58 protein-coding genes and 1 tRNA gene (2 of these 59 running past the window's edge) are annotated in these 55,282 nt (G+C 65.4%); 32 read left to right on the forward strand and 27 right to left on the reverse strand.

Annotated elements, in window-relative coordinates; genetic code table 11:
• Positions 1 to 768 carry the 3' portion of a redox-regulated ATPase YchF gene (ychF, locus tag EHH60_RS15835; protein ID WP_124160587.1) on the forward strand. 330 nt of this gene lie to the left of the window's left edge, so 768 of the gene's 1,098 nt are visible here — the last part of the coding sequence; its start codon lies off the left edge, out of view; its stop codon occupies positions 766 to 768.
• Between the two features lie 93 nt (positions 769 to 861).
• Here ychF and EHH60_RS15840 read toward each other — a convergent pair whose 3' ends face one another.
• Positions 862 to 1,158, reverse strand: a complete 297-nt coding sequence (locus EHH60_RS15840; protein ID WP_018648333.1) for a DUF4282 domain-containing protein — start codon at positions 1,156 to 1,158, stop codon at positions 862 to 864.
• A 166-nt stretch (positions 1,159 to 1,324) separates the two neighbouring features.
• Here EHH60_RS15840 and EHH60_RS15845 point away from each other — a divergent pair, with 166 nt between their 5' ends.
• The 3 genes from EHH60_RS15845 (at position 1,325) to EHH60_RS37540 (ending at position 2,643) form a co-directional block, all read left to right on the forward strand.
• Entirely contained in the window at positions 1,325 to 1,777 is a 453-nt protein-coding gene (locus tag EHH60_RS15845; protein WP_124160588.1) for a MaoC family dehydratase, read from the forward strand.
• The gene (locus EHH60_RS15850; RefSeq protein WP_124160397.1) at positions 1,777 to 2,256 is read left to right on the forward strand and encodes a MaoC family dehydratase; all 480 of its coding nucleotides are present in this window, start codon (positions 1,777 to 1,779) and stop codon (positions 2,254 to 2,256) included. Before EHH60_RS15845 ends, EHH60_RS15850 begins: the two co-directional genes overlap by 1 nt.
• 240 nt (positions 2,257 to 2,496) lie before the next feature.
• On the forward strand, positions 2,497 to 2,643 hold the full coding sequence (locus EHH60_RS37540) for a hypothetical protein (protein WP_199751499.1): 147 nt from the start codon (positions 2,497 to 2,499) through the stop codon (positions 2,641 to 2,643).
• A gap of 39 nt (positions 2,644 to 2,682) precedes the next feature.
• Here the strand turns inward: EHH60_RS37540 and EHH60_RS37545 are convergent, their stop codons facing one another.
• From EHH60_RS37545 to EHH60_RS15890, 9 genes are all read right to left on the reverse strand, one after another.
• Positions 2,683 to 2,820 carry a hypothetical protein gene (locus tag EHH60_RS37545; protein ID WP_199751500.1) on the reverse strand — a complete coding sequence of 46 codons (138 nt, stop codon included), beginning with the start codon at positions 2,818 to 2,820 and terminating at the stop codon, positions 2,683 to 2,685.
• Between the two features lie 284 nt (positions 2,821 to 3,104).
• Entirely contained in the window at positions 3,105 to 3,527 is a 423-nt protein-coding gene (locus EHH60_RS15855) for a hypothetical protein (RefSeq protein ID WP_124160398.1), read from the reverse strand.
• 336 nt (positions 3,528 to 3,863) lie between these two features.
• Positions 3,864 to 4,772, reverse strand: a complete 909-nt coding sequence (locus tag EHH60_RS15860; protein ID WP_124160399.1) for a hypothetical protein — start codon at positions 4,770 to 4,772, stop codon at positions 3,864 to 3,866.
• Between the two features lie 375 nt (positions 4,773 to 5,147).
• Positions 5,148 to 5,588, reverse strand: coding sequence for a nuclear transport factor 2 family protein (locus tag EHH60_RS15865; protein WP_124160400.1), 441 nt, complete (start codon positions 5,586 to 5,588; stop codon positions 5,148 to 5,150).
• Positions 5,589 to 5,807: 219 nt separating this feature from the next.
• Positions 5,808 to 6,254 (reverse strand): nuclear transport factor 2 family protein, encoded by a 447-nt coding sequence (locus EHH60_RS15870; protein ID WP_124160589.1) that lies wholly within the window; start codon positions 6,252 to 6,254, stop codon positions 5,808 to 5,810.
• A gap of 759 nt (positions 6,255 to 7,013) precedes the next feature.
• Positions 7,014 to 9,986: an excinuclease ABC subunit UvrB gene (gene uvrB, locus EHH60_RS15875; protein ID WP_124160401.1), complete on the reverse strand. Its 2,973-nt coding sequence runs from the start codon at positions 9,984 to 9,986 to the stop codon at positions 7,014 to 7,016.
• A 94-nt stretch (positions 9,987 to 10,080) separates the two neighbouring features.
• Positions 10,081 to 10,308, reverse strand: a complete 228-nt coding sequence (locus EHH60_RS15880) for a hypothetical protein (RefSeq protein ID WP_124160402.1) — start codon at positions 10,306 to 10,308, stop codon at positions 10,081 to 10,083.
• Positions 10,309 to 10,366: 58 nt separating this feature from the next.
• Positions 10,367 to 10,591 (reverse strand): hypothetical protein, encoded by a 225-nt coding sequence (locus EHH60_RS15885; protein ID WP_124160403.1) that lies wholly within the window; start codon positions 10,589 to 10,591, stop codon positions 10,367 to 10,369.
• Positions 10,592 to 10,706: 115 nt separating this feature from the next.
• Positions 10,707 to 11,621, reverse strand: coding sequence for a LysR substrate-binding domain-containing protein (locus tag EHH60_RS15890; RefSeq protein ID WP_124160590.1), 915 nt, complete (start codon positions 11,619 to 11,621; stop codon positions 10,707 to 10,709).
• Between the two features lie 123 nt (positions 11,622 to 11,744).
• Here EHH60_RS15890 and EHH60_RS15895 point away from each other — a divergent pair, with 123 nt between their 5' ends.
• The 3 genes from EHH60_RS15895 to EHH60_RS15905 all read left to right on the forward strand — a co-directional run bounded on the left by EHH60_RS15895 (position 11,745) and on the right by EHH60_RS15905 (position 13,565).
• On the forward strand, positions 11,745 to 12,524 hold the full coding sequence (locus EHH60_RS15895) for a sulfite exporter TauE/SafE family protein (RefSeq protein ID WP_124160404.1): 780 nt from the start codon (positions 11,745 to 11,747) through the stop codon (positions 12,522 to 12,524).
• Positions 12,521 to 12,751, forward strand: a complete 231-nt coding sequence (locus EHH60_RS15900; protein ID WP_124160405.1) for a hypothetical protein — start codon at positions 12,521 to 12,523, stop codon at positions 12,749 to 12,751. Before EHH60_RS15895 ends, EHH60_RS15900 begins: the two co-directional genes overlap by 4 nt.
• Positions 12,752 to 12,866: 115 nt before the next feature.
• Positions 12,867 to 13,565 (forward strand): glutathione S-transferase family protein, encoded by a 699-nt coding sequence (locus EHH60_RS15905; RefSeq protein ID WP_124160591.1) that lies wholly within the window; start codon positions 12,867 to 12,869, stop codon positions 13,563 to 13,565.
• Positions 13,566 to 13,628: 63 nt separating this feature from the next.
• Here the strand turns inward: EHH60_RS15905 and EHH60_RS38060 are convergent, their stop codons facing one another.
• Positions 13,629 to 13,838, reverse strand: coding sequence for a cysteine-rich CWC family protein (locus EHH60_RS38060; RefSeq protein ID WP_124160406.1), 210 nt, complete (start codon positions 13,836 to 13,838; stop codon positions 13,629 to 13,631).
• A gap of 116 nt (positions 13,839 to 13,954) precedes the next feature.
• Here EHH60_RS38060 and EHH60_RS15915 point away from each other — a divergent pair, with 116 nt between their 5' ends.
• The 3 genes from EHH60_RS15915 (at position 13,955) to hmuQ (ending at position 17,216) form a co-directional block, all read left to right on the forward strand.
• Positions 13,955 to 15,499: a DUF1800 domain-containing protein gene (locus EHH60_RS15915; RefSeq protein WP_124160407.1), complete on the forward strand. Its 1,545-nt coding sequence runs from the start codon at positions 13,955 to 13,957 to the stop codon at positions 15,497 to 15,499.
• A gap of 2 nt (positions 15,500 to 15,501) precedes the next feature.
• Entirely contained in the window at positions 15,502 to 16,719 is a 1,218-nt protein-coding gene (locus EHH60_RS15920) for a DUF1501 domain-containing protein (RefSeq protein WP_199751501.1), read from the forward strand.
• Positions 16,720 to 16,892: 173 nt separating this feature from the next.
• Positions 16,893 to 17,216 (forward strand): heme-degrading protein HmuQ, encoded by a 324-nt coding sequence (hmuQ, locus tag EHH60_RS15925; protein ID WP_035710403.1) that lies wholly within the window; start codon positions 16,893 to 16,895, stop codon positions 17,214 to 17,216.
• 13 nt (positions 17,217 to 17,229) lie between these two features.
• On the opposite strand, the gene EHH60_RS15930 is transcribed toward hmuQ, so the two are convergent.
• The 6 genes from EHH60_RS15930 to EHH60_RS15950 form a co-directional block, all read right to left on the reverse strand.
• On the reverse strand, positions 17,230 to 18,171 hold the full coding sequence (locus EHH60_RS15930; protein WP_124160409.1) for an aldo/keto reductase: 942 nt from the start codon (positions 18,169 to 18,171) through the stop codon (positions 17,230 to 17,232).
• Positions 18,172 to 18,427: 256 nt separating this feature from the next.
• The gene (locus tag EHH60_RS15935) at positions 18,428 to 18,883 is read right to left on the reverse strand and encodes a GNAT family N-acetyltransferase (RefSeq protein ID WP_124160410.1); all 456 of its coding nucleotides are present in this window, start codon (positions 18,881 to 18,883) and stop codon (positions 18,428 to 18,430) included.
• A 72-nt stretch (positions 18,884 to 18,955) separates the two neighbouring features.
• Complete coding sequence (locus EHH60_RS15940) at positions 18,956 to 19,768, reverse strand: PAS-domain containing protein (RefSeq protein ID WP_124160411.1); 813 nt, start codon at positions 19,766 to 19,768, stop codon at positions 18,956 to 18,958.
• A gap of 128 nt (positions 19,769 to 19,896) precedes the next feature.
• Positions 19,897 to 20,055 carry a hypothetical protein gene (locus tag EHH60_RS15945; RefSeq protein ID WP_061877464.1) on the reverse strand — a complete coding sequence of 53 codons (159 nt, stop codon included), beginning with the start codon at positions 20,053 to 20,055 and terminating at the stop codon, positions 19,897 to 19,899.
• Positions 20,056 to 20,128: 73 nt separating this feature from the next.
• Positions 20,129 to 20,305, reverse strand: a complete 177-nt coding sequence (locus tag EHH60_RS37550; protein ID WP_199751502.1) for a hypothetical protein — start codon at positions 20,303 to 20,305, stop codon at positions 20,129 to 20,131.
• Positions 20,306 to 20,462: 157 nt separating this feature from the next.
• Positions 20,463 to 21,113, reverse strand: coding sequence for a glutathione S-transferase family protein (locus tag EHH60_RS15950; RefSeq protein WP_124160412.1), 651 nt, complete (start codon positions 21,111 to 21,113; stop codon positions 20,463 to 20,465).
• Positions 21,114 to 21,693: 580 nt separating this feature from the next.
• Between EHH60_RS15950 and EHH60_RS15960 the strand changes: the two genes are divergently transcribed.
• From EHH60_RS15960 to EHH60_RS15990, 7 genes are all read left to right on the forward strand, one after another.
• The gene (locus EHH60_RS15960) at positions 21,694 to 22,896 is read left to right on the forward strand and encodes a pyridoxal phosphate-dependent aminotransferase (RefSeq protein WP_124160414.1); all 1,203 of its coding nucleotides are present in this window, start codon (positions 21,694 to 21,696) and stop codon (positions 22,894 to 22,896) included.
• A 176-nt stretch (positions 22,897 to 23,072) separates the two neighbouring features.
• Positions 23,073 to 23,552, forward strand: a complete 480-nt coding sequence (locus tag EHH60_RS15965) for a DUF992 domain-containing protein (RefSeq protein ID WP_124160415.1) — start codon at positions 23,073 to 23,075, stop codon at positions 23,550 to 23,552.
• 210 nt (positions 23,553 to 23,762) lie between these two features.
• On the forward strand, positions 23,763 to 25,811 hold the full coding sequence (locus EHH60_RS15970; protein WP_124160416.1) for an elongation factor G: 2,049 nt from the start codon (positions 23,763 to 23,765) through the stop codon (positions 25,809 to 25,811).
• Positions 25,812 to 26,121: 310 nt separating this feature from the next.
• A complete protein-coding gene (locus EHH60_RS15975; protein WP_124160417.1) occupies positions 26,122 to 26,394 on the forward strand; it encodes a helix-turn-helix domain-containing protein in 273 nt (90 codons plus the stop codon).
• Positions 26,395 to 26,487: 93 nt separating this feature from the next.
• A complete protein-coding gene (locus tag EHH60_RS15980; protein WP_124160418.1) occupies positions 26,488 to 28,230 on the forward strand; it encodes a SulP family inorganic anion transporter in 1,743 nt (580 codons plus the stop codon).
• 112 nt (positions 28,231 to 28,342) lie between these two features.
• Complete coding sequence (locus EHH60_RS15985) at positions 28,343 to 29,182, forward strand: shikimate dehydrogenase (protein ID WP_199751503.1); 840 nt, start codon at positions 28,343 to 28,345, stop codon at positions 29,180 to 29,182.
• Positions 29,183 to 29,247: 65 nt separating this feature from the next.
• Positions 29,248 to 29,874 carry a hypothetical protein gene (locus EHH60_RS15990; protein WP_165935879.1) on the forward strand — a complete coding sequence of 209 codons (627 nt, stop codon included), beginning with the start codon at positions 29,248 to 29,250 and terminating at the stop codon, positions 29,872 to 29,874.
• Positions 29,875 to 30,102: 228 nt separating this feature from the next.
• On the opposite strand, the gene EHH60_RS15995 is transcribed toward EHH60_RS15990, so the two are convergent.
• Complete coding sequence (locus EHH60_RS15995) at positions 30,103 to 31,239, reverse strand: alpha-hydroxy acid oxidase (RefSeq protein ID WP_124160421.1); 1,137 nt, start codon at positions 31,237 to 31,239, stop codon at positions 30,103 to 30,105.
• 127 nt (positions 31,240 to 31,366) lie between these two features.
• Between EHH60_RS15995 and EHH60_RS37555 the strand changes: the two genes are divergently transcribed.
• From EHH60_RS37555 to EHH60_RS16050, 11 genes are all read left to right on the forward strand, one after another.
• Entirely contained in the window at positions 31,367 to 31,534 is a 168-nt protein-coding gene (locus EHH60_RS37555) for a hypothetical protein (protein ID WP_199751504.1), read from the forward strand.
• Between the two features lie 223 nt (positions 31,535 to 31,757).
• Positions 31,758 to 33,101 carry a phosphoglucosamine mutase gene (glmM, locus tag EHH60_RS16000; RefSeq protein ID WP_124160422.1) on the forward strand — a complete coding sequence of 448 codons (1,344 nt, stop codon included), beginning with the start codon at positions 31,758 to 31,760 and terminating at the stop codon, positions 33,099 to 33,101.
• Positions 33,102 to 33,238: 137 nt separating this feature from the next.
• Positions 33,239 to 34,489 (forward strand): MFS transporter, encoded by a 1,251-nt coding sequence (locus EHH60_RS16005; protein WP_199751505.1) that lies wholly within the window; start codon positions 33,239 to 33,241, stop codon positions 34,487 to 34,489.
• A 227-nt stretch (positions 34,490 to 34,716) separates the two neighbouring features.
• A complete protein-coding gene (locus EHH60_RS16010) occupies positions 34,717 to 35,565 on the forward strand; it encodes an outer membrane protein (RefSeq protein ID WP_124160424.1) in 849 nt (282 codons plus the stop codon).
• 167 nt (positions 35,566 to 35,732) lie between these two features.
• Positions 35,733 to 36,614: an outer membrane protein gene (locus EHH60_RS16015; RefSeq protein WP_124160425.1), complete on the forward strand. Its 882-nt coding sequence runs from the start codon at positions 35,733 to 35,735 to the stop codon at positions 36,612 to 36,614.
• A gap of 75 nt (positions 36,615 to 36,689) precedes the next feature.
• The gene (locus EHH60_RS16020) at positions 36,690 to 37,280 is read left to right on the forward strand and encodes a glutathione S-transferase family protein (RefSeq protein ID WP_124160426.1); all 591 of its coding nucleotides are present in this window, start codon (positions 36,690 to 36,692) and stop codon (positions 37,278 to 37,280) included.
• Between the two features lie 18 nt (positions 37,281 to 37,298).
• Positions 37,299 to 37,763 carry a GNAT family N-acetyltransferase gene (locus EHH60_RS16025; protein WP_124160427.1) on the forward strand — a complete coding sequence of 155 codons (465 nt, stop codon included), beginning with the start codon at positions 37,299 to 37,301 and terminating at the stop codon, positions 37,761 to 37,763.
• Between the two features lie 256 nt (positions 37,764 to 38,019).
• On the forward strand, positions 38,020 to 38,226 hold the full coding sequence (locus EHH60_RS16030) for a hypothetical protein (RefSeq protein WP_028180066.1): 207 nt from the start codon (positions 38,020 to 38,022) through the stop codon (positions 38,224 to 38,226).
• 79 nt (positions 38,227 to 38,305) lie between these two features.
• Positions 38,306 to 39,478, forward strand: coding sequence for a phosphoserine transaminase (locus tag EHH60_RS16035; protein ID WP_124160428.1), 1,173 nt, complete (start codon positions 38,306 to 38,308; stop codon positions 39,476 to 39,478).
• A 151-nt stretch (positions 39,479 to 39,629) separates the two neighbouring features.
• Positions 39,630 to 41,219: a phosphoglycerate dehydrogenase gene (gene serA / locus EHH60_RS16040; protein ID WP_124160429.1), complete on the forward strand. Its 1,590-nt coding sequence runs from the start codon at positions 39,630 to 39,632 to the stop codon at positions 41,217 to 41,219.
• A gap of 242 nt (positions 41,220 to 41,461) precedes the next feature.
• The gene (locus EHH60_RS16050) at positions 41,462 to 42,634 is read left to right on the forward strand and encodes a thiolase family protein (RefSeq protein WP_124160431.1); all 1,173 of its coding nucleotides are present in this window, start codon (positions 41,462 to 41,464) and stop codon (positions 42,632 to 42,634) included.
• A gap of 60 nt (positions 42,635 to 42,694) precedes the next feature.
• Here EHH60_RS16050 and EHH60_RS16055 read toward each other — a convergent pair whose 3' ends face one another.
• Positions 42,695 to 43,675 carry a LysR family transcriptional regulator gene (locus EHH60_RS16055; RefSeq protein ID WP_124160432.1) on the reverse strand — a complete coding sequence of 327 codons (981 nt, stop codon included), beginning with the start codon at positions 43,673 to 43,675 and terminating at the stop codon, positions 42,695 to 42,697.
• Between the two features lie 91 nt (positions 43,676 to 43,766).
• Here EHH60_RS16055 and EHH60_RS16060 point away from each other — a divergent pair, with 91 nt between their 5' ends.
• Positions 43,767 to 44,327, forward strand: coding sequence for a YybH family protein (locus EHH60_RS16060; RefSeq protein WP_245454504.1), 561 nt, complete (start codon positions 43,767 to 43,769; stop codon positions 44,325 to 44,327).
• Positions 44,328 to 44,332: 5 nt separating this feature from the next.
• Here the strand turns inward: EHH60_RS16060 and EHH60_RS16065 are convergent, their stop codons facing one another.
• Complete coding sequence (locus tag EHH60_RS16065; protein ID WP_124160433.1) at positions 44,333 to 47,671, reverse strand: PAS domain-containing sensor histidine kinase; 3,339 nt, start codon at positions 47,669 to 47,671, stop codon at positions 44,333 to 44,335.
• A 653-nt stretch (positions 47,672 to 48,324) separates the two neighbouring features.
• Between EHH60_RS16065 and EHH60_RS16075 the strand changes: the two genes are divergently transcribed.
• Together EHH60_RS16075 and EHH60_RS16080 are read left to right on the forward strand one after the other, a co-directional pair.
• Positions 48,325 to 48,759, forward strand: coding sequence for a phasin (locus EHH60_RS16075; RefSeq protein WP_124160434.1), 435 nt, complete (start codon positions 48,325 to 48,327; stop codon positions 48,757 to 48,759).
• A gap of 394 nt (positions 48,760 to 49,153) precedes the next feature.
• Positions 49,154 to 49,230, forward strand: a tRNA-His gene (locus tag EHH60_RS16080).
• Between the two features lie 80 nt (positions 49,231 to 49,310).
• Here EHH60_RS16080 and EHH60_RS16085 read toward each other — a convergent pair.
• The 4 genes from EHH60_RS16085 to EHH60_RS38065 all read right to left on the reverse strand — a co-directional run bounded on the left by EHH60_RS16085 (position 49,311) and on the right by EHH60_RS38065 (position 52,359).
• Entirely contained in the window at positions 49,311 to 49,634 is a 324-nt protein-coding gene (locus tag EHH60_RS16085; protein ID WP_124160435.1) for a hypothetical protein, read from the reverse strand.
• Between the two features lie 275 nt (positions 49,635 to 49,909).
• A complete protein-coding gene (locus EHH60_RS16090; RefSeq protein ID WP_124160436.1) occupies positions 49,910 to 50,638 on the reverse strand; it encodes a class I SAM-dependent methyltransferase in 729 nt (242 codons plus the stop codon).
• 738 nt (positions 50,639 to 51,376) lie between these two features.
• Positions 51,377 to 51,781: a nuclear transport factor 2 family protein gene (locus EHH60_RS16110; protein ID WP_124160437.1), complete on the reverse strand. Its 405-nt coding sequence runs from the start codon at positions 51,779 to 51,781 to the stop codon at positions 51,377 to 51,379.
• A 344-nt stretch (positions 51,782 to 52,125) separates the two neighbouring features.
• Positions 52,126 to 52,359 carry a hypothetical protein gene (locus EHH60_RS38065; RefSeq protein WP_245454505.1) on the reverse strand — a complete coding sequence of 78 codons (234 nt, stop codon included), beginning with the start codon at positions 52,357 to 52,359 and terminating at the stop codon, positions 52,126 to 52,128.
• Positions 52,360 to 52,436: 77 nt separating this feature from the next.
• Here EHH60_RS38065 and tenA point away from each other — a divergent pair, with 77 nt between their 5' ends.
• Positions 52,437 to 53,111 (forward strand): thiaminase II, encoded by a 675-nt coding sequence (gene tenA, locus EHH60_RS16120; protein WP_124160438.1) that lies wholly within the window; start codon positions 52,437 to 52,439, stop codon positions 53,109 to 53,111.
• Positions 53,112 to 53,135: 24 nt separating this feature from the next.
• Here the strand turns inward: tenA and EHH60_RS16125 are convergent, their stop codons facing one another.
• The 3 genes in view from EHH60_RS16125 to EHH60_RS16135 are tightly spaced (at most 6 nt apart) and all read right to left on the reverse strand, a layout consistent with a single transcriptional unit that may run on beyond the window.
• Entirely contained in the window at positions 53,136 to 54,080 is a 945-nt protein-coding gene (locus EHH60_RS16125) for an AEC family transporter (protein WP_124160439.1), read from the reverse strand.
• Positions 54,081 to 54,086: 6 nt separating this feature from the next.
• Positions 54,087 to 55,010, reverse strand: a complete 924-nt coding sequence (locus EHH60_RS16130; RefSeq protein WP_124160440.1) for an HpcH/HpaI aldolase/citrate lyase family protein — start codon at positions 55,008 to 55,010, stop codon at positions 54,087 to 54,089.
• 1 nt (position 55,011) lies between these two features.
• Positions 55,012 to 55,282, reverse strand: partial view of a CaiB/BaiF CoA transferase family protein gene (locus tag EHH60_RS16135; RefSeq protein ID WP_124160441.1) — the 3' portion only. The gene runs 896 nt beyond the window's last position; only the last 271 of its 1,167 coding nucleotides appear in the window; its start codon lies off the right edge, out of view — the gene reads right to left on this strand; the stop codon is at positions 55,012 to 55,014.

Raw genomic sequence — 55,282 nt, forward strand, 5'->3', positions numbered from 1 at the left:
TCCGACATCACCCATGTCGAGGGCAAGATCGCCCCGCTCGCCGACATCGAGACCATCGAGACCGAGCTGATGCTCGCCGATCTCGACAGCCTCGAGAAGCGCGTCGACAATCTCGCCAAGAAGGCCAAGGGCAACGACAAGGACGCCAAGGAGCAGCTCGACCTCGTCAACCGCACGCTGGCGCTGCTGCGCGAGGGCAAGCCCGCGCGCCTGGTCGAGCGCAAGGCCGAGGAGGAGCGCGCCTTCGGAATGCTCGGCCTGCTGTCGTCCAAGCCGGTGCTCTATGTCTGCAACGTCGAGGAAGGCTCGGCTGCGACCGGCAATTCGTTCTCGAAGGCCGTGCAGGAGCAGGCCGACAAGGAAGGCGCGGTTGCCGTCGTCATCTCGGCGAAGATCGAATCCGAGATCGCCACGATTTCCCGCGAGGAGCGTGCCGAGTTCCTGGAGACGCTGGGGCTGGAGGAAGCCGGCCTCGACCGCCTGATCCGCGCCGGCTACCGGCTTCTCGATCTCATCACCTATTTCACCGTGGGCCCGAAGGAAGCGCGCGCCTGGACCATCCATCGCGGCACCAAGGCGCCGGCCGCGGCCGGCGTGATCCATACTGACTTCGAAAAAGGCTTCATCCGCGCCGAGACCATCGCGTATGAGGATTACGTCGCGTTCGGCGGCGAGGCCGGCGCGCGCGATGCCGGCAAGCTCCGCCTCGAAGGCAAGGAATACGTCGTCGCCGACGGCGACGTGATGCATTTCAGGTTCAATACGTAGGATCTCTCCTCGTCATTGCGAGCGAAGCGAAGCAGACTGTTTCCGCGGTGGCAGTCTGGATTGCTTCGTCGCTTCGCTCCTCGCAATGACGGGCTAGCGCATCCCGCCGCCCTGGTCCCTTATCGCGCCGAGATGCTCGTTGATGCGGAAAACGATCAGGATCAGCTCCGCGACGATGCGCGAGAACACGATGCCGACCACGACGCTGGCGATCGAGGACAGCAGCACGAGGAAACCGCCGAACGGGCTGATCGCCATCGCAGCTAGGCCGGAGAAGATGCCGGAGAGGCCGAACAGGCAGATCAGCGCGATCACCAGCCAGTAGAAGGTCTTGATGATCGTCGGCGTGATGAAACGGTCCCACTGAAACAGGTCGCTGAATGAAAACATTGCTCTCCCCAGGCAAGTCGGGACGTCAAATCGGGTCTCGGCTCTCGGTGCATCCGACTCAAGGCCGGACCGCCGCGTCGAATGTAGCATGAGCCATGCGGGCCGGCGGGTTGAGATTGCCGCAAAGTGCGGCCACAATCTGTCATTTCCGCCAACCAATCCCAAGATGACCCTGACCTTCGAAGATTTCCCGCCCGGCCGGTTCGGAACGTTCGGCCCGCGTCATGTCACCCGCGACGAGATTTTGGCCTTTGCCGCCGAGTTCGACCCGCAGCCGATGCACCTCGACGAGGAGGCGGCGGCGAAAAGCATGCTGCGCGGCCTGTCCGGCTCGGGCTGGCACCTCTGCTCGCTGATGATGCGGATGATGGCCGATGGCTTCATCACCCGTGCCGCATCACTCGGCTCGCCCGGCGTGGACGAGGTGCGCTGGATGTCGCCACTTCGACCAGGCGACGATCTCATGCTCGACGTCGACGTCCTTGAGGCGCGCACCTCGAAGAGCCGACCGGAGCTCGGCATCGTCAAATTCAAATGCACCGCGCGCAACGCCAAGGGGCAGTCCCTCGCGGAGATGACCTCGCCGATCCTGATCAAGCGGCGCGAGGGAGCGGTCTGATGCGGTTCTTCGAAGACATCGCCATCGGACAGCGCCGCGAGATCGGCAGCTATACGTTCACGGCCGAGGCCATCAAGACATTCGCCGCAAAGTTCGATCCGCAGCGCTTTCACCTCGACGAGGAGGAGGGCAAGAACTCGCTGTTCGGCGGGCTCGCCGCCTCCGGCTGGCATGTCGGCTCGGCTTGCATGAGCCTGCTTGTCGCCGACGGCCAGCGTCTGGCACGGGAGGCGGCGGCGCGCGGCGAGGAGGTCGCGGTGTGGGGCCCGTCGCCGGGCTTTCGTGACCTGCGCTGGATCAGGCCCGTGCTCGCCGGCGACACCGTCGCTTACGTCAATGTCGTCATCGACAAGCGCATGTCGGCCTCGCGCCCCGGCTGGGGCATTCTGACGGCCCGCACCGCCGGCACCAACCAGCGCGGCGAGGAAGTCTATTCCATCACCGCCTCGGCCTTCGTGCCGATGCGCAAGGGCGCGTGATTTAGAATCGATCGAGGCGGTCGCCGTTTCCCTTACCTCTTCCCGTGAGAACGCGGAGAGCGAGGCGAGAAACCAGCCGAGTGTTGCCCTGACGCTATGGACGCGATTCCGGGTGGCTGCCATAAGCCTGCGCAACATGGTTGCCGCGCAGCAGTTCGGCGGAACCAGTGAGTTGCTAACTAATTATGAACCTGTCGCTGCCTATTTGAAACGAACTGGCAGAGACAGGGGACGAGGACCATGGCAGACCGCGGCGCACTCAAACTCGTTGGATTCATCTTCGCGACCGCGACGCTGGCCGTGATGCTGGCCGCTGGTATGGTGGTGAAGGGCTATGCCGATGGCGCCTACACGCTGGAAGCCTCGACCGTGGAAGCGGACCGGTAAGACTTCGTTAACGATCGCGGCCGGCAACCCGGCCGCAGCTCAGCGGCTATAGACGAACGCCAGGACGGCGATCGCAACCGCCAACAGCCCGACGAAGCGCAGCATGATCGTGCCCAGCTGATTCGCCGCAGGCCGTAGCGCGATAGGGTCCGTGTTGTCGGGCCGAATGCTTTCCATGAGATGTCCCCCAGGCCCGGCCGCAAGGCTGCGGGCGCTTGGCATTGGTCGCCGGCGAAGGGCTTGGGGTTCAAAGCTGCCGGCCCGTGTCCCGGACGCGCTGCAGCGTGCACGCTGCTGCGCAGAGCCGGGACCCATTGCGCTGCGCATTCGTCCTGCTCTGGGCCCCGGCTCTGCGACGCGTCACTGCGTGCCGCATCGCGTCCGGGGCACGAGACCGCGAGAATCAAAACCGCCGCGCTCCCGTCCGGGAACGCGGCGGCCAATGATGCTGTTCGCAGTGATCAGCTGTTGCGCAGGCCGTCGGCGGCGCGCTTCCACTGCGCGACGTTGTCGGCGATCATGCGGGTCGACTTCATCGCGGCCTGGCTGAGCTGGGCATAACCGGAGATCTCGCGCTGGACGCGCTGGCCTTCGGCGTGGAGCAGGTCGCGCAGGCTCTCGAGCTCGGAGATCAAGTTCTCGATCTCGGCAAGCGAGGTGCCGGCGACGCGCTGGATCAGCGAGTTGACGTTGTTGACGGTGGCTTCCGCGCTCGGGTCGAGCGGCGGCGCGTCCGTGCTGGTCGCGGCCGGGCGGCGCAGATAGGCGATGTCGTTGCGGACGAAATCGCGGATGCCGGCTTCGACCTCGGTCACGGCGGCGAGGTTGGTGTCGACCGTCTCGGTCTCGGTGGCTTCGATCTTTTCGGGACGGGTGGCGTTCATCGTTGTTCCCCTGTTCGCGTTGAGCGCAGCGCGAGTGTCCCCCGCACGACGACGTCTGTGAGGCTTTCCCATCTGTGCGTCCGAATTTGGCCGCAAATGGGCCGAGATGCGGCAGAGGGGGACGATTCAGGGGTTTTGCCGTGGCGCATGGTTAGGAGAGTGTGAACGCCGTTGCGGCGATGGCCCTGTCCCCGCAGGCGGCAGGGAATCGCATTTGAATTTTGCAGAGGTCGTCATGGCCGGACAAGCCCGGCCATCACGCCGTGGACACAGTCGGTGCCCATAGCCACTTCCAATGTGCGATAGCCCTGCCGCACGCGGGGAGAGGCGAAGGGCTCACCAGCTCTTCTTGAACCCTGCCGTCAGGCTCTTGTTGATCGCGCCTTGCGAGGTCTCGCCGACCGAGCCGGAGACCGTGACGTTGTCGAACAGCTTCTGTTCGGCACCGAATCTGCGCAGCCATTTGTCGTAGGTGGTCGACAGCGTCTGGCCGGCGGTGATGCTGGTGCCGGTGTCGGTGAGGGTGACCTTGGCGGTCTGGTCGGTCTCGTAATTGCGCGTGACGTGTCCGCCGATGCCGGGGAGGGCGGTGGTGCCCTGCTGGTTGACGCTATAGCCGTTCTGGAGCGTCAGCGAGGTGTCGCCCGAGAGCGGCACCGACTTGGTCAGCGATGCCCCGATCTTGCTGTGCTCGGCGCCGGGATCGACCCGGGCTTCCACCGCGGTCTTGTCCCAGATTGAGCCCGCGCCCGGCGCGGTCGCGGTGGCCCAGGCACTGCCGGAGGATTGGGGCAGGCTGCCGCCATTGGTGGCCTTCTGCGCCAGCAGCTCGGACATCGTCCGCGGCTCGCTCGTCACCGTCATGTCGGCGCCGATCCGCGTATCCCAGAACGAGAACACGGACTGCTTCACGGTCACGGCCGAGGAGCCGTTTGCATTGGGGTTCGACGACCAGTCCAGGCCGTCCCTGGCCGCGGCCTGGGCGCGCTTCTTGGCGGCCATGGGATCGATGCCGGTTCCGGCATCGACGGCGAGCTGGCTCCAGTCGAGCTTGTCGACGTCGATGCCCTTGAGCACGTCGGGATCGTTGACGTCGGCGGTCTCTGTCGCCTCGGTCGCCTCGTCGTCAGGCGCAGCCGCCGTGGGCGGAATGATCTGCGCCGCGGCCGTCAGCACCGAGCCCAAAATGAATGCGGCCGCCAACACTGGCAGCCTGGTCCAGCCAAACCCTGTCGAGAATTCCATCGTCCTGCCCGCGAACCCCGGCGCATGCTTTCCGACAATATATATCGGGCCTCCGCAAAGACCATGCGCCATTCCGCCCGCAAAATGTTGCTTCATCGTTGCGGAATTGTGGCGGTTCGCCACGGGACGCGAACCAACGGGCCGCGCGAACGGCGCGCGCCCGATGACGAGCTCTTGATGCGACGGCATCCGGCGGGGCTGGAGGCCGGGACGTCGCGGTAGCCCTGTCGTCGGTCCCGACAAACGGGGCCCGTTGGCGTCCCCCCTAAAGCGCGATGATCATCATCGCGCTTTAGGTTGTTGTTTGCGCATGATCTTCTCGGAACACCGCTTCGCACTTTGCGCTAACGCGGCCCTTCGGGTCCGGATCATGCGTTAGCCGATGCTGGTCATCTTCGGCAGATGAATGGCGCGGCCGAGTGCCTGCTCGACCAGATCGAAGGTGTCGATCAGCACGCGCATGCTGGCGAGCTTGCCCGCCCTGAACTGGGCGAACTGCGCCACGCGCAAGCTGATCGGCTTGTTGGAATCCAGCGCCGTCAGCGAATAGCGCAGCATCGAGGCGGCGGAATCGATGCCCAGCATGATGCTCTCGCGGTCGAAGCGGCGAACGTGGAAATTGTCGGCGAGTTGGCGGATGACGTCGAGCACGGCCTCCTTGCCTTGGCGCGCACCGAGGAACGGAAACATGTCGATCGGGCCGTAGAGCGCCCACTCGACGTCCTCGTCGATGAGGGCTTCGATGTCCTCGAACTGCCGGTCGTTGATCGCGCGGTGCAACGCGCGCGAGAAACGCCAGAGACTGTGCTCTGTCATTTTGGGACGTCCTGAAGCTGGCTTGCGAAGAAACGGAAAACAACCCCATACACGGTTACGGTGCCGGGGCGCTCAACTCATTTGTATACAAACAACTTAAGGGATTTCGGCCCAAACGCAATTCACGTTTTTGCAATGCATCATTGACCGGATTTTTGTGAGATTTGCAACAGAACCCCGTAATTGCCCGGTCCCGGCGGTTCCAGGCGGGGAGAAGCATCAATCCCTCCGCGCCCTCGTGATCAGCGGCCCGATCTCCCGCTCCAGCACCTGCTGCACCAGGTCGTAGGAATCGATTATCTCCCGGATCTCCGACACCAGCCCGCCGCGGAAGGTGTAGAACACCGCCATGTCGAACTGCACGATGCGGCCGTTGCCGCGCTTCTTGAAATAGGCGTGCATGTAGGTCGCCACCGCCTCGCCCTCGGCCAGGATGTGCGGCGCCTTGTAGCGGATCTCCGAATAGCGCGACCAGACCGTCCGCCAGAGCTCGCGCAGCTCCTGCTTGCCGTGGCGCGGCTCCATGTGCGGCAGCACGTCGATCGGCGCGTGGGTGAGGAAGTCGACGTCGTCGGTGCAGCACGCCAGCGCCGCCTCGATATCGCCCCGCGCGAAAGCCTCGAGCAGATGCACGATGCGTTGGCGATTCAGCTTCTCGACCGTCATCCCGCCCGTCCTCGTCTGGCCCGTGCCGCCGCGCAACGCCAAGGCGCGGTTGCGCGCACCGGCAATCCGCGAGGTCACAGGGACGTTGCAGACGATATGACGCGCGAGCGCCATGCCTGGTTCATGGCATGCAATTGCGGGTTGAATTGCGGTATGCAGCAATTCCCGCCCATCCGGTTGCGTGGCGCGCATGGCGCAATGCGCTTGGTGCAGGCGGAGGCGCGTAAGCGCCGTCTCGCAGGACGTGGCGCGCTCAGGCGCCGCCAGGGTCATGTGAGATGGCGCTGCCGCAGGCGGGCAGGGCAATCGCATATCATGTGCAGAATGCAGCGGCATCGGCAGCGGGCTTCCTCCCCCGCTTGCGGGCGAGGGTTGGGGAGAGGGGGCTCCGCGCTGGGATTATTGAGATTAACTGAGGACGTCGCTGTGCGGCGAGAGCCCTCACCCGCCGCGCTCTGCGAGCGCGTCCGCCTCTCCCGCAAGCGGGAGAGGCGGAGCAAGCCTGCAGACGGTCCCCGTGGAATTCATATGCGATAGCCCTGGGCACGCGGGGAGAGGCGAAGTCCGCGGCCGCACCGCCTGACCTGACCCATCTCACATCACCCCCCGGATATCGCGCCAGCTCGTGACGATCGTGCTGCTGCTGTCGGTGACGGCCGTGGTGAGTGTGAGGTGAGGAGAACAAATCTCTCCTCGTCATTCCGGGGCGCTGCGAAGCAGCGAGCCCGGAATCCATAACGACCACTCGCGCGGTTGCGCCTACCTCTTCTTCCACCCACCCCGTCGCCCCGGCGCGCCACCCGTCGATTTCGGCGCTGGCCCAAACTCCGGTCCGGACTGCCGCGAGTCCGTCGGCTGGATGATCCTGCTCGTGCTGCCGAACGGCTTTGACGGCAGTGCGCGGCTCTCGCGATACGGCAACGACTCCGGGCCGTGCATCTCGTCGAGATGCGGCTTGTGCACGCGAGAGCCTTTGCCGCCGCCGGCCTTGAGCGCGGTTGCGGCGCTCTTGTTCTTCATCGCGCTGACCGGCAAATTCGCCGCGTCGCCGTATTTCTTCGAGCCGGCATAGGCGCCGGCCTTGCCCTGCACGGTGCGCTGCTTGGCGGTGGGGTCGTCGACCACGGCGAGCTCGGTGGCGCGCAGGCGCTTGACCTCGTCGCGCAGGCGCGCGGCCTCCTCGAAGTTCAGGTCGGCCGCAGCCTCGCGCATACGGGTTTCGAGATCGGCGAGCACGGCTTCGAAATTGTGGCCGATCGAGATGACGTCGTCGGTCATGTCGTGACCGCCGACCTCGACCAGCACGTGGTCGCGCTCGTAGACCGAGTTGAGGATGTCGCCGATCTGCTTCTTCACGCTCTCCGGCGTGATGCCGTTGGCGGTGTTGTACTCGACCTGCTTCTCGCGGCGGCGGTTGGTCTCGGCGATGGCGCGCTCCATCGAGCCGGTCATCTGGTCGGCATAGAGGATCACCTTGCCGTCGACGTTGCGCGCGGCGCGGCCGATGGTCTGGATCAGCGAGGTCTCGCTGCGGAGAAAACCTTCCTTGTCGGCATCGAGGATCGCGACCAGCGCGCATTCGGGAATGTCGAGGCCTTCGCGCAAGAGGTTGATGCCGACCAGCGCGTCGAACGCACCGAGCCGCAGATCTCTGATGATCTCGATGCGCTCGATGGTGTCGATGTCCGAGTGCATATAGCGCACGCGAATGCCCTGCTCGTGCAGATATTCGGTGAGGTCCTCCGCCATGCGCTTGGTCAGCACCGTGATCAGCGAGCGATAGCCGGCCTGCGCGGTGGCGCGCACCTCGCCGACGAGATCGTCCACCTGCGTTCGCGCCGGGCGGATGTCGACGGGCGGATCGATCAGCCCGGTCGGGCGAATGACCTGCTCGACGAACACGCCGCCGCTCTCGTTCAGCTCCCAGCTGCCGGGCGTGGCGGAAACGGCGACGGTCTGCGGCCGCATCATGTCCCACTCCTCGAAGCGAAGCGGGCGGTTGTCCATGCAGGAGGGCAGGCGGAAGCCGTATTCCGCCAGCGTCGCCTTGCGGCGGAAGTCGCCGCGGAACATGGCGCCGATCTGCGGAATGGTGACGTGGCTCTCGTCGGCGAAGATCAGCGCGTTATCGGGGACGTATTCGAACAGCGTCGGCGGCGGCTCGCCGGGGCGGCGTCCCGTGAGATAGCGCGAATAGTTCTCGATGCCGGCGCAGCTGCCCGTCGCCTCCATCATCTCGAGGTCGAAGGTGGTGCGCTGCTCCAGCCGCTGCGCCTCCAGCAGGCGGCCCTGATCGTGCAACTGGTCGAGCCGCTGCTTCAGCTCCGACTTGATCGACTTGATCGCCTGCACCAGCGTCGGGCGCGGCGTCACATAGTGCGAGTTGGCGTACATCTTGATGAATTCGAGCTCGTCCTGCTTGTGGCCGGTAAGCGGGTCGAACTCCTCGATGGTCTCGATGGTGTCGCCGAACAGGTTCACGCGCCAGGCGCGGTCTTCATAGTGCGCCGGGAAGATGTCGATGACGTCGCCGCGGACACGGAAGGTGCCGCGGGTGAAATCGGCCTGGGTGCGCTTGTATTGCAGCGCGACGAGGTCGGCGATGAGCTGGCGCTGGTCGATGCGCTCGCCCTTCTTCAGGGCGAAGGTCATCGCGGTGTAGGTCTCGACCGAACCGATACCGTAGATACAGGACACCGAGGCGACGATGATGACGTCGTCGCGTTCCAGCAGCGCGCGCGTCGCCGAGTGGCGCATGCGGTCGATCTGCTCGTTGATCGAGGAATCCTTCTCGATATAAGTGTCGGTGCGGGGGACGTAGGCCTCCGGCTGGTAATAATCGTAGTACGAGACGAAATACTCGACCGCGTTGTCGGGGAAGAAGTTCTTGAACTCGCCATAGAGCTGGGCGGCGAGCGTCTTGTTCGGCGCCAGGATCAGGGCCGGGCGCTGCGTCGCCTCGATCACCTTGGCCATGGTGTAGGTCTTGCCTGAGCCGGTGACGCCTAACAGCACCTGCGAACGGTCGTTGCGGTTGATGCCCTCGACCAGCTCGGCGATCGCGGTCGGCTGGTCGCCCTTGGGCTCGTAGGCCGACTTGATCTCGAAGCGGACGCCGCCCTCGGACTTCTCCGGGCGCGGCGGCCGGTGCGGCGTCCACACCTGCATGGAGCCGTCGCCCTTGCGAAACTCCGGCCGGCCCTCGCGGATCAGCGACTCCAGCGCATCCGCGGTCGCCTTGACGCCGAGCGCCTCCATCTTGCTGCGCGGCGGGCGCGCCAATGCCTCGGCATCGTCCTCCTCGGTGGGAAGGCCGAGCTGCCGGGCCAGTTCCGGATCGAGCGTCGGGATCGTGGCCGCGGTTCCGTAATTGGCCTGCGGCGCTTCCTCCAGGCCAGCAAGCTCACTGGATTGACGGGCGCCCGGCGGCTGCGGATTGGGCCGCAGCGGCATCGGCCGCGCAGCATCCTGCGGGAACTCCTTCGGCGTCGAGGCCCGCGCGCGGTGCGCGGCGGCCTCGCCCCCGGCGCGGCGGTCGCGCGAATTGTCCGGCGGCGGCTGCAAGCCAGTCCCCGATCCAAGGCCGGCATCGCCGCGATTGATCGCGGGATTGAGCAGCTCGGCCAGCGCCGGCCCGATCGGCTGTACATCGGGGCGATGTGCCTTCGAGTTCGGGGCCTTGGTCTTGGGGGATTTGCCGGATTTTTCGGAGGATGCAGGTTTCTTCGCCATGGGGCGAATATGGGACGAGTCCGCCCCACGATAAAGGGTGAATGCCCGCCGCCATGCGCGCTGCTGACAGCAGGTTGGCAGCAGGCCGGGACCTTCACGCCGCCGGCAGCGGCCCCTCGTCGTTCCCGGGCGCCCGATACGGTTCGAGGATGTCGAGATGGATGCCGCCGCAATCGGTGCAGCGCATGGTCCAGTACTCGCATCCGGCGCGGCCGTCGATCACGCGGAGCACCGCGAGATCGCCGTCGCATTCCGGGCAGTTGGATAACACCGCGCGGTCGTAGATCCGCGGCCGCGCTGTGTCGGTTTCGATGATGGACATGATCGGTGTTCCCCCCCAGCGCCGCCCTGTCTCTGGTCCGCCTGCGGACCCCTTCGCCCTATTCGTCCTCGCCCTCGGCCCGCCGGCGGAAGCGATCGATGTGGTGCTTGGCATCGGCAATCGCGGCATCGCGATCGGGCCAGGCGAAGCCGACTTCCATGGCAGGAAACAGCACGCCGTCGATGGCCACCGGGCTGAAATCGGCCCGGCGGATCCGCGCGTGCCACAGCCCCTTGCCAGCTTCGAAGGATTCGATGTCAAAGCCGTCGTAAAGGGTCGTCATGAGTGTAGGTCCCACTTTTCTTCTCGGAGGGTCAGGGGACCACATTTGCGGAATTCAGGATGTGAAGCCGTTCACAAGCGGAGCGGCTTTTTTGCCCAAGCCTATCGAAGAGGCTTCAGTTCCGTGCGCCGGCCCGGCCGATCCGCCGCGGGCGGGCGGCGGGTTCCGACGCCGCACGCATGATCCAGCGGCGGAAGGCGGCAAAGTCGCGCTGCTCGGTCTGAAAGCTGCGATAGAGCAGGTACCAGCGCATGCCCTTGGGCACCGAGAGGTCGAATGGTGCCACCAGCCGGCCGGCCGCGAGATCGTCGTCGATATAGGGGCGGATGCCCATGGCGATGCCGAGCCCGTCGGCAGCGGCCTGGAGCGCCTGGCCGTAGAACTGGAACTCGGGCCCACGCGCGTTGATCCGCGCAACGCCCGCGGCCTTCAGCCAGATCGGCCAGTCCTCGGCTGAGTGCGCGACGCGGATCAGGCTTGGCCCCTTCAGGTCGGCCGGGCGTTTCAGGCCGCCCGCGAGGCGGGGCACGCAGACGGGAGTGAGGTCGCCTGCGAACAGCGGCTCGGCGACGAGGCCGGGCCAGTCGCCGGTGCCGAGCTTGATGCCGCAGCTCCAGTCCTCGCCGAACGGCACCGCCGCGCCGCCGGTGGTGAAGCGCACCTCGATGTCGGGTTCCTCGCTGCGAAACTCCGACAGGCGCGGGATCAGCCAGCGCATCGCAAAGGTGTGGCCGACGCCGATGGTGAGCACGCGGACGCTTGCAGGCGCCGTCACCTGCGCAGTGAGGCTCGCCAGCGCATCGAAGATCGGGGTCAGCCCGCTTTGATAGGCGCGGCCGGCCTGCGTCAGCACCAGGCGATTGGCCTTGCGCTCGAACAACGCGACGCCGAGCCGCTCTTCGAGCAGATGGACCATGCGGCTGACAGCGGCCGCCGACACGCTCAGCTCCAGTCCGGCCGCAGCAAAGCTGCCGGTCCGCGCCGCCGCTTCGAACGCCTTGATGCCGTTGAGAAACAGCAGCCGCCGCAAATGTCCGACCCTCAGGAAAGCTGATGCCAGGGCAAGATAACTCAGTTTGCGGAGAAGGGGCAAGCGAGGCACGTTCACCTTAGCGGCCTGCGTCCCTGACCCGAGAACCTGGAGATCCTGCGCGTGACGCCCCTCATGATCGCTGCCCTCGGATTGCTGATGGTCGCCACCGCATTCCTGTCGGGACTGTTCGGCATGGCGGGCGGGCTGATCCTGATCGGCGTGCTGCTGGCCCTGATGCCTTTGCCGACCGCGATGGTGCTGCATGCGATCACGCAGATGGCCTCGAACGGATGGCGCGCGTTCCTGTGGCGGGCGCATATCCGCTGGCGACCGGTCGCGAATTATCTGGTCGGCTGCGCGGTCGCGCTCGCAGCATGGTCACTCACCCGCTACGTGCCGGACAAGCCGGTCGCGCTGCTGATGCTGGGCGCCACGCCGTTCATGGCGCGGCTGCTTCCCGCGAACGTCAAGCCCGATCCGGACCGTCTCTGGCAGGGCACGGTCTATGGCACGATCTGCATGGGTCTGATGCTGATGACCGGCGTCTCCGGCCCGCTGCTCGACACCTTCTTCCTCGGCGGCAATTTCGGCCGGCGCGAGAAGGTCGCGACGAAGGCGATGTGCCAGCTCGTCAGCCATTTCACCAAGCTGGTCTATTTCGGCGGCATCATCGACCAGGCTGCGAGCCTCGATCCCGTGCTCGCCGGCGTTGCGATTGCGGCCTCGATGCTCGGCACCACGCTGGCGCGGCGCATTCTCGAAGCCATGACCGACCAGCAATTCGTCACCTGGTCGAACCAGCTGATCACCACCATCGCCTGCTACTACATCGCCTATGGCGGTTGGCTCCTGGTTCGTACCCCGGTGCTGGCCGCCTTCGACAAGGGAGGTTTGCAATGAGCGAGACGGCCGATCCGCTGGTGCTGGACTTCGTCGAATGGGTCGCGCGCGAGCCGCGCGCCTATGCCGAGGTGATCGCGACCTGGAAGACCTCGTGCCCGCGCCTCACCGTCTGGGAGGACGCCGCGGACCGTGGCTACGTCGCGCGCGAAACGCTGCCCGGAATGGGGCTGATCATCGCGGTGACGGAGGATGGCGAGAGGCTGTTGCGCACGAACGGGCGGTGACGGTCTCCACAACGTCATTGCGAGCGCAAGCGAAGCAATCCAGAATGTCTCCGCGGCGGCAGTGTGGATTGCTTCGCTGCGCTCGCAATGACGGAGCATGAGGAGGCCGCGAATGATGTCACTCAAACTCTACGAACTCGTCGGCATCGATGCCTCTCGTCCGTTCAGCCCGTATTGCTGGCGCACGCGGATGGCGCTGGCGCACAAGGGGCTGGCGGCGGAATCGCTGCCCTGGCGCTTCACCGAGAAGAGCACGCTTGCGCCGCACGGCTCGGATAAGGTTCCGGTGCTGTTGCACGACGACAAGGCGGTGGTCGATTCCTGGACCATCGCGAATTATCTGGAAGACAATTTTCCGGATCGTCCGTCGCTGTTCGGCGGCGAGGGCGGCCGCGCCATGGCGCGCATGATCAATGCGTGGGGCGACATCGCCATCGTGGGCGGCATCTTTCCGCTCATCATCGCCGACATCCCGAAGAATCTGAATGAGGTCGATGCCGCCTATTTCCGCAAGTCGCGCGAGGCGCGCTTCGGCGGCAAGAGCCTGGAAGAGGTCATGGCGAGCCGCGACACCGGCGTGGTCGCGTTCCGCAAGTCGCTGGAGGTGATGCGCCAGACACTGAAGAAGCAGCCCTATATCGGTGGCAATGCACCGAACTACGCGGACTACATCGTGTTCGGCGGTTTTCAATGGGCGCGCGTGGTCAGCCCGTTCAAGCTGCTGGAGGCGGACGATCCGGTCTATGCCTGGCGCGAAAGACTGCTGGATGCGTTCGACGGCATGGCGCGGACATCGCCGGGACATCGCGTTTAGCCTTCGTAGCCCGGATGGAGCGCAAGCGAAATCCGGGTCGGCGCCCGCGGAACGAATCTCGGATTACGCTTGCGCTCCATCCGGGCTACGCGCCGCCGCTTTCCTTAAACACTCCCGGCACAAGCAATCCTCGCCCTCGAGCGGCATCGGCAGCTTTGCCGTCTCCTCCGCGCACCAGCAGCTTCCCGAGAGGTCGCAGCCGAACTCGGTGCCGCAGCGGGAGCAGGCGAGGCGGCGTGGTTCCTGCAACGCGGATTCTTTCGGATTTGTCATGATCTACGCCGAAGCTTCGCCGTCATTTTCATGTCGGGTTCATCTGTCGCTGCGGTATATTACGCGCCGCGCACGCATCAGGAAAGCGGCTCCAACGCGCGAAGGACACATCACCGATGGCCCGCGATTCGCAAGCCGCCCTCGTCGCGCTCAACCGCTTTGGCTTCGGCGCCCGCGGCGGAGCGTCGGGCGATCTCGTCAACGCAGCATCCGACCCGCGGGGCTTCGTGAAGGCGGAGCTCGCGCGTGCCAACGGCATGCTGCTGGAAGCGCCGGGACTGCAATCGACGCCGCAACTCGGGCAGGCCGTCTTTGCCTATCAGGACGAGGTCAGACGGGCGCGCGAGGCAGCGAAGGCCGCCGCGCCCGCTGAGACGCCGTCGCCCGCGCCGACCGAACCGAACGCCGGGCTCCGCCGCAATCCCTCGCTGAACGCGACGGCGACCGCGGGCCAGATGGCGGAGGCGAAGCCTGCGGACAATGGGACAAAGCCGGACGCCATGCAGCCCAACGCGGCAGCACCGACGGCGGCAAAGCCGGCGCCGCTCAACGTGATTCAAAAGACGTTTCGTGCGGAAGCGCTGGCTCGGCTGCAGCGCGCGACGCTTGCCGAGTGCGGCTTCACCGAGCGCCTCGTCGCGTTCTGGTCCAACCATTTCTGCATCTCCGCCAGCAAGGGCGAACTGGCGCGGATCTGGGCCGGTGCATTCGAGCGCGAGGCAATCCGGCCGCACGTGCTCGGGCGCTTCGCCGACATGCTCAATTCGGTCGAGCAGCACCCGGCGATGCTGTTCTTTCTCGACAACCAGCAATCGCTCGGTCCGGATTCGCGCGCCGGGCAAAACCGCAAGCGCGGGCTGAACGAAAATCTCGCGCGCGAGATCATGGAGTTGCATACGCTCGGCGTCGGCGGCGGCTACACGCAAGGCGACGTCACCTCGCTCGCGCGCATCATCACGGGGTGGACCTTTGCCGGCCGGCAGGGGCAGTTGGGGTCACCCGGCTCCTTCGTCTTCAACGCCAATGCGCATCAGCCCGGGCCGCAAGTCCTGCTCGGCAAGACCTACGAGGCCACCGGGCGCGCACAGGGCGAAGCCGCGCTCGCCGACCTCGCGCGGCATCCGTCGACCGCGAATTTCATCGCCACCAAATTCGTCCGTCACTTCGTCGCAGATGATCCGCCGCCGGCGCTCGTTGCGCGCCTGCGCGACGTCTTCGTCAAGACCGACGGCGATCTCAAGGCGCTTGCCATGGCGCTGGTCGATTCCGACGAAGCGTGGAAGGCGCCGCTGACCAAGATGCGCTCGCCTTACGATTTCCTGGTCGCGAGCGGCCGGCTGCTCGCGCAGGTGCCGGAGGATCCGAGCCGCTATCTCAACGGCCTCAACCTGCTCGGTCAGCCGCTATGGTCGCCGCCCGGCCCCAATGGTTTTCCCGACACCAATGCCGCCTGGGCCGCGCCCGAAGGCATCAAGCTCAGGCTGGACATCGCGGCGCAGATCGGCGCGCGGCTCGGCAACAACGTCGATCCGCGCGACTTGCTGGAATTTGCCGCTGCCGACGCGGCCTCGATCGAAACGCGTAAAACCATCGAGCGCGCGGAGTCGCGACAACAGGCGCTGGCGCTGCTGTTGATGTCGCCGGAAATGCAGAGGAGATGAGGATGATCGACTGCGTCGAGAACCGCCTCCTCACCTCGCGCCGCGGCCTCTTGCTTGGCGGCGCTTCCTTTGCAGCCTGGGCTTACCTGCCGAAATTCGCCCGCGCCGCCGATCGGCACGATCCGCGCTTGATCGTGGTGATCCTGCGCGGCGCGCTCGACGGTCTCTCGACCGTCGGGCCGATCGGCGACCCCGACTATGCCGGCCTGCACGGCTCGATCGCGCTCACCGCGGATGGTGCGCATCCCGCGATCATGCTCGATTCCTTCTTCGCGCTGCATCCGGCGATGCCGGAATTTGCGCGCATGTATCGCGACAGGCACGCGGCAGTGATCCATGCGGTGGCGACGCCTTATCGCGACCGCTCGCATTTCGACGGCCAGGACGTGCTCGAAAGCGGCTATGCCGGACCGGGCCGCGTGCAGTCCGGCTGGCTCAACCGCGCGCTTGAAGCGCTGCCGCGCGGCGAACGCGTGTCGAGCGGTCTCGCCGTCGGGCCGACCACGCCGCTGGTGCTGCGCGGCAATGCGCCGACCGTCGGCTGGGCGCCCGTGGCGCTGCCGCAGGCGGATGACGACACCGCGATGCGCCTCGTCGAGCTCTACCGTCACCGCGATCCCACGCTGGCCTCGGCGTTGTCGCAAGGCCTCCAGCTCGACAAGGTCGCGGCCGGCGAAGATATGAAGGCGAAGCGCGGCAACGCCGTCGCGCAGATGCGGCAGGTCGCGCGCGGCGCCGCAAAGCTGATGGCGGCCGACGACGGCCCGCGCATCGCCGCGCTCGCCTTCGACGGCTGGGACACGCATGCCAATGAAGGTGGCCCTGTGGGGCGTCTCGCCTTCCTGCTCGGCGGCCTCGACGGCGCGCTCGCCGAGTTCGAAAGCAGCCTGGGAGATCGCTGGCGCGACACCGTCGTCGTCGTCGCCACGGAGTTCGGCCGCACCGCGCGCATCAACGGCACCGAGGGCACCGATCACGGCACGGGAACGATCGCGCTGCTCGCCGGCGGCGCGGTGAAAGGCGGCCGCGTCATCGCCGACTGGCCCGGCCTCAAGCTCGCCGACCTCCACGAGGCCCGCGACCTCAAGCCGACGACTGACCTGCGCTCCGTGATGAAGGGCGTGCTGCAGGACCAGTTCGGCCTGTCCGATCGCGTGCTGGCAGAGACCGTGTTTCCCGACAGCGCAAGCGCAAGGCCGATGAAGGGATTGGTGACTTAGGCCGTCATTCGGGGCGCGCGTCTTGTCGGCCGAAGCTCGAAGAGCGAAGGCGGAAGCGCGAACCCGGAATCCATCCATCGACTTGCTCCGTGACGGAAGGGATTTCGGGCCTGCGCCTTGCGGCGCATCCCGGAATGACGACATGATGGGCCGAGCATCAGGAGAGATCACCCATGTACATCGCCATGAACCGTTTCCGCGTCGCCAAGGGCTCCGAAGCCGCCTTCGAGCAGGTCTGGCTTTCGCGCGACACCCATCTCGACAAGGTGCCGGGCTTCGTCGAATTCCATCTGCTGAGGGGCCCCGAGCTCGAGGACCACACGCTCTACGCCTCCCACACCGTGTGGGCGAACCACGCCGCGTTCGAGGCCTGGACCAAGTCGGAGGCGTTTCGCGCGGCGCATCACCGGGCGGGCGACAACAAGCCGCTTTATCTCGGCCATCCCCAGTTCGAAGGCTTCGAGGTGGTGCAGACGGTGGGGCGCGGTGCGAAGTAGCGCGCCGCAGAGCTCAGCCCAGAGTGATCTTGTCGATCTCCGCCATCTCATCCGCGCTGAGTTTCCAGGCGATCGCCTTCACGTTCTCCTCGACCTGCTCGACGCGCGTGGCGCCGGCGATCACGCTCGACACTTGCGGACGCGCGGCGAGCCAGGAGAAGGCGAGCTCCAGCATCGAATGGCCGCGCGCCTTGGCGAAGGCCTGAAGCTTCTCGACCATGTCCTCGTTGCGCGGCGTGACGTAACGGTCGCGCAGCGCCGGCGCCTTGGCGAAGCGCGTGTCGGCGGGTGCCGCCGCGCCGCGCTGGTACTTGCCCGTCAGCAGACCGCTCGCGAGCGGGAAGAACGGCAGCAGGCCAAGCCTGTACTCCTGCGCAGCCGGCAGCAGATCCTTCTCGATATCGCGCACCAGCAGTGAGTATTCGTCCTGGCAGGAGACGAAGCGGCTGACATTCATCGCGCGCGCGGTGAACTCGGCTTCCGCGATCCGCCAGGCCGGGAAGTTGGAGTTGCCGGTGTAGCGCACCTTGCCTTGCCGGATGAGATCGTCGAGCGCACGCAACGTCTCCTCCATCGGCGTCAGCGGATCGTAATCGTGCTGCTGGTAGAGGTCGATATAGTCGGTCTTGAGCCGCCTCAGGCTCGCCTCGACCGCGGTCATGATGTAGCGGCGCGAGGCGCCCTGCTTGGTGCCGTCGGTCGCCATCGGCTTGGCATATTTGGTGGCGAGCACGATGTCCTTGCGGCGATCGCCGAGCACGGTGCCGAGCACCGTCTCCGAGCCGCCCATCCCGGCATAGATGTCGGCGGTGTCGAACAGCGTGATGCCGAGATCGAGCGCGCGATGGATCACCTTGCGCGAGGTCTCCAGATCCGTGCGCTGGCCGAAATTGTTGCAGCCGAGCCCGACCGCAGACACGCGAAGGCCGGAGGCGCCGAGATTACGAATTTCCATGGGAGATCCTGTCAGATGAGCAGCGGCACATTGTGACGACCGTGCGCAACATCAGCAAGCTGATGCCCGCGCTGCTGCCATGCAGACAATCCCGAACAAAAAACGCGGCCCCTGTCAGACGCGGCGACTGACGGGGACCGCTTTGGGCGCTTGATCGGTGACGGGGGGCCTGACCAGACGCAGGTGCAGCGTAGCCTTGCTCTGTTACGCGCGGGTGACAGGCGCAGTTATCCACAGGGACTCCCGCACCCAGGACTCAGAAGATCTTGCGATAGACGATGAAGCCGGACCGCTCCGCGACCTTATCGTACAGGCGCTGCGCCGTGAGATTGGTCTCATGCGTCTGCCAGTACACGCGTGGCGACCCCGCGAGCTTTGCCCGTTCATAGACGCCATGGATCAGCGCCGAGGCGACGCCCTTGCCGCGCGCGGCCTCGAGCGTGAACAGGTCCTGCAAATAGCAGGACGGCTCGATCGCGGTGGTGCTCCGATGAAACAGATAATGCGTCAGCCCGAGCAGGCGGCCGTCGTCCTCGGCGACCAGCGCGTGCATCGGCTCATAGGCGTCGAAGAAGCGCTGCCACGTCATCTTCGTGATCTCGGGCGCCAGGGCGGTCGGGCCCGAGCGGCCGTAGAAGGCGTTGTAGCCGTCCCACAGCGGCAGCCATTGTTCGTAGTCCTGCCTCGTGACGGCGCGAATGGTGAGCGACATGTGAAATTCCCGCGATCGATGAAGCGTCCTTCATACGTGATGGTCGCACTGCCGATCAATCGCGCCGTCGCGTCACTCCGCGACGCGGAGGTAGCGGGTCAGCTTGCGGTTTGCGGGGTCGCGCAGCGAGCGGTAGTAGTCGGCGCGTGATGGCTCGTCGGTGTGGCGCACGAGGTCGGTCACCGGGGTGTAGCTCAGCATGCGTCCACCGTCGGGCAGCGCGGTGCAGACGAAGCGCAGCACCTCGCCGTTGCTCAATTTGATGTTGATCGGTGTGGCATCGCCGCCCCGCACCATCTCCATGCGGCGTGCGATGAAGGTGCCGAGCTCGTCCTCCGGCAGTTCGAACGCGCCGACGTCGCGGCCGTGATACATCAGCGCGATGAAGGGCGGCTTGCTTTCGGCTATCTGGTCGGGCAGTGCAAAATAATCGCGGAACGCGCGGTTGATGAATTCGGCCCGGGTCTCGACATCGAGCAGCACGATGCCGATATCGACCTGGTCGAGCGCGGCCGACAGCCGCGCGGCCGTGGCGTGGCTCCGGCGCTCGGCCGCGACCGTGCCGAGCAGCCGCTCGCGCATCAGGCCGGTGATGCCGGCGGTGCCGACAGCCGTGACGGTCAGGAGGCCGAGCCGGACCAGATCGGCGGCGCCATAGCCGGAAACGCCGTAGCGGTTGAGGAAGAACAGCGCCGCGCCGATCACGGCGACGGCGGCGGTCGTCATGGCGGAGGCTAGACCCGCGAGCGCACCGGCGAAAGCCACGATGCAGACGAGCAGCGGCGCGGGCGAGGGGGCGGGGGAAAGGCGATCGAACAACATTGCCAGCAGCGGGGCCGCTGCCGCCAGCGCCGGACCGGAGATCGCACGCCATCCGAACCGCATGGACCAGTCTCGCTCCTCCGAACGAGGTAACGCCGCCACACTGACTGATTTGTTGCGCCACAGCGATACAGTGTCGCGCGGCGTGCTTAAGGCGCGCTTACGTGCAAGCGTAGGGTTTTCGGATGATTTTAGACCATGTGCGCGTGCTTGACGCGCTGTTGCAGCGTGGGCGCATTCAGGGTCGACGTCCCCGTGCCCTTGCGCGTGCCGACGATGATCAACAGCGACGCCGCGACCAGGATGGCCGCAGTCAGGGTGATTGCAACGACTACCACAGGTGATTTCATCGACGTCCTGTCGCGATGCCGGTCGGCGCGGGCCGCGCGGCGCCCTGAAGGCAGGTCCAGGATGAAACGGGAATCAGACCGGCAGGCCCATCGCCATGGTCGCCTTGGTCGACAGCACCGTCAGGGCGACGATCAGGCACAGCGAGAGCGCGGCGACGGCGAGCGAGGCCGCGACCGCGTGGGTGAGCCGGGAAGACGCGACGGTAGCGGGTGGGCTCTGAAAGCCTGCCGTGCCGGACGCCCGTATCATGGTCTAAATCCTTCAACACGCGAGCGAATCACCCCGCGACTTTCCGGAATTTCCCAGTTTCAACCGGCAATATTGCGGCGGCTACCGCGCCAAAAATGGCGGGATTGGGGCAAGGACGTTCCTTGTACCCGCTATTCCGCCGGAGCGGGGTGCGCGGTCAGGCGCCTGCGGCGATGCTGGCGGGGTCGTCGACGTCAGCCGGGCGCCAGTCCATGGTCACGAAGCCGGGCGCGGCTTCCACGCGCTTGAGCCAGTCCCGGATCGCCGGGAAAGTGGAAAGATCGAAATCGCAGCGGTCAGCCAGGTGTGTGTAGCCGTACAGCGCGATGTCGGCGACCGTGAGCTGGCGCGCGGCGAAATAGGCGTTGGTCTTGAGATGGTTCTCCATCACCTGGAGCGCGCCATAGCCCCGCTCCATCCAGTCCTCCAGCGAATGGGTCTGGAGATCGCGGCCGCCCTTGACCAGCGACAGCCAGAAATAGGCGGCGCCGATGTTCGGCTCGAGCGCGTGCTGCTCGAAGAACATCCATTGCAGCGCCTCGGCACGGTCGATGCGGTTCTCGGGCGCGAGCGGCGTGCCGACGGCGACATACCAGAGGATGGCATTGGACTCGGCGAGATAGCGGCCCTCGGCGACCTCGAGCAGCGGCACCTGCCCCGAGGGGTTCTTGCTCAGAAAGTCCGGCGTGCGGCTCTCGCCGCGCAGAATGTCCACCTCCAGCGCCTCGTAAGGCAGGTTGAGCAGCGCCAGCGCAAGGCGAACCTTGTAGCTGTTGCCCGAGCGTTGCATCGAATAGAGCTTGTACATTCTGCAGTTCGAATCCGAGGATGGGAGACGCGGCGCTCGTTGCCCCGCGAGGCGGCTAAACAATGATGCCGATGCGAATCCGCCGCAAGAGCCAGCCAATAGAAAAACTCGAAAACCTTGCCGCACCGCAATGTTGCGGAAGATCATTTCCGCGCGACCATGCAATTCAGATCACGTGTACGTCATCCGCGGACACATCGCTCTGCGAGGTCGTGAAGCACGTCGGCTATCGCATAGACGATCGGGATCAGGACGCCAGTGTTTCCACATCGTCATAGGCGGGATGGCCGGCGAAGCTTCAGCGAAGACGGCAAGCCCGGGCATGACGACGAGCGGTTTCCTGGCGAGGCGCACCACCCAAAATTGCTCCGAGGACAGGCCTTGCCGGATATGAGCAATTCCGCCGGCAAAGTTCCGGAATATTGCGGTGAATCATGCCCTCGAACCGCGTGAATCCGTAAACTTTTCCGAGATCGGACCGAAGCTTCTTGCGGCGCAGCGGCACACGTTTTAGGGTGGCTCATTCCCCCAATCAGAGTCGTGAGGCGAAAGGCTTCACGACGCTCGCCAGGAGATGATGATGTCCTTCCTTGCCGCTGCGCTCGACCGTGTGAAGCCGTCCGCGACCATCGCGGTCACGGATAAAGCACGTGCGCTGAAAGCGGCTGGCCGCAACGTCATTGGCCTCGGTGCCGGCGAGCCCGACTTCGACACGCCCGCCAACATCAAGCTGGCGGCAATCCGCGCCATCGAGGCCGGCAAGACCAAGTACACGGCGGTGGACGGCATCCCCGAGCTGAAGGAAGCCATCATCGCCAAGTTTCAGCGCGAGAACGGCGTCGCCTACAAGCCGAACCAGATCATCGTCGGCACCGGCGGCAAGCAGGTGCTCTACAACGCGCTGATGGCGACCATCAACCCGGGCGACGAGGTGATCATTCCCGCGCCCTATTGGGTCAGCTATCCCGAGATGGTCGCGCTCGCCGGCGGCGAGCCGGTGCCGGTGGTCTGCACCGCCGCGACCGGTTTCAAGCTCCAGGCGGAAGCGCTCGAGCGCGCGATCACGCCGAAGACAAAATGGGTCATCCTGTGCTCGCCGTCGAACCCGACGGGAGCTGCCTACACGCGTTCGGAACTGAAGGCACTCACCGACGTGCTGGTGAAGCATCCCCATGTCTGGGTGATGACCGACGACATGTACGAGCATCTCGTCTACGACGACTTCCAGTTCACCACCGTCGCGCAGGTCGAGCCTGGTCTGTACGACCGCACGCTCACCGTGAACGGCGTCTCCAAGGCCTATTGCATGACCGGCTGGCGTATCGGCTATGCCGGCGGTCCCGCGCATCTGATCAAGGCGATGGCGACGATCCAGTCGCAATCGACCTCGAACCCGTGCTCGATCGCGCAGTGGGCTTCCGTGGAGGCGCTGAACGGTCCGCAGGAGTTCATTCCCGTCAACAACAAGGTCTTCAAGGAGCGCCGTGACCTCGTCGTTTCCATGCTCAACCAGGCGAACGGCATCGAGTGCCCGCGCCCCGAAGGCGCGTTCTACGTCTATCCGTCCTGCGCCGGCACCATCGGCAAGAAAGCGCCATCGGGCAATGTGATCTCCAACGACGAGCAGTTCGTCACCGAGCTCTTGGAGACCGAGGGCGTCGCTGTGGTGCAGGGCTCGGCCTTCGGCCTTGGACCCGCGTTCCGCATCTCCTACGCAACCAAGACCTCGGACCTCGAAGACGCCTGCAAGCGCATCCAGCGCTTCTGTGGCAATCTGCGCTGAGGCTCTGCCGCGGACAGGATATCGAAAAGGCCCGCCTCTGGCGGGCCTTTTTAATTGTTTGCACGCTTATCCTCGTGCGCGATCTGGCACCACCACGGCTGTTGTGGCATAGACCGATCACGCAACACGGGTGGGGCGCTCTCTCTGCTCGCATCACTTCATCGCCGGAGACATTCATGCGCCGTTCATTCCTCCTCGCAGGGCTCACCGCCGCCAGCCTTCTTGCCTCCGTCGCGAACAGCGGCGCGCAGCAGCGGATGACGCGGGTCGGCGTGCTCGAGTGCCGCGGCGGCGCCAGCGTCGGCTTCATCGTGGGATCGGTAACCCATCTCGGCTGCGTTCTGCGCGCCGACGGCTTGCCCGACGACCGCTACGTCGCGACCATCCGCAAAGTCGGCCTCGACATCGGCATCACCCAGGAGACGGCCTTGGCCTGGGGCGTGTTCGCGCCGGTCGACCGGCTCGGCCCCGGCGACCTCTCCGGCAATTACGCGGGCGCGCAGGGCAGCGCTTCGGTCGGTGTCGGCCTTGGCGGCAACGTTCTGGTCGGCGGCTCCAACAACTCGATCGCGCTCCAGCCGCTCAGCGTGCAGGGCCAGGTCGGCCTCAACGTCGCCGCCGGACTTGAAAGCCTGGAACTGCGTCCGGGGCGTTGAGCTCCAACGCTGGTATTGCGTTCACCTCTCCCGCTGGGGAGAGGCGGAACACCGCCGGTGGACGATTGGACCCAACAGGCACTATAAAACTAGATCCAATTGACGACGCACCGCAGCGACGTTTGATGCTTGCCAAATCTCGGGGAGGGGCAGAGCATCCGCGTTTGCCGACCCAATCACGGGCCGAGCTCCACACCAAGGAGGCGGCGAATGGGACAAGACGTCAGAAGTCCCCGAGGTCCACGGTGCATCGCGCTGGTGGGCCCTTTCCAAAGCGGTAAAACCTCACTTCTCGAAGCGATCCTGGCGCGAACGGGCGCAATCCCGCGCGCCGGCAGCGTCGACGCCGGAACTTCCGTCGGCGACGCCACGCCGGAGGCCCGTCATCACAAGATGACCGTCGGGCTGACTGCCGCGACCACGAGCTTCATGGGCGACAGCTACACCTTTCTCGATTGTCCCGGTTCCGTCGAGTTTGCCCACGACATGCGCGCCGCGCTTCCCGCGGTCGACGCCGCAATCGTGGTCTGTGAGGCCGACGAGAAGAAGCTGCCGCAGCTTCAGATCATCCTGCGCGAGCTGGAGGAGCTGAAGATCCCGCGTTTCCTGTTCCTGAACAAGATCGATCGCGCCAGCCAGCGCATCCGCGAGACGCTCGCCATGCTGCAGCCCGCCTCGCGCGTGCCGCTGGTGCTGCGCCAGATCCCGATCTGGAAGGACGAGTTGATCGAGGGCTTCGTCGATCTCGCGCTGGAGCGCGCCTTCATCTATCGCGAGCACAAGGCGTCCGAGGTGGTTGCGCTCGAAGGCGGCGATCTCGATCGCGAGAAGGAAGCCCGCTTCTCGATGCTGGAGAAGCTTGCCGATCACGACGATGCGCTGATGGAGCAACTGCTCGAGGACATCCAGCCGCCGCGCGATGCCGTGTTCGACGATCTCGCCCGCGAATTGCGCGAAGGCTTTATCTGTCCGGTGCTGCTTGGCTCGGCTGCGCGCGAAAACGGCGTGCTCCGCCTGATGAAAGCGCTGCGCCACGAGGCGCCCGGCATCGCGGAGACGGCGAAACGTCTCGGCGTCCCCGAGACCAGGGATGCGCTCGGCTACGTCTTCAAGACAGTGCATTCGCAGCACGGCGGAAAACTGTCGCTGACACGCCTGCTTGCCGGCCATCTCGACGACGGAGCGACGCTGCAATCCGGCTCCGGAGGCTCGGGGCGCGTCTCCGGCGTCCTCGCCGTCAATGGCGCCTACGACACCAAGCGTGCCTCGGCCGAAGCCGGCGATACGGTGGCGCTCGCCAAGCTCGATGCGATCAAGACTGGCGACACGGTGTCGAACGGCAAGACGCCGCCCGCGGCCTTGATCACGATCGAGCCGACGCCGCCGGTGCTCGCGATCTCGATTGCCGCGGTCGATCGCAAGGACGACGTCAAGCTCGGCCAGGCGATGGCGCGGCTGCATGAGGAGGATCCGTCCCTCGTCGTCGTGCAGAACGCCAAGACCCATGACACCGTGCTGTGGGGGCAGGGCGAGATGCATCTGCGTGTTGCGGGTGAACGGCTGCGCGACCGCTTCGGCGTCAAGGTCACCTCGCATCCACCGGGGATCGGCTACCAGGAAACCATCCGCAAGCCGATCACCCAGCGCGGGCGGCACAAGAAGCAGTCCGGCGGCCACGGTCAGTTCGGCGACGTCGTGCTCGACATCAGGCCGCTGCCGCGCGGCGACGGCTTCAGGTTCGGCGAGAAGGTCGTGGGCGGTGCGGTGCCGCGCAACTATATCCCGGCGGTGGAAGAAGGCGTCGTCGACGGATTGGCGCGCGGCCCGCTCGGCTTCCCCGTTACCGATGTGGAGGTGACGCTGACCGACGGCTCCTATCACAGCGTCGATAGCTCCGATCTCGCCTTCCGCACGGCGGCGCGGGTCGGACTCAACGAAGGCCTGCCGCAATGCCAACCGGTCTTGCTGGAGCCGATCCACATGGTCGAGATCGTCTGCCCGACCGACGCGACCGCCAAGATCAATGCGATCCTGTCGGCGCGGCGCGGCCAGATTCTCGGCTTCGACACCCGTGACGGCTGGACCGGCTGGGACTGTGTCCGCGCGATGATGCCGGAAGCGGAGATCGGCGAACTGATCGTGGAGCTGCGCTCGGCCACCGCCGGCGCCGGCAGCTTCACGCGCCAATTCGACCACATGGCCGAAGTCACCGGCCGCGCCGCCGACCAGATCATCGCTGCGCACCAACACGCGGCGTGATTTGGAAGGGAGGCGCCCCTCCCTCACCCCCTCTCCCGCCCTGATCGATCAGATCGGGAGAGGGTGGAAAGGCTGTATCCGGGATTGCGGTATTCCATCCGGCCAGACCGCCTCGTTTCGTCATTGCTGCGAGCGAAGCGAAGCAACCCGGACTGTCTCCGAGGAGCCGGCCTGGATTGCTTCGTCACAGGAGTTGCTCCCAATGGGGGAGACGGGTGCACAGAGCCTTGCATTTGAGCGGATTTGATGTATTATACATCGTTGTATATGTTCTAAGCATCATATATAAGCTCTGATATGTGAGGCCAAGGTGATCACGTCATTCCAGATGCGGGCAGCCCGGGCGCTGCTCGGCATTGACCAGAAAACCTTGGCCGAGCTCGCCGGCGTTTCGCTGCCGACCATCCAGCGGATGGAGGCCAGCACCGGCAATGTTCGTGGCGTGGTCGAGACCCTGATCAAGGTGGTCGAGGCGTTCGACCGGGCTGGCGTCGAGCTGATCGGCGAGCAGGCCCGTAGCGACGGCGGCGGGCGTGGCGTTCGCCTGAAGGAGCCGGGGCAGCCGCGCCGCGTCGGAGCATGATCGAGCGTTGATCGTGCCCGGGATCAGGATCGGCTGGCGCATCGTCGCACCTCGGCAACGAAGGGGCGCACGGTGGTTTGGAGCATTGTGGGCATGAGCATCACGACCGATCAGGCAAGCCGGCTGCACCAGCTGCGTCAGCCGACCTTTGCCGAACTGTATTTGCCGAAACTCGTCACCGTCTGGCGCGAAGGCTACGGCCTCGCGGATTTTCGTGCCGACGTCTTCGCCGGCCTGACGGTTGCGATCGTCGCGCTGCCGCTGTCTATGGCGATCGCGATCGCCTCGGGCGTGACGCCGGACCGCGGTCTCTATACCGCCGTCGTCGGCGGCTTCATCGCCTCCCTGCTCGGCGGCAGCCGCTTCCAGATCGGCGGGCCTGCGGGCGCGTTCATCGTCTTGGTCGCAGCGACCGCGGAGCGTCACGGCGTCGACGGCGTCATCCTCGCCACCATGATGGCGGGCCTGTTCCTGATCGCCGCCGGGCTGCTCAGGGTCGGCACCTACATCAAGTTCATCCCCTATCCGGTCACGGTCGGCTTCACCGCCGGCATCGCCGTGATCATCTTCGCCAGCCAGCTCCGCGATCTCTCAGGCATCACGCTCGCGGGGAAAGAGCCCAGCGAGTTCGTGCCGAAGCTCGTGGCGCTTGCCGGCGGCCTCAACACCGTCAATCCGTCCGCCGTCGCTGTCGCCATCGTCAGCATCGCCATCATCGCGGCCTTGCGGGTCTGGCGGCCGTCCTGGCCCGGCATTCTGATCGCCGTGGCCTTTGCTGCGGTGGCGACTGCGGTGTTCTCGCTGCCGGTCGAGACCATCGGCTCACGCTTCGGCGGCATTCCGCGCGAATTGCCGTCGCCGGCCCTGCCGGCGTTCTCACTGGCGAAGGCACAGGCGGTGCTGCCCGACGCGATCGCCTTCGCCCTGCTGGCCGCCATCGAATCGCTGCTGTCTGCGGTGGTCGCCGACGGCATGACCGGGCGCCGTCACCGCTCCAATTGCGAGCTGGTGGCGCAGGGAGCGGCCAATGTCGGCTCGGCGCTGTTCGGTGGCATCTGCGTCACCGGCCTGATCGCACGCACCGCCACCAACATCCGCGCCGGCGCGCGCGGACCGCTCGCGGGCATGCTGCATTCGGTGTTCCTGCTGCTGTTCATGCTGATCGCGGCGCCGCTGGCGAGCTACATTCCGCTGGCCGCGCTCGCCTCGGTGCTGGTCGTGGTGGCCTGGACCATGGCGGAGAAGCACGAATTCGCAACGCTCCTGCGCTCGTCATGGGGCGATGCCGTCGTGCTGCTCGCGACCTTCCTGCTCACGGTCTTCCGCGATCTTACCGAGGGCATCCTGGTCGGCTTCGCGCTCGGCGCGGTGCTGTTCATCCACCGCATGGCGGAGATGACGGGCATCGAGGAACGCACGCCGCTGGTGGCGGCCGATCGCCCTGACGACGGCAATGGCGATCGCGTTCCCTACGATCCCGCCCTCGCGGTCGATCGCGACGTGCTGGTCTATCGCATCACCGGCGCGTTCTTCTTCGGTGCGGCCTCGGCGATCGGCGGCGTGCTCGACGGCATCGCCGACAAGCGCAAGGCCTTCGTGGTCGATTTCGCCGCGGTGCCGTTCCTGGATTCGACCGCGGCCAACGTGCTCGGCCGCGTTGCAGCCAAGGCGCACCGCCAGGGCATCAGGCTGTTCATCACGGGAGCCTCGCCCACGGTCCGCCGCGCGCTGCTCACCCATGGCGTGACGCCGCCGCGCGCGCGCTATCGCACGAGCCTCGAGCGCGCCATCGCCGACATCAAGAGCCGGGCCGCCGACGAGGCTGCCGCGAGCTGACGACGCTGTTATCGCGCCGGCCGATCCGACCGACCCTGCGGCCGCTCGGGCCGCGCTTGACAGGGCCTGCGGGACGCGAAATGGATCGCCTCCCACACTTCCTGAGGGACCGATGACCCTGACCAAGGCTCCTGCAGCCTGTCTGATCGGATGGCCGGCCGCGCATTCGCGCTCGCCGCTGATCCATCATTACTGGCTGCGCACGCTCGGCATTGCAGGCGGCTACGTCATCGAGGCGGTGCCGCCCGAGAATCTGCGCGATTTCGTGCTGCGGCTGTCGCTCCGCGGCTTCGTCGGGGCCAACGTCACCATCCCGCACAAGGAGGCCGTGCTGGCGCTGTCGACGCCCGACGCCCGTGCAAAGGCGGTCGGCGCCGCGAACACGCTGTGGTTTGCCGACGGCGAGTTGCGTTCGACCAATACCGATGTCGAGGGTTTCATCAACAATCTCGACGCCGGCGCGCCCGGCTGGGGAGCGGCCGAGGAGGCGCTGGTGCTGGGCGCCGGAGGCTCCGCGCGCGCGGTCGTGTTCGGCCTGCTGGAACGCGGCATCAGGTGCGTGCATGTCGCCAATCGCACCGTCGCGCGGGCCGAGATGCTGGCAAAGCAGTTCGGGCCGAACGTGCATCCGCTGCCCTGGGACGCGATCGGCGACGTGCTGCCGCGCGTAAAACTTCTCGTGAACACGACCTCGCTCGGCATGCATGGTCAGCCCTCGCTCGATGTCGACGTCGCGCGCCTGCCGCAGGCGGCGGTCGTCGCCGACCTCGTCTATGTTCCCCTGCTGACGCCGCTGCTGGCCGCAGCAACAGCGCGCGGCCTGAAGACCGCCGACGGGCTCGGCATGCTGCTGCACCAGGCGGTCCGCGGTTTCGAGCTGTGGTTCGGGCGGCGGCCCGAGGTCACGGCCGAGTTGCGGGCATTGGTCGAGGCCGATCTCACAAAGACTTGAGAGGGGCGCGGCGAATAGCACACCATCTCCGGAGTTCTACCGTCGTGGGACAATCGGAGACCGTCATGTCTGTTCAACGTGCAACCTTCACACGTCCGCTGATCGCCGTCGCGATGGTGGCCGTCTCGACTTACTGCGCCTTTGCCCAGCGGGCGCCGGTGCCGACGCGCGTGCGCGGCACGATCGAGAGCGTCAATGGCGACACCATGCAGGTCAAGTCGCGCAGTGGTGAGGACGTCAAGCTTCACATCGCCTCCGACGTGAACGTGTCGGGGATCACCAGGATTTCACTCGCCGACATCAAGCCGGGCTCGTTCATCGGTGCGACCACCGTGCCGGGACCGGACGGCAGCCAGAACGCGGTCGAGGTCCACGTGTTTCCCGAGAGCATGCGCGGCACCGGCGAGGGCTCCCGGCCCTGGGACCTCAAGCCGAACTCCAGCATGACCAATGCGACGGTGGCCGAAAGCGTCGTCGGCAATGACGGTCATACGCTGCTGGTCAAGTACAAGGACGGCGAGAAGAAGGTGTTCGTCGCCGACAACACGCCGGTGGTGACCTTCGTGCCGAGCGACAAATCCGAGTTGAAGCCGGGTGCCAAGGTCATCGCCTTCATGAAGCAATTGCCCGACGGTTCGTTCGAGACCAACCGCGTCAGCGTCGGTCGCGACGGCCTGGCGCCGCCGATGTGAGGGGCTGTGAGACGCGCACCTGCCGCCTCAAATACGGCCGTCGTCCCGAACAAGCGTCAGTGCAGATCCGGGACCCATAACCACAGGGAAAAGTTGTCACGCGAAGCAGGTCACTCCGAGTCCCCGTAGCCACACCCGCCTGTGGCTATGGGTCCCGGATGGGCGCGCGCTTTGGGCGCGCTTGTCCGGGACGACAGTGATTATTGCTGCGACATCCTGGCAGACGCCTCACACCGCAATGATATGATCGTCGATCTCGTCGATCCGGTTGACGCCGCACAGGCCCATGGTCGTGAGCAGCTCCTTCTGGATGATGTCGATCGCCTTGGCGACGCCGGCCTGGCCGCCGGCACCCAGGCCATAGGCATAGGCGCGGCCGATCATGCAGGATTTTGCGCCGAGCGCGAGCGCGCGCATCACGTCCTGGCCGGAGCGGATGCCGCCGTCGAACATGATCTCCATCTTTTCACCGACTGTATCGACGATTTCGGGCAGCACCTCGATCGAGGACGGCGCGCCGTCGAGCTGACGGCCGCCATGGTTGGAGACCACGATCGCCTGCGCACCGGTTTTTGCGGCGAGTTCGGCGTCCTCGACGTCGAGAATGCCCTTCAGGATCAGCTTGCCCGGCCAGATCGAGCGGATCCAGTCGATGTCGTTCCAGTTCAGCGAGGTGTCGAATTGCGAGTTGATCCAGGTCGACAGAGAAGTGATGTCGTCATTGACCTTCAGATGCCCGGCGAGATTGCCGAAGGTGCGGCGCTTGCCCTGGAGGACGCCTGACACCCAGGCCGGCTTGGTGGCGAAATCGATCAGCTTGGACAGCGACCATTCCGGCGGCACCGTCATGCCGTTCTTGATGTCCTGGTGGCGCTGCCCGATCACCTGGAGATCGACGGTCAGCACCAGCGCCGAGCATTTGGCCGCGATCGCGCGCTCGATCAGCGCCTTGATGAAGCCGCGGTCCTTCATCACATAGAGCTGGAACCAGAACGGCTTCTCGACATTGGCGGCGATGTCCTCGATCGAGCAGATCGACATCGTCGATTGCGTGAACGGGATGCCGGCCGCCTGCGCGGCGCGGCAGGCGTGGATCTCGCCGTCGCCGTGCTGCATGCCGAGCAGGCCGACCGGCGCGAGCATCAGCGGCATGGTCGAGGGCTCGCCCAGGATCGTGGTCGAGGTGTCGCGCTTGGAGACGTCGACGAGGATGCGCTGGCGGAACTTGATCGCCTGCATGTCCTCGCGGTTGGCGCGCAGCGTTTCCTCCGCATAGGAGCCGCGGTCGCAATAATCGAAAAACGCCTTCGGAACGCGGCGCTTATGCAGCGCACGAAGATCGTCGATACAGGTGATATGCTTCATGTCTTTTCCCCGGCCCGTCCTACTCGGAAGTCTTAATCGGAAGTCTTGCATCGGAAGATTTCGGGGTCATCTAGCATGGTTGGATGCATAGCCAAATCGTTTGCAGAACGGTTTGCAGGAGGGCGCAATGACGAGGCCGCACGCAGGACCTTCCGCGGAAGAGATCAAGGAGAAGCACGATCTCGAGGAGGCGCTGGAAGAGGGATTGGAAGAGACCTTTCCGGGCTCCGATCCCGTCAATGTCACCCAGCCGGCACCGAGCCGCGAGGACGGCCATGTGAAGCGCACCAGCTAGGAGCGGGTTCCGCCCGGGCGCCGCGTTCCGGCAGGAAATATAATGTTAACAGGATCTTATTGCGCCGGTCCGCGCCCGGTTCCGTAATGATTCATCATATTTTTTGAAGGCAAGTTAGGCGCGATAGCATTATAAGACCCTCAGCAAATCAGGGATGCGGGGCCCTTTCGGGCACCCCGTGGTTGTAGAGGGGATCCCCTGGTTGTTGCCTTTGGGGGACGATATGAGCCGCAAATATTTCGGGACGGACGGGATTCGGGGCCGCGCCAACGGACTGATCACGCCGGAGCTCGCGCTCAAGGTCGGCCAGGCCGCAGGCCTTGCGTTTCAGCGCGGTGAACATCGCCACAGGGTCGTGATCGGCAAGGACACCCGTCTGTCCGGCTACATGATCGAATACGCGATGGTCGCAGGTTTCACCTCGGTCGGCATGGACGTGCTGCTGGTCGGCCCGATGCCGACGCCGGCGGTCGCGATGCTGACCAAGTCGATGCGCGCCGATCTCGGCGTGATGATCTCGGCCTCGCACAATCTGTTCGAGGATAACGGGATCAAGCTGTTCGGCCCGCAGGGCTTCAAGCTTTCCGACGACGTCGAGAGGCAGATCGAGCAGCTGCTCGACGAATCTCTCGACAGGAGGCTCGCACAAAGTGCGAGCCTGGGCCGCGCCCGCCGTATCGATGGCGTGCACGACCGCTACATCGAATTCGCCAAGCGGACGCTGCCGCGCGACCTGTCGCTCGATGGCCTGCGCGTCGTGATCGATTGCGCCAACGGTGCCGCCTACAAGGTGGTGCCGGAAGCGCTGTGGGAGCTGGGCGCCGACGTGGTGCCGATCGGCGTCGAGCCCGACGGCTTCAACATCAACAAGGAATGCGGCTCGACCTCGCCGGAAGCGCTGTCGAAGAAAGTGCGTGAGATGCGCGCCGATATCGGCATCGCACTGGACGGCGACGCCGATCGCGTCATCCTGGTCGACGAGCGCGGCCACATCGTCGACGGTGACCAGCTGCTCGCGGTGATCGCGCAGAGCTGGAAAGAGGACGGACGTCTGTCGCGCCCGGGCATCGTCGCCACCGTGATGTCCAATCTCGGGCTCGAGCGCTTCCTGAAAGGGCAGGGGCTCGATCTCGTGCGCACGCCGGTCGGCGATCGCTACGTGCTCGAGCAGATGCTGAACGGCGGCTACAATCTCGGCGGTGAGCAGTCCGGTCACATCATCCTGTCCGATTACGCCACCACCGGTGACGGTTTTGTGGCGGCCTTGCAGGTGCTGGCCGTGGTGCAGAAGCTGCGCCGGCCGGTCTCGGAAGTCTGCCACCGCTTCGACCCGCTGCCGCAGATCCTCAAGAACGTCCGTCACAAGGGCGGCAAGCCGCTCGACGATTCCGACGTCAAGTCGGCGATCTCCGACGGCGAGATGCGGCTCAACGGCCACGGCCGTCTGCTGATCCGCTCTTCCGGCACCGAGCCCGTGATCCGCGTCATGGGCGAGGGCGAGGACCGCATCCTCGTCGAGGACGTCGTCGACACCATCGTCCTGGCGCTGGGGCAAGCGGCGGCGTAAGTCCTCTTCCCTTCTCCCACGACAAGGGGAGAGGGTAAGACCGGCGCATCCCAGCCATTTGCGATTGACGGTGGTTCTGCTGCCGCTCGCGTCGTACCTACGCGATCGTGGCAATCTGCCGCGCCGGGATTGCTGCCTTGAACAAGCCTGTCGTCGTCTCAGAGGAAACGCTGACCGAGCCCGTCGTCGTCGCCGACGTGACGCCCGCCGCCGCCAAGGCGGCAGGGCCGGCTTACATCGTGCTCGCCGGCATCAGCTTCTCGCACTTCCTCAACGACACCATGCAGTCGCTGATCGCCTCGGTCTATCCGATCCTGAAGGACACCTACGCGCTCGACTTCGCGCAGATCGGCATGATCACGCTGGCGTTCCAGTTCACGGCCTCGCTGCTCCAGCCGGTGGTCGGGCACTACACCGACAAGAAGGCACAGCCCTATTCGCTGGCGATCGGCATGGCCTCGACCTTCTTCGGCCTGCTGCTGCTCAGCGCCGCGCACCAATATCTCGTCATCCTCGTCGCCGCCGCTCTGGTCGGGCTCGGCTCGGCAGTGTTTCACCCGGAGTCGGCGCGCATCGCGCGGCTCGCGTCCGGCGGCCGCTACGGTTTTGCGCAGTCGGTGTTCCAGCTCGGCGGCAGTTTCGGCACCTCGATGGGACCGGTGCTCGCCGCGCTGATCGTAGTGCCGTTCGGCCAGGGCAGCATCGCCTGGTTCTCCTCGATCGCGTTCCTCGCGATCCTCATCCTCTGGCGCATCGGCAACTGGTATGCGCCGCAGATCAGGGCGAAGAAGACGGCCACGGTTCAGGCCCATCCCGACGCGCCGAGCTCGCGCCGCGTCGCGGTGGCGCTGGCCGTGCTCGTCGCGCTGTTGTTCTCCAAGCAGCTCTACGTCTCGAGCCTGTCGAGCTACTACATCTTCTACCTGATCGATCGTTTCGGCGTGTCGACGCAGGCAGCCCAGATCTATCTCTTCATCTTCCTCGCCGCGAACGCCGTGGGTGCGTTTCTCGGTGGTCCCTTGGGCGACCGCTTCGGCCGCAAGATCGTGATCTGGATCTCGATCCTGGGCGCGCTGCCGTTCACGCTGGCGCTGCCTTATGCCGGGCTCGCTGCCAGCGCCGTGCTCAGCGTCGCCATCGGCCTGATCATCTCCTCGACGACGTCGTCGATCATCGTGTTCGCGCAGGAGCTGGTGCCGCACCGCTTCGGCATGATCTCCGGCGTGTTCTTCGGCGTCGCGTTCGGCATCGGCGGTCTCGGGGCCGCCGTCCTGGGCAAGGTCGCCGACCACACCTCGATCGAGTTCGTCTACCAGGTCTGCGCCTGGCTGCCGGCGATCGGGCTGCTCGCGGTCTTCCTGCCCAAGCTGCCGCGGCACGCGCGTTAACGGATTACTATTCGCTGCATTGCAGCTTCATACATCGTTAGGAAATGCGGCCCGCCCCGCGCTGCATTCTTGCAACGCTGCCGCCGCATCGGCGTGTGCGGTGAGGAAAAATCAACCTTAAAAATTAGGGTTAAGTGGCGCTTAAACATTTGCTGCCATCGTCCGGGTCGTGAGTTTCCAGAACGTGGGGCGCCCGTCTTTGCCTCACCGGCCAAAAGGACGAAGCAATGCGTAGCGTTAAGTCTCTGCTTGCCGCGGGTGCGGCAACCCTGATCTCGTCGATGGCGTTCGCCGCCGATATGCCGATCGCGGCGCCCCCTCCCATGTACGCGCCGCCGGCCCCGCCGGCCGATTTCGGCGGTTGGTATCTGCGCGGCGACATCGGCATGACCAACCAGCGCGTCAAGAGCATCGAAAGCGCGCCGGCGGCCGCCTTTCCGTTCACGACCGAGGGCCTCGGTTTCGACAGTGCCGGACTCTTCGACCTTGGCGTCGGTTATCGCTTCAACAACTGGTTCCGTGCCGACGTGATCGGCCAGTGGCGCGGAAGGGCAAACCTGCACGGTGCTAACAACCTCGTTCTGCCCGGCTACGCTGAGACCAACAACTATACCGGCAGCAAGTCCGAATGGGTCGTCATGGCGAATGCCTATGTCGATCTCGGCACATGGTGGTGCGTCACGCCGTTCATCGGCGCCGGTATCGGCGGCTCGTACAACAAGATCAGCGGCTTCCGCGACGACGGTGTGATCTACGGCGCGGCAGGGGTGCCGGCCGGGGTCCCGAGCAACAGCGTCACTTACTACGCAGACAACGGAAAGTGGAACTTCGCCTGGGCCGCACACGCCGGTCTCGCCTACAAGGTCAATCCCGGCTTCACTGTCGAACTGGCCTATAGCTACATGAACCTCGGCGACGCCGCGCCGGGCAACTTCCGCGCGTTCGACAACAGCATCTCCGGCCCGACCTCGATCAAGCTCAAGGAGCTCACCTCGCACGACGTCAAGCTCGGCGTGCGCTGGAATCTCGACAGCCCGCCGGTCTACGCGCCGCCGCCGCTCGTCACCAAGGGCTGATCGTCAGCATCATCGCTTAACGTCTCTTAACGGCGCGGGATCATCCCGCGCCGTTTTGCTTTGCGTATTTTTCACGGCTCGCAGTGACGAAATTGCCTACCGCAACCATTGGTTAAGGTTAACGAGGCATGATCACGAGCGAAAGTTAGAGTCGATGGAGCGTTGCGATGCGTAGGCTTTTGTTGGCAGCGGCGATGTTGGGGACGGTGACTGTCGCGCACGCGGCCGACATGCCGGACCTGCCCGTCCTGCGCGGCGGCTTCACCGACGGCCTGTCGACGACGGCCCACAACTGGGATGGCTTTTATTTCGGCGGCAACGCCGGCTACACGACCGACGCGACGGATTTCAGCCAGAGCGTGGTCGGCCTGACCAACTACATCTTCCGCGACAGCGTGCTGCAGCAACCGACCGCGAACTGGTCGCTCCTCAACAAAGCCAACACGCAAGGTGTCAATTTCGGCGGCTTCGTCGGCCGCAACTGGCAATGGTACGATGCCATTCTCGGTCTTGAAGGCACCTACAGCTACTTCGGCAATCTCTACACTCAGACGAGCGGTTACAACTCGCTCGTTATCACCAACCCGCCTGGGGATAACCCGCCTGAGGGAACGACCAACAATTACAACGTGACCTTGATCGGCACCGCCGCGGCGAAGGTCAAGGACATGATTTCGCTCCGTGGCCGCGTCGGTTGGGATGGCGGCGATTTCATGCCGTATGCCTTCTTCGGCGCCGCGGTTGGGCGGATGGACGTCTCGCGCACGGTGACGAGCGATGTGACACTCACGCAGATCGTATCGACAACCGTCGGCGGCGTTACGACGACCACGAGCAATACCTATGCTGTTCCGGCGCAGTCGCAGACTCAGAGCCAGCACAGGACCAACACTTTCGCTGTCGGTTGGACCGCGGGCCTCGGGCTCGAATATTGCATTTGGGACGGATTGTTCGCACGCGTGGAATACGAGTATGTGAGATTCTCGCCCGTCATGAACACGCAGGTCACACTGAACAACGCGCGCCTCGGCCTCGGCTACAAATTCTGACACCGCCGCGCCCCGCCGTGGTTGACAGATTCACGCCGTCCTGATGCTCTGTCGCCCGACGGCGGGGCGGCAGCGATGAAGATTTACGGCGATAGCAATTCCGGAAACTGTCTGAAGGTGAGATGGGTCTGCGACAAGCTCGCAGTGCCCTATGCGTGGATCGAGATCGACACGCGCAAGGGCGAGACGCGCACGCCGCAATTCCTGAAGATGAACGGCGCAGGCCAGGTGCCGACCGTCGAATTCGACGATGGCCGCACGCTCGCACAGTCCAACGCCATCATCCGCTACCTCGCCCGCGACAGTACGCTCATTCCGCGCGACGCCTTTGCTGCGGCCAAGATGGATGAATGGCTGTTCTGGGAGCAGTACAGCCACGAGCCCTATATCGCGGTGTGCCGTTTCCTCCTCGTCTATCTGGGCAAGGATGCATCCGAGCTCGATCCTGAGAAGGTCAAACACGGCTATGCGGCGCTCGATCGTATGGAGCAGCATCTCTCCGCCAGCCGCTTCTTCGCCGGCGATGAGGTTTCGCTCGCCGACGTGTCGCTGCTCGCCTATACGCGTGTCGCGCATGAAGGGGGCTTCGATCTCGGCCGCCATGCGTCCGTCCGCCGCTGGATCGGCGAAGTCGAAGCGTTTCTCGGCCTTTCGCCGGCGCGTTGAGGTGCGGAGTTGTCTGACATGAACGCCGAAGCCGTCTCCATCCGTCACGCGCGCCGCGAGGACGTTGCCGCGATCGTTGCGATGCTCGCCGACGATCATCTCGGCCGCGCGCGCGAGCGCGTGGAGGATCCGTTGCCCGCGTCCTATTACGACGCATTCGCGCGGGTCGAGCGCGATCCGAATCTCACGCTCGTGGTTGCCGAGAGCGCGGGCAGGGTGGTCGGCTGCCTGCAACTCGCGATCCTGCCGGGCCTGAGTTCCCAAGGCGGCGTGCGTGGCCTGCTCGAGGACGTCCGCGTTGCTTCCGATTGTCGCAGCCGCGGCATCGGCGAGCAATTGGTGCAATGGGCGGTCGCGGAAGCGAAGGCGCGCGGTTGCAATCTCGTCGAACTGCTGACGCATCAGACCCGCATCGACGCGCAGCGCTTCTACAAGCGGCTCGGATTTGCCGCGAGCCATGTGGGCATGACTATCCGCTTTTGAGGTAGCGGATGCGTTTCCGAGCGAAGTGGATACCGGTTCGCGTAAGGAAAACGCGTCGATACAAGGATCCAGAGTCCAGTTCCGATTGTATCGGAATGGGGCTCTGGCCACGAGCCTTGCACGATCAGCAAATTCGGATCGCGCGTTCGTTCATCTTAATGGGCGGTAAACTACCTGTCCGTCGTTCAGGTTGAATCGGGAACGAACGGTGCTACGGCAGCTTCTGGTACCGGGCTCGGTCGGTTCGGGGATTTCGATGACAAGCTATTCAATGATCAAGGTCGGCAACGACTACGTCGTGCAGGCCCATGACAAATGCATTTTGAAGGTCGGCAGCCGCCGCAGGGCCGCGCAATTGATCAGCGATGCCACGGACTTGCTGAATGCGCTCGCCGTGGTCCAGTCCCCGGAGATCGCGCCCGAGGCGCCATCACTCGCACGTGAGGCCCCGGAACTTCCTTGACTGGCCTTTCCGTTTCCCGTATCAGCCGCGGCGGGACACCTCCCCCCAACGGGAGGCTTACTATCTGGAAGGGTAGATCATGAATGTAGCGAAGCCCGCTTCGCGGCCGACCGTGCCGCATTTCTCCTCCGGCCCCTGCGCCAAGCGCCCCGGCTGGAACGCCCAAAATCTCAAGGACGCAGCTCTCGGCCGCTCGCATCGCGCGAAGATCGGCAAGACCAAGCTCAAGCTCGCGATCGACCTGACGCGCGAAGTGCTCGAGGTGCCCGCCGATTACCGCATCGGCATCGTGCCGGCCTCCGATACCGGCGCGGTCGAGATGGCGCTGTGGTCGCTGCTCGGTGCGCGGCCCGTCACCACGCTTGCCTGGGAATCCTTCGGCGAGGGCTGGGTCAGCGACATCGTGAAGGAATTGAAGCTCAAGGACGTCACCAAGCTCAACGCGGCTTATGGTGAGATTCCCGATCTGTCGAAGGTCGATCCCAAGAGCGACGTCGTCTTCACCTGGAACGGCACCACCTCAGGCGTGCGCGTGCCTGATGCCAACTGGATCAGCGCGACCCGCGAAGGCCTGACCATCTGCGACGCGACCTCGGCTGCGTTCGCGCAAGCGCTCGACTGGCCCAAGCTCGACGTCGTCACCTTCTCCTGGCAGAAGGCGCTCGGCGGCGAGGCTGCACATGGCATGCTGATCCTGTCGCCCCGCGCGGTGGAGCGGCTCGAGACCTACAAGCCGGCCTGGCCGCTGCCGAAGATCTTCCGCATGACCAAGGGCGGCAAGCTCAACGAAGGCATATTCGTCGGCGAGACCATCAACACGCCGTCGATGCTCTGCGTCGAGGATTATCTCGATGCGCTGAACTGGGCCAAGTCGATCGGCGGCCTCAAGGCGCTGATCGCGCGTGCCGACGCCAACACCCGGGTGCTCGCCGACTGGAAGGCGAAGACGCCCTGGATCGACTTCCTGGCCAAGGACGCTTCGATCCGCTCCAACACCTCGGTGTGCCTGAAGTTCACCGATCCCGCGATCACCTCGCTCTCGGCGGATGCGCAAGCCGACTTCTGCAAGAAGCTGGTCGCGCTGGTCGAGAAGGAAGGCGCCGGCTACGACTTCGCCTATTACCGCGATGCGCCGGCCGGCCTGCGCATCTGGTGCGGCGCCACGGTGGAGGCAAAGGACGTCGAGCTGCTGACGCAGTGGATCGACTGGGCCTTCGCCGAGACCAAGGCCACGCTCGCGAAAGCGGCGTAACTCGTCACCCCATTCTCGTCATGGCCGGGCTTGACCCGGCCATCCATCGATCAAGAAGATGGACCCGCGGGTCTCTGGCGCGAAGACGCGCTTCGCGCTTTTGTCCGCGGGTGACGCTCCGTAAATGCAGCTCGCACCACGGATCATCCCCATGACCAAACCCAAAGTTCTCATTTCCGACGCGCTCTCGCCCGCCGCCGTGCAGATCTTCAAGGATCGCGGCGTCGAGGTCGACTTCCAGCCCAACCTCGGCAAGGACAAGGACAAGCTGGCCGAGATCATCGGCAATTACGACGGCCTTGCGATCCGCTCGGCGACCAAGGCCACCGCCAAGATCCTCGAGAAGGCGGCGAAGCTGAAGGTGATCGGCCGCGCCGGCATCGGCGTCGACAATGTCGAGATTCCCGCGGCCACGGCCAAGGGCATCATCGTGATGAACACGCCGTTCGGCAACTCGATCACGACCGCAGAGCACGCCATCACCCTGATGCTGGCGCTGGCCCGCGAGATCCCGCAGGCGGACGCCTCGACCCAGGCCGGCAAGTGGGAGAAGAACCGCTTCATGGGCGTCGAGATCACCGGCAAGGTGCTCGGCGTCGTCGGCTGCGGCAATATCGGTTCCATCGTCGCCGACCGCGCGCTCGGCCTGCGCATGAAGGTGATCGCGTTCGATCCCTTCCTCTCGCCTGAGCGCGCCAAGGACATCGGCGTCGAGAAGGTCGAGCTCGACGACCTCCTGAAGCGCGCCGACTTCATCACGCTGCACACCCCGCTCACCGAGAAGACGAAGAACATCATCGACGCGGCCGCGATCGCCAAGATGAAGAAGGGCGTTCGCCTGATCAATTGCGCCCGCGGCGGCCTGGTCGACGAGCAGGCGGTGGTCGATGCGCTCAATTCCAAGCACATCGCCGGCGCCGCCTTCGACGTGTTCGTCGAGGAGCCCGCGACCAAGAACGTGCTGTTCGGCCATCCCAACGTGATCTGCACGCCACATCTCGGCGCTTCCACCACCGAAGCCCAGGAGAACGTCGCGCTCCAGGTCGCCGAGCAGATGTCGGATTACCTGCTCACCGGCGCGATCTCGAACGCCGTCAACTTCCCCTCGATCACGGCCGAGGAAGCGCCGAAGCTGAAGCCGTTCATCGCGCTTGCCGAGAAGCTCGGCTCTTTCGCCGGCCAGCTCACCGAGACCGGCGTCCTCAAGGTCGAGATCACCTATGAGGGCCATGTCGCCGAGATGAAGATCAAGGCGATCACCTCCGCCGTGCTGTCCGGCCTGCTGCGGCCGATGCTGGGCGAGATCAACGTGGTGTCCGCGCCCGTCATCGCCAAGGAGCGCGGCATGGTGGTGGACGAGATCGTGCGCGCTGCCCAGAGCGACTATGAGAGCCTGATCACCGTCACCGTCACCACCGAGCGGCAGGAGCGGTCGGTCTCGGGCACCGTCTATGCCGACGGCAAGCCGCGCCTCGTCGACATCAAGGGCATCCGTGTCGATGCCGAGTTCGGCAAGTCGATGATCTACGTCACCAACGAGGACAAGCCGGGCTTCATCGGCAAGTTCGCGAGCCTTCTGGGAGATGCCAAGATCAACATCGCCACGTTCCATCTCGGCCGCGTCGCGCCCGGCAGCGATGCCATTGCGCTGGTCGAGGTCGACGGCGCGGTGCCCACGGACCTGCTCGCCAAGGTGCAGGCCCTGCCGCAGGTCAAGCAGGCCAAGGCGCTGACGTTCTGAGGATTGTCATTCCGGGGCGATGCGAAGCATCGAACCCGGAATCTCGAGATCCCGGGTTCGGCTCTTCGAGCCGCCCCGGGATGACGATGATCATATATTCCGACCCGCGGAACAACGCCGCTTCCTTCACCGGGAGGCGGCGTTTTATTTTCCCCGCGACCTCCTGACTTTGTGTACCAATGGCGCTCAGAACGCCTCGTAACCACGCTCCGTTCAAATTCGTTCGACAAGGGAGAAAACACATGCGTGAAGCCGTCATCGTTTCCTATGCGCGCACGGGCCTGGCAAAATCCGGCCGCGGCGGGTTCAACATCACGCCGCCGATGTCGCTCGCAGCCCACGCCATTCACCACGCGGTCGATCGCGCCGGCGTCGAGAAGGACTATGTCGAGGACTGCTATCTCGGCAATTGCGCCCATGGCGCGCCGAATATCGGCCGCCAGGCCGCGCTGCTCGCTGGCCTGCCGAAGACCACCGCCGGCGTCTCGGTGAACCGCTTCTGCTCCTCGGGGCTTCAGACCATCGCGATGGCGGCCAACTCGATCCGCTCGGACGGCGCCGACTGCATCGTCGCCGGCGGCGTCGAGAGCATCTCGATTCCGGGCGGTGCCACGCCGAAGGAATCGATCGACCCGGAGCTGCTCAAGGTCGCGCCCGACATCTTCATGGCCATGATCGACACCGCCGACATCGTCGCCGAGCGCTACAAGCTCAGCCGCGAATATCAGGACGAGTTCTCGCTGGAATCGCAGCGCCGCATGGCCTCGGCGCAGCAGGCGGGCAAGTTCAAGGACGAGATCGTCCCGATGAAGACGAAGATGAAGGTCGTGGACAAGCAGACCAAGGCCGAGTCGATCGTCGATTACGTCGTCGATCGCGACGAATGCAATCGCCCTGACACCACGATGGAAGGATTGGCAAAACTCGAGCCGGTGAAGGGACCCGGCAAGTTCGTCACCGCCGGCAATGCCAGCCAGCTCTCGGACGGCGCCGCCGCCGTGGTGCTGATGGAAGCCAAGGACGCGGAGAAGCGCGGCCTCAAGCCGCTCGGCCGCTTCGTCGCCTGGGCGACCGCCGGCTGCGAGCCCGACGAGATGGGCATCGGCCCGGTGTTCGCGATTCCGAAGCTCTTGAAGCGCACCGGCCTGAAGATCGACGACATCGACCTGTGGGAGCTCAACGAGGCCTTCGCGAGCCAGTGCCTGTATTGCCGCGACAAGCTCGAGATCGATCCCGCCAAGTACAACGTCAACGGCGGCTCGATCGCGATCGGCCATCCCTTCGGCATGACCGGCGCCCGTCTCACCGGCCATTTGCTGCAGGAAGGCGCCCGTCGCAAGGCCAAGTGGGGCGTCGTGACGATGTGCATCGGCGGCGGCCAGGGCGGTGCCGGCCTGTTCGAGATCTACAGCTGAGGCCAGGCGGCAGGAATGCGAAAGGGCACGGCGCGCGCCGTGCCCTTTTGTTATCTGGCCTCAGGCCGGGACGCGACGCTTGGGCGTTGTCGGCGTCGTCGGATTAATGCAGCGCGCCACCGTCTCGAACAGCCAGGCTACACCGGCATCCGCCATCGCAGCTTGCGAGGCGACGACACGCACCGGGTCGGGCGTCCACGGAAACGGCACGGGACGCATCACCAGGTCGAATCGCGCGGCATGGCGTTCGACCAGATGACGCGGCAAGGTCGCAATGAAATCACTCTCGGCGAGCTGCGCCAGCGCCATCATGAAGTTGGGCACGGTGAGCGCCACGCGGCGGGTATGGCCGCGTTCGGCAAGCCGGATGTCGACGATGCCGAGCGCATCCCCGATGGCTGAGACCAGCAGCTGCGGTGCCGCCAGATAGGCCGCGAGCGTGACCTTGCGGGCCATGCGGTGCCCCTTGCGCATGGCGACGACGAAGTCTTCCTCGAACAGCAATCGTTCGGCATAGCGTGACGGCAGCGGGCCGACCGGCAGCACGGCGAGGTCGAGCCGGTGCGAATCGAGCTCCGAGAGCGTGCCCTGCCAGGCCTGGCTCGACGCCTTGCCCTGACGTTGCGGCATCAATTGCAGCAGCCGGATGTCGATCCCCGGTCCTTCCCGGGCGAGAGCCTTGAGAAGTGAGCCGAGAAACACCGCGGCAAGCGCATCCGGTGCGCCGATCGTGAACGAGCGCCTCGCCGTGCTTGCGTCAAACGGTGCGGCTGCCGACACGATCGCGTCGAGGCGCGACAGGAGTTCGGTGACGGGACCGGCAAGCGCGAGCGCACGCTCCGTCGGCTTCACGCCGTTCGGCGTCTTCAGGAACAAGGGATCATGGAAGATGCGCCGCAGCCGCCGCAGTCCGTGGCTCACCGCGGACGGCGTGAGATTGAGCTTGTCCGCCGCGCGCAAGACCTGGCGCTCCTCCAGCACTGTGCTGAACACCACGAGGAGCGTGACGTCGACGCGGGCAAGCTGAGCCGGATTCAGCATGGTCCTGAGATCTTATCACTGGCTTCATGACGGTCAAAGCGGCATCCAGCATCTCGTGCAACCGCATGAACCATCAAGACGGAGCCCTCGCATGAAGAACGATCAAGATGCACGTCGCGCAGCTGCGCCGGCGCCGATGTCCAGGCGTCGCACGCTCGCGGGCATGGCGTGCATGCCGCTCGTCGTCGCCGAGGCGGCCACGGCCGACGACGTCATCGCAAAGCTGCTTGCCCATACGCAGCAGGCGAACGCGGCGCTGATGCGCGGCGACGTCGCGGCGTACCGCCAGATGATCTCCATCACCGACGATTTCGTGCTGATGTCGCCGTTCGGCGGGGTGCCGTCGAAGGCCGCGGAGTACACGCCCGAAAGGTGGGAGCGGATGGGCCGGTTCTTCAGGAATGGCACGCACCGGCAGGAGGTCGTCCAGACCTACGGTTCGCAGGACATGGTCGTTCTGGCGCTGATCGAGCGGGACAGCGTCGAGGTCGGAGGGCTGCCGGCGCAGGAATGGGCGTTGCGCGTGACGCTCGTCTACCGGCGCGTGGGCACCGAGTGGCACCTGGCGCATCGCCATGCCGACCCGCTGGCCAACGGCGTCAGCCTGCAGCAGGCGGCGGCGCTTGCGCGCGGTCTGCCCGCGAGCCAGTGAGCGCCTCAGGCCTGTGCCAGCACTGGCGCGAACACCACCTCGATCAGCGCGCCGGAATGGCCAGCGCTCTTGATGTTGAAGCGGGCGCGGTTGGCTTCGACCAGCGCTTTCGTCAGCGACAGGCTCAGCGCCGAGCTGTCCGCGGCATCGCCGGGCGGCGGGGTGCGGAACGGCTCCATCGCGGCGGCGACCTCCCGCTCGGTGAGGCCGTGGCCGGTGTCGCGGATGCGCAAGGCAATCTCGCCGCGGTCGGTCAGCGCGGTCGAGACGATGACCTGGCCGCCGGCGCTGGCGAGCCGGATCGAGTTCGAGATCAGGTTCATGGTGATCTGCCGCATCGCGCGCGCATCCGCGCTCACCTGCGGCAGGGCATGGGCGAGCGAGGTGCGGATGATGATGCGCTCGCGGTTGGCCTGCGGCTGCATCACCGCGACGCAGGCTTCGACGAGGTCGTTGAGATTGAGGTTGGCGAAGGTGAGATCGAGCTTGCCGGTCTCGATCCGCGACAGCTCTAGGAGGTCGTCGATGATGGCGATGACGCGCTCGCCGGAGGCGCGGATGTCCTTCATGTATTCGCCGTAGCGCTCGTTGCCGAGCGCGCCGAAGCGTTCGGAGATCATCACCTCGGCGAAGCCGATGATGGCGTTGAGCGGCGTGCGGATCTCGTGGCTGATCCGCGCCAGCATGTCGGCCTTGGCACCGGCCGCGCCGTCGACGAGGCGGCGGGCCTGCGTCAGCTCGCTCTCGCCCTTCTTGCTCTGCGAGAGGTCGCGGAACACGGCGAAGAAGTTCGGCCCGTCGGGCCGGGTGCGGCCCATGATCATCGCGAGCGGAATGACGCCGCCCTTCTTCTCGCGTCCGAGCACCTCGCGGCCGTGGTCGAGCAGGCTCGCAATGTCCTGGCTCTTCAAGCTTTCGAGATAGTCGGCGACGATCTGCTGGCTCTCGGGCGCGAACAGCGTCGTCAGGTTCTGCTCGAGCAGCGCTTGCCCGTCATAGCCGAACAGCGCCTCGGCGCTGCGGTTGCAGGCGTGGATGTTGCCTTCGGCATCGAACATGACGATGCCCTCGGCCGTGGTGTCGAGGATCGCGGCGAGATCCTCGGCCTCGGCTTCGCCCGCCGCGGACTCGGGTTCGTAGAAGGACTCGGCGACAACGGTCTCCGCGACCACCGTCTCTGCGATGACGGGCGCCGCCTGCGGCAGCGCGCAGATCAGCGCATGCGCGCTCTCGCCGTCCCAGTCGATCGTGTGAAGATGCGCCTCGGTCGTCGCCAGCGGCGCTTCGCCGTTCGCGACCGTCGCGCTGATGGTGACAGGCGTGCCGCCCTGCGACGTGCTGCTGGCCGCCGACACGCCCGGCTCGACATAGAGCGCATCCAGCCCGCCTTCATGCTCGAGCGCGCCGAGGTCGGCATAGCCCATGCGCGCGAGGAAGGCGGGATTGGCGTAGAGCAGGCGGTCGAGCCGGTAGATCAGGATGCCGGTCGGCAGCAGGTCGAGCAGCGTGCGGTCACGCGCGCTCATCCCGCGCGCCGGCGGCGCAGGCTCGGTCAGCCATTCGGCCGCGGCTTGCGGCGCCTCCGGCTCCGGTGGTTCGGCTGCGATCTCCGCCGCCGGATCGACCGCGTCAGTCGCGATGGTCTCGCGATCGCGTTCGAGCCGTTCGGACAATTGCCGCGCCAGCTCGTTGAACGCGCTGTTCTCGACCGGCGTCAGCGTCGGGGAGCGCGTGTCGCCGGGCGAGCGGAACGGCACGACATTGGGGGGCGTTTCCACGGGCGTTTCCAGATCGGTTGGGTGTGAATTCGCGTCGGCTGTGGCGGCTACCGGTTCAGGCTCGGGTGTCGGCTCGGGCTCGGGCGGCTCGATCGGCGGAGGCGCTGCCGTTGCTTCCGGCTTCTCTTCAGGCTCGATTTCGGGCCTGGCCTCCGGCTCCGGATCGGGCTCGGCGGCGTCAGCGGAGAGGTCCTGCTGCGCCGGCGGCGCGGCGCGCAGCTGGAAGCGTCGCAGCGCCTCGAGCCGGTTGAGGCCGTCGAGATCGCGGCAGACGCCAAATCCCCTGAAGCCCGCGAAGTTGCGCATCCCATCGTAGACCGGCAGGCCCGCGAGCTCGACCGGGAGACGCTCGCCGCTGTCGGCCGGCCAGTTCACGGTGATGCCGGCCCAGGTGTCGTGGCTCGCAAGCGCCTGTTCGACACGCCCATCGGGATCGAGCGCGAAGTCGGCTGCGATCTCGCGCCAGGGCCGGCCGAAGCCGGCGGCCGTGTGCGGGCCGATCAGGCGGATGAATTCGTCGGAGAGAAGCACAAAGCGGCCCTCTGCATCCATCTGCCAGAGGAAGCGCAACGGATGCTGACGCGGTGCGGGCGGCTGTTGCTGGCCCGAGGATTCCTGGCCCGACTCCGGCTCGACCATGGCTTCAGTGATCGGCGCAACCTGCGGCGACACAATGGCTTCCAGCGGGTTTTCAACCGGAGTGTTTTCAGCGGCAGTCTTGGACGCGGCAGTTTCGGACGCGGCCGCTGCAGCCGTTTCGGCCGGCTCGGCGAAGGCGTCGAACAGCGCGAACGCGGACGGCGCCACGTTCGACGGCGCAGGCTGAGCGTCCTCGCGCTCCGCGGCCGGAGTCTCGACGGGGGTGGTCCTGGGCGCGGCCTCGCGCGCCGCCGCTGTGTCGACGGCCGGCTCGATCAGCGCGACCAGGCCGATATCGGCCCCCGCGCCGACCCGTTGCAGCACCATCTGGCCGATGCCGATCGGCGTCGCGGCGCGGCCGGTGGCCAGCGCATCGCTGCGTGCCCGGTCGAGACCGGCCTCGAACAGATCGCGGAAGCCGAGCAGGGAGCGGGCGGCCTCGCTGGCGCCGACGAACAATCCGTCCGGCGCGAAAGCGGCCATCGGCACCTTGGCGCCCGCGACCAGGCGAGACAGCCGCTCGACCAGCGGCATCGGGCGCGAGGTGGGATCCATGGCGATGACGAGCACGGCAGATCTTTCAGAGAGATGGCCGCCACCGGCGAAGTCGAGCCGCGCGCAGGCGCAGGTCATCAGCGCGCCGAGCCGGGCGCCGAAGCCGCGCAGCCGCTCGAGCCGCACGGTGCCGTTCGCCGGCAATCGACCCGCGAGCCGGGCCACCTGGCGGCGGTGGCTGTCCGCCGGACCGAACACTTTGTCCGCGAGGCCGGCGCTGTTCGCCGCGCCGAACAGGCTGGCGCCGACCGGATTGGCCCACAGCACGCGCGCGCCGTCGACCGACCACAGCCAGGTCGCCAGCGGCGAGGTCGCATGCACGGCCAGCCGCGGATCGCCCACACCTCGCAACTGGAAATCCGAACGCGTCATAAGGCCGGCTGTCGCTCACGCATCAGGTGTGGCGGCTACCGGAATGGCAGCCTTAAGAAAGAGTTATCGCCCGAGAGGGGCGGGCAGGTCCACGGCCGCAAGCCCGGAAGGGCCCCCCAAGCGGCGATAACCTTAATGGTGCCAACCCCGCAAGCCGCAGCGATGCTGCATCCAAGGGATTCGCGGGGCGAGGCGGGCCAGGCCGGCCTGACGAGCTAGACTCGCTGAGAGCCCCGACAAAGGCGCGCTCCCTCCCCCGCTTGCGGGGGAGGGTTGGGGAGAGGGTGTCTCGACAACGAAGACTCTCCCAGAGGAAAATGCCCTCACCCGGATCGCTTGCGCGATCCGACCTCTTCCGCAAGCGGGAGAGGTGAAGATCCATTTTGCCAGCGCACCCGACTACCTCAACCCCCGGTTCCCCTGATCCGGAACCTCGCCCTCCCCGAGATTAAATTTCGCAGCGCACCCTCGTGGCGCGTTGCGATGCACAATGTTGACATGATAGGCAGTCATAGTGCTGGACGCCGGGCGAGCCATCTCATTCGCTTCGTGTTTTCCAGTCGTCGTACCCGCTGAATGCGAGGGCCCATGGTCGGGGCCGGCGGGCGCGCCAGAAGGCTCACTCGATTTTTTCATTAGCGTGAGGGACAACCATGACAGGTGCGACTGATCCGTTTTCTGCCTCGATCATCCCGTTCGAGGTTCCCGAGCAGATGCGTGCGTTCGCCGAGAAGGGCGTATCGCAGGCCCGCGAAAGCTACGCCAAGTTCAAGGACGCCGCCGAGACCCACAACGGCACCGTCGAGGCCGTCTTCACCTGCGCCAGCAAGGGCGCGAGCGAATACACCGCCAAGCTGTTCGAGTTCATGAAGGCCAATTCCAGCGCCCAGCTCGACTTCGCCCAGCAGCTGTTCGGCGCCAAGTCGCCGTCGGAAGCGCTGGAGCTGTGGACCGGCCATACCCGCAAGCAGCTCGAGACCTACCAGTCCCAGGCCAAGGAGCTGGTCGAGCTCACCCAGCGCGTCGCCGCCGAGACCGCCGAGCCGATCAAGGCCAGCGCCTCCAAGTACTATCCGTCCGCCGCCTGAGCGGCGAGGCCGGTTTGACCGGCATGATCCGGAAAAGTGTGTAGCGGTTTTCCGATCAGATCATGCCAAACAATAGAAACCCGGGCCGAAAGGCCCGGTTTTTTTTTTCTTGCCTCTCCCGCGTGCGTGCGGGAGAGGCCGGCGCTGGGCGATGCGAAGCATCGTCAAGCGACGGGTGAGGGCTCTCGCCCCACGGGGAGTCTCCCGGCAGCCGGGAGAGACACCCTCATCGCTGCCATCAAGCCCGATTTCATCGCACCGGCGGTGATTTCCGCCGGTTTTTCGTCCCTCTGCGGCCTTGCCAAAAACCCCCGTTGCACCTAGTTTCCGCCCCGTCCAGCCCCCTCGGCACCAGCCCTCTGGAAGGGCGTCCCGAGCCGCGGCTCGCCAGGATGCAGTTGTAGCTCAGTTGGTTAGAGCGCCTGTCTGTGGAACAGGAGGTCGGTGGTTCGAGCCCACCCAACTGTACCAGCGATGGTAGGGCTTAGATTAACCCGGCTCTTCGTCTGGTACATCAATGGCGGCCCAAATAGTCCCGAACCCGAAGCCGACTACAAGACCAATCGGGTAAAAAAAACGGCATGCGGATCAGCCGCATCGTAGCGTAGCAACGCAAGCGCGCCCGCACCGGTTAGCACAGCGACGGACGCTGTCATTGCCTGACGAGTCCAATCGTCTGCCTCTTGCGCGTAGAAACCAACCAGCATTCCAATCAACAAGCCGAGGAACGTACCACCCACAGCGGGAAGCAAGTTCTTGTTGACTAGGGCAGTGACGAAGCCGCATAGCCCAATCAAAATAAGTAAGCCGCCGAAGGCAATTGTGCGCCAGGTCGTCTCGATCCCTTCCTTTTTTGGTATTGTTTTCTTGGTCATGTTGCCCCCATTTCCGATGTTTCAGCAGCGAACGCGGTTTAGCCTCCAGCTTCAAGATCACTTATTGCGTCATTAAGCTCTTGAGCTGTTCGCCGGCACGCACCGCGCAATATATCGAGTGCTAAGATATACTTGCCAACGTACTTGTCGTTGCGAGCGCCAAGTCTCGTAGCCTGATAGTTCTCTGGCAATTGCGGTGACAGTGCATAAAGCTTCAAGGGTGAGCACATTGTCCCGGCACGCCACGAGGCGACCTACCCGCCGGCCGCACGCCCCTACCGCCGCGCTGACACCAGCAGCATCATCGGCCGTTCCAGCTCCTCCTTCAGTGCCGGGTTCTCCCTGATTTGCTGCACCGACGGCGCGAACTCGTCGACGGCCTCGATGACAAATCCGGCCCGGATCAGCACGTTCAGTGTCGTTGCGATCGTGCGGTGATACTTCACCACGTCTTTCGCTAACCAATTGGTGCGGCGCTCGCCCTCGATCGCATAGCGATTGACCGGCCATGTCTTTCGCCCATCCTCGTCCTCGATCCAGCGGGGATGAGTGGCGGCCATGAAAACCGGATGCTCGATCGAGAAGACGAAATGGCTGCCCGCCGTGAGCGAGCGATGGATCATGCGAGCGAGCCGGTCGAAGTCGCTGATGTAGTGGAACGTCAGCGAGCTGAAGGCGAAATCGAAGGCCGCTTCTGAAAGGGCGATCGTCTCGAGGTCCGCGAGTCGATAGTCGATTGCAGGATCGGCTGTAGTCTGCCGTGCCCGCGCGATCATGCTCTCGGAGAGGTCGACGCCCAGGACCGCTTTGGCGCCATTCTCGCGCAGCCAACGTGAAACCCAGCCGAAGCCGCAGCCGAGATCGACGGCTCGTTTGCCGGCCATTTCGGGAAACATGGCGCACAGCGCCGGCCATTCGGGTGCGCCGGCAAGGCCGTGCACCTGCCGAGGAAGTCGGCTGTAACCTGAAAAGAAATCCGGATTGTCGTAGATGTTCTGTGCCATGACGTACTCCGTCGGGGTGAGGCGGATGCGCGCGGCTGAATTACCTCACCCTCGCATCAGCGTCACCACCGGTAACGTCACCGCCGCCAGCAGCGTGCCCAACGCCACTGCGCCAGACACCGGGTCCACCGCCGCTGATACTGCACCGCGCAGATGTACGCGTTCGCGCCGGTCGGCATCACCGCGAGCAGCACGATGATGCCGCTGCCATTGGGGGCAAATCTAGCGGGCTTCGCGCGTCAGAGATCATCGCGAGGACCAACGAACTTGATCAAGGGACCAATGTCATCCCGGTCGGCGGCCTTGAGAGCTGCGATATAGGCGGCGCGCCGCTCATTCATCCTTTGAAGATCATGTCCGCCTGTCCAGTCGATTGGCTTTGCATTGTAGACGCGGTCGAGGACCGAATCCGCCATGATGCGGGCGTGCCTACCGTTGCCGTTAGGAAAGGGATGAATCCTAACAAGGCATGGTGCAGGCGAATTGCAGCTTCGGAAGGCAGGTAGGTTTTGTTGTCAGCCCAATACTGCAAGGTGGCCATGCGCCGCTACGCCCCCAGCCCAATGATCCGCCGCGCCATCCGCCCATTGGCATAGTCGATCATCTTGCCGTCCAGCGTCACCGCGCCCTGGCCTTGCGCCTCAGCCGCCTCCATCGCCTCAACCACCCGCCGCGCCTGGGCCAGCTCGCCGGCCGACGGATTACGGTGACAGTGCAATAAACTTTACGAAGTCGTCCTCACGCAATCATCATCTTGACCTGCGCCGTATCCGCAAACTCGATCAGCTCGACGATCTTGCCGTCCTGAAGCTTGAACAGGTCCAGGATCTCGGTGCTGGAAACTTTTCCGGTCGGGCGATATCGAACATCGACACGGGAATGGATGGCGACACGATCTCCGTCAACCAGCTCAGCTAGGATCTCGCGGCCTTCGAAGCCGAAGTCTTCAATGAATTTGCTGAAGGCACCACGCAGGCTTGCGTGTCCCTCCACGCTTCCCGTCAATTCGAGTGCCGTCTTGTCGCCCATTAGGGCGAACTGACCCTTGGGGTGAAAAGCGGCTACCAGCCCCTCGGCGTCATCGTTGTCGCGTGCGGCATAGGCGCGCCGGACCACTGCGAGCATCTCTTCGCGTTGTGCCATGTTACCTCCCTGAACGTATCAGGAGAGACTAGCGACCTTTGCGTGCAAAGGCAAAATCATCTGGAGGTGGCACGGGACCCGGGCGCGTCGGAGCAGAGAGTGCGTTTTCGTTCCCGGCTCCCCGGTAGAAAACGGCGAGATGTCCCGGCGAACCTTTCATGACCCCAGGTGTTTGTAGCTGCAGCAGGACTGACAACGCTGAGGGAGCTGAGCTATGAACGGTATTATCTATATCATCGGGCTGGTCGTCGTGATTGGTGCAGTGCTCTCGTTCCTGGGCCTGCGCTGATTGTTGATGGGGCGCGGCGAGGCCGTGAGGCGTCGCCGGCCAAAGATTTACGCGTTCACGCCGGCGGCATCGCCGCGAACAGCAGATGACGCCGGCTGCCACCGACGGCGGGTTCAGCAGTCGGACCAGCATGAACGCTGCGGCCGGCTTCGCCTCCAGCTTCAGCGCGCACTTCACCAGGATGCTCAGGCTCGCCCTTCACGGCGAAGCGATGGCTGGTTGATGCCAAGGCAGTGCGGCTCGACGCGGGGCCTATCCGCCGTTTCTCAAAGCCGGCTTTGTCCGCCACCACCGTAGCTCCTTCGTTGGCAATGCGCTATCGGTAGCGAGCCAGTGTGATGGACAAGCAAGCAGGCGGAAAAGATCGTGAGTTTTTTCGAGCGTCTCAAGGCCGCCGCGTCCACTGAGTGGCGGGCCTATACGGAGCATCCCTTCACGAACGGATTGGCGGACGGCTCGCTCCCTGAAGCTGCGTTTCGTCACTACCTCGTTCAGGACTATCTGTTCCTCATCGAGTTTGCTCGCGCCTACGCGCTCGCGGTCTACAAGTCGCCCAGGCTTGCCGACATGCGTGAAGCCGCGGCCGGCCTGTCGGCCATCCTCGATGTCGAGATGAACCTGCATGTGAAGCTCTGTGGCGAATGGGGCCTGTCCCCGGACGACCTTGAACAAGCCCCTCCGGCGGCCGAGATGCTGGCCTATACGCGCTACGTGTTGGACGCGGGAATGCGCGGCGATCTGCTGGCGCTCAAAGTGGCGCTTGCGCCTTGCGTGATCGGCTACGCGGAGATCGCAACGCGGCTCGCCTCGCGCCCCTCTGCCGACGCGGTGAGCAACGCCTATCGCGTCTGGATCGAAGAATATGCCGGCGCGCCATACCAGGAAGTCGCTGCCAAGGCGCAGGCGCATATGGAGAATCTCGCCGATCGCTACGCCACTCCGGCGCGCGAGGCCGAGCTGATTGCGATCTTCAAGGAAGCCACCCACCTGGAGGCAGACTTCTGGGAGATGGCCTGGCGCGCCGGCCAGGTTGTTGCATAGCGGTGTCGGCAATCGAAAGGCCGCCTACTTCCCTCCTGCCACCACCCACACCACCACGGGCAACGTGACCGCCGCCAGCAGGGTCCCCAGCGCCACCGCGCCTGACACCGGGTTGACCAGCCGCTGATACTGTACCGCGAAGATGTATGCGTTCGCGCCGGTCGGCATCGCCGCGAACAGCACGATGACGCCAGCCGCCACCGGCGGCAGGTCGAGCAGTCTGGCCAGCACGAACGCGGCGGCCGGCATGGCTGCGAGCTTCAGCGCGCACATCACGAGGATGCTCAGCTTCTCGCCCTTCACCTCGAACCGAAACAGATTTATTCCGAGCGCGATCAGCGCCGTCGGCGAGCCCGCTTGCGCCAGCAGCTCGATGGTGCGGTCGACGACCGGGGTGAGGCCGAGTCGGGTAAGGCGCCAGATCACGCCGAAGCCGATCGCCAGCATCAGCGGGTTGCGGGCGAGGTCGGCGAGCACGGGGCGGATCACCGAGATCGGCGAGCCGGTGCGCTTCTGGTTGACCAGCTCCATCTGCAGGATGCCGCAGAGCCAGAGCAGCGGCGTGTTCACCGACAGGATCAGCGCCATCGGGCCTGCCGCCTCGTTTCCCAGCGCGGAGAGCACGAGGGGGATGCCGAGCATCACGATGTTGCCGTAGACCGAGCCGATCGCGAACACGACGCCGTCCTCGCGGCTGCCGCGCGGGGTACGCAGCAGCGCCGAAATGGCCATCGCCGCGATCCAGGTCAGCGCGAGCGCGCCGTAATAGGCGCCCCACATCCGGTAGGGGCTGACATCGGGGAATTCCGAGACGACGATGGTGCGGAACAGAAGCGCGGGGATCGCGATGCTGAAGGCGAATTCCGAGATGCCCTTGTGCGCGCCCTCCGAGACGAAGCGAAACAGCACAGCGGCGTAGCCGGCGGCGATCAGCGCGAACACCGGCGCGACGATCAGCAAGGTCGCCATGCGCGCTTAAGACCCCAGCTGGATAATCCGCCGCGCCATCCGCACATTGGCATAGTCGATCATCTTGCCGTCCAGCGTCACCGCGCCCTGGCCTTGCGCCTCAGCCGTCTCCATCGCCTCAACCACCCGCCGCGCCTGGGCCAGCTCGTCATCCGACGGCGTGAACGCGCGCAGCGTCGGCTCGATCTGGTCGGGATGGATGACCTGCTTGCCGTCAAAGCCCATCGCGGCGGCCTTTTGCGCGCTGGCCTCGGTCAGCCTGGCGTCGCGGAACGCGCCGCAGGGGCCGTCGATGGCGCGCAGGCCGAAGGCGCGCGCGGCGACAAGGAGGCGCATCATGGGATAGGCGAACAGGTCGAGCGGCGCGGCGGCGTAGCCGCTTTGCGCCGATCCGACGTGGCGGTAGCCGTCCGGCGAGATGCCGACATCGGAGGTGCGGGCGCCGAGCGAGGCCGCGAAGTCGCCGACGCCGAGATGCAGCGCGGCCACGCTCGCGTGCGCGGCGGCGAGCGTGTCGACATTGACGAGGCCGAGCGCCGTCTCGATCAGCAGTTCGAGCACCACCGACGAAGCGCGATCCGGCGCGGCCGCGCGCAGCTGGTCGGCGATGGCGACGATGTCGCCGGCGCGCTCCGCCTTCGGCACGATCACCGCATCCAGCCGCGGCAGCGCCGCCAGCGCGCGGATCTCCTCTCCGATGAACGGGCTGTCGACGGCGTTGAGCCTGACCGCGACGCGCTTGTTGCCCCAGTCGAGCGATGACAGCGCGCGGACGGCTTCCTCCAGCGCAAGACCTTTTTCGGATGGCGGCACCGCGTCTTCGAGATCCATGAACACGGCATCCGCGCTTGAAGCCGCTGCCTTGGCGACGAGGCGGGCGCGATGCGCAGGAACAGCCAGATAGGCCCGGCTCGGCCGCTGCGAGGCCATCTCAATGCTCCCCGCTGATGCCGAGTTCGCGGAGGATGGCGTCGTTGTGCTCGCCCACGTCAGGTACCGGGTCCATCCGCGGCGTCACGCCGGGAATGGTGAGCGCCGGCAGGAAGCTCATCACCGGCCCGCTCGGCGATCCCACGCTCTGCACCCGCGCGCGTGCGTGGAGCTGCTCATGCTTCAGGAAGGCCTCGACCGAGTTCAGATGCGCATTGGCGATCGCGGCTTCGTCCAGCAGCCGCAGCACCTCTTCGCTGGTCATGGATGCA

The organism is Bradyrhizobium sp. RP6 (assembly GCF_003837805.1).
Lineage (GTDB): Bacteria > Pseudomonadota > Alphaproteobacteria > Rhizobiales > Xanthobacteraceae > Bradyrhizobium.

Coding starts and splice junctions, on each gene's coding strand:
- EHH60_RS16075 (WP_124160434.1), top strand. CDS start 48,325: ATGACAGGTGCGACTGATCCGTTTTCTGCCTCGATCATCCCGTTCGAG.
- EHH60_RS16065 (WP_124160433.1), bottom strand. CDS start 47,671: ATGACGCGTTCGGATTTCCAGTTGCGAGGTGTGGGCGATCCGCGGCTG.
- EHH60_RS37550 (WP_199751502.1), bottom strand. CDS start 20,305: ATGATACGGGCGTCCGGCACGGCAGGCTTTCAGAGCCCACCCGCTACC.
- EHH60_RS15930 (WP_124160409.1), bottom strand. CDS start 18,171: ATGGAAATTCGTAATCTCGGCGCCTCCGGCCTTCGCGTGTCTGCGGTC.
- EHH60_RS16060 (WP_245454504.1), top strand. CDS start 43,767: ATGAAGAACGATCAAGATGCACGTCGCGCAGCTGCGCCGGCGCCGATG.
- EHH60_RS16130 (WP_124160440.1), bottom strand. CDS start 55,010: ATGGCCTCGCAGCGGCCGAGCCGGGCCTATCTGGCTGTTCCTGCGCAT.
- EHH60_RS15990 (WP_165935879.1), top strand. CDS start 29,248: ATGTCTGTTCAACGTGCAACCTTCACACGTCCGCTGATCGCCGTCGCG.
- serA (WP_124160429.1), top strand. CDS start 39,630: ATGACCAAACCCAAAGTTCTCATTTCCGACGCGCTCTCGCCCGCCGCC.
- glmM (WP_124160422.1), top strand. CDS start 31,758: ATGAGCCGCAAATATTTCGGGACGGACGGGATTCGGGGCCGCGCCAAC.
- EHH60_RS15865 (WP_124160400.1), bottom strand. CDS start 5,588: ATGACAGAGCACAGTCTCTGGCGTTTCTCGCGCGCGTTGCACCGCGCG.
- EHH60_RS16030 (WP_028180066.1), top strand. CDS start 38,020: ATGACAAGCTATTCAATGATCAAGGTCGGCAACGACTACGTCGTGCAG.
- EHH60_RS15905 (WP_124160591.1), top strand. CDS start 12,867: ATGTCACTCAAACTCTACGAACTCGTCGGCATCGATGCCTCTCGTCCG.
- EHH60_RS37540 (WP_199751499.1), top strand. CDS start 2,497: ATGGCAGACCGCGGCGCACTCAAACTCGTTGGATTCATCTTCGCGACC.
- EHH60_RS16025 (WP_124160427.1), top strand. CDS start 37,299: ATGAACGCCGAAGCCGTCTCCATCCGTCACGCGCGCCGCGAGGACGTT.
- EHH60_RS16050 (WP_124160431.1), top strand. CDS start 41,462: ATGCGTGAAGCCGTCATCGTTTCCTATGCGCGCACGGGCCTGGCAAAA.
- uvrB (WP_124160401.1), bottom strand. CDS start 9,986: ATGGCGAAGAAACCTGCATCCTCCGAAAAATCCGGCAAATCCCCCAAG.
- EHH60_RS15985 (WP_199751503.1), top strand. CDS start 28,343: ATGACCCTGACCAAGGCTCCTGCAGCCTGTCTGATCGGATGGCCGGCC.
- EHH60_RS15965 (WP_124160415.1), top strand. CDS start 23,073: ATGCGCCGTTCATTCCTCCTCGCAGGGCTCACCGCCGCCAGCCTTCTT.
- EHH60_RS15915 (WP_124160407.1), top strand. CDS start 13,955: ATGGCCCGCGATTCGCAAGCCGCCCTCGTCGCGCTCAACCGCTTTGGC.
- EHH60_RS15945 (WP_061877464.1), bottom strand. CDS start 20,055: ATGAAATCACCTGTGGTAGTCGTTGCAATCACCCTGACTGCGGCCATC.
- EHH60_RS15860 (WP_124160399.1), bottom strand. CDS start 4,772: ATGGAATTCTCGACAGGGTTTGGCTGGACCAGGCTGCCAGTGTTGGCG.
- EHH60_RS15920 (WP_199751501.1), top strand. CDS start 15,502: ATGATCGACTGCGTCGAGAACCGCCTCCTCACCTCGCGCCGCGGCCTC.
- EHH60_RS16085 (WP_124160435.1), bottom strand. CDS start 49,634: ATGACCAAGAAAACAATACCAAAAAAGGAAGGGATCGAGACGACCTGG.
- EHH60_RS15960 (WP_124160414.1), top strand. CDS start 21,694: ATGTCCTTCCTTGCCGCTGCGCTCGACCGTGTGAAGCCGTCCGCGACC.
- EHH60_RS16035 (WP_124160428.1), top strand. CDS start 38,306: ATGAATGTAGCGAAGCCCGCTTCGCGGCCGACCGTGCCGCATTTCTCC.
- EHH60_RS15900 (WP_124160405.1), top strand. CDS start 12,521: ATGAGCGAGACGGCCGATCCGCTGGTGCTGGACTTCGTCGAATGGGTC.
- EHH60_RS37555 (WP_199751504.1), top strand. CDS start 31,367: ATGACGAGGCCGCACGCAGGACCTTCCGCGGAAGAGATCAAGGAGAAG.
- EHH60_RS15845 (WP_124160588.1), top strand. CDS start 1,325: ATGACCCTGACCTTCGAAGATTTCCCGCCCGGCCGGTTCGGAACGTTC.
- EHH60_RS16110 (WP_124160437.1), bottom strand. CDS start 51,781: ATGGCACAACGCGAAGAGATGCTCGCAGTGGTCCGGCGCGCCTATGCC.
- EHH60_RS16055 (WP_124160432.1), bottom strand. CDS start 43,675: ATGCTGAATCCGGCTCAGCTTGCCCGCGTCGACGTCACGCTCCTCGTG.
- EHH60_RS16090 (WP_124160436.1), bottom strand. CDS start 50,638: ATGGCACAGAACATCTACGACAATCCGGATTTCTTTTCAGGTTACAGC.
- EHH60_RS15995 (WP_124160421.1), bottom strand. CDS start 31,239: ATGAAGCATATCACCTGTATCGACGATCTTCGTGCGCTGCATAAGCGC.
- EHH60_RS15950 (WP_124160412.1), bottom strand. CDS start 21,113: ATGTACAAGCTCTATTCGATGCAACGCTCGGGCAACAGCTACAAGGTT.
- EHH60_RS15855 (WP_124160398.1), bottom strand. CDS start 3,527: ATGAACGCCACCCGTCCCGAAAAGATCGAAGCCACCGAGACCGAGACG.
- EHH60_RS37545 (WP_199751500.1), bottom strand. CDS start 2,820: ATGGAAAGCATTCGGCCCGACAACACGGACCCTATCGCGCTACGGCCT.
- EHH60_RS15940 (WP_124160411.1), bottom strand. CDS start 19,768: ATGCGGTTCGGATGGCGTGCGATCTCCGGTCCGGCGCTGGCGGCAGCG.
- EHH60_RS16125 (WP_124160439.1), bottom strand. CDS start 54,080: ATGGCGACCTTGCTGATCGTCGCGCCGGTGTTCGCGCTGATCGCCGCC.
- EHH60_RS15840 (WP_018648333.1), bottom strand. CDS start 1,158: ATGTTTTCATTCAGCGACCTGTTTCAGTGGGACCGTTTCATCACGCCG.
- EHH60_RS15850 (WP_124160397.1), top strand. CDS start 1,777: ATGCGGTTCTTCGAAGACATCGCCATCGGACAGCGCCGCGAGATCGGC.
- EHH60_RS16010 (WP_124160424.1), top strand. CDS start 34,717: ATGCGTAGCGTTAAGTCTCTGCTTGCCGCGGGTGCGGCAACCCTGATC.
- hmuQ (WP_035710403.1), top strand. CDS start 16,893: ATGTACATCGCCATGAACCGTTTCCGCGTCGCCAAGGGCTCCGAAGCC.
- EHH60_RS15935 (WP_124160410.1), bottom strand. CDS start 18,883: ATGTCGCTCACCATTCGCGCCGTCACGAGGCAGGACTACGAACAATGG.
- EHH60_RS38060 (WP_124160406.1), bottom strand. CDS start 13,838: ATGACAAATCCGAAAGAATCCGCGTTGCAGGAACCACGCCGCCTCGCC.
- EHH60_RS15870 (WP_124160589.1), bottom strand. CDS start 6,254: ATGACGGTCGAGAAGCTGAATCGCCAACGCATCGTGCATCTGCTCGAG.
- EHH60_RS15880 (WP_124160402.1), bottom strand. CDS start 10,308: ATGTCCATCATCGAAACCGACACAGCGCGGCCGCGGATCTACGACCGC.
- EHH60_RS15885 (WP_124160403.1), bottom strand. CDS start 10,591: ATGACGACCCTTTACGACGGCTTTGACATCGAATCCTTCGAAGCTGGC.
- EHH60_RS16015 (WP_124160425.1), top strand. CDS start 35,733: ATGCGTAGGCTTTTGTTGGCAGCGGCGATGTTGGGGACGGTGACTGTC.
- EHH60_RS15970 (WP_124160416.1), top strand. CDS start 23,763: ATGGGACAAGACGTCAGAAGTCCCCGAGGTCCACGGTGCATCGCGCTG.
- EHH60_RS15980 (WP_124160418.1), top strand. CDS start 26,488: ATGAGCATCACGACCGATCAGGCAAGCCGGCTGCACCAGCTGCGTCAG.
- EHH60_RS16020 (WP_124160426.1), top strand. CDS start 36,690: ATGAAGATTTACGGCGATAGCAATTCCGGAAACTGTCTGAAGGTGAGA.